60 protein-coding genes (1 of these 60 cut by a window edge) are annotated in these 57,671 nt (G+C 35.2%); 44 read left to right on the top strand and 16 right to left on the bottom strand.

The features are described from left to right. From guaA to ACJMLD_RS01235, 5 genes are all read right to left on the bottom strand, one after another. Positions 1–4, bottom strand: the 5' portion of a protein-coding gene (guaA, locus tag ACJMLD_RS01255; RefSeq protein ID WP_405267213.1) for a glutamine-hydrolyzing GMP synthase. The gene continues 923 nt to the left of window position 1, outside the view; 4 of the gene's 927 nt are visible here — the first part of the coding sequence; its start codon is at positions 2–4; its stop codon lies beyond the left edge, outside the window. Position 5: 1 nt separating this feature from the next. Then, positions 6–263, bottom strand: a complete 258-nt coding sequence (locus ACJMLD_RS01250; RefSeq protein ID WP_405267211.1) for a hypothetical protein — start codon at positions 261–263, stop codon at positions 6–8. Between the two features lie 2 nt (positions 264–265). Beyond that, positions 266–829 (bottom strand): GMP synthase subunit A, encoded by a 564-nt coding sequence (locus ACJMLD_RS01245; RefSeq protein WP_405267209.1) that lies wholly within the window; start codon positions 827–829, stop codon positions 266–268. Positions 830–1,110: 281 nt separating this feature from the next. Continuing rightward, entirely contained in the window at positions 1,111–2,022 is a 912-nt protein-coding gene (gene trxB, locus ACJMLD_RS01240) for a thioredoxin-disulfide reductase (protein WP_405267207.1), read from the bottom strand. A 106-nt stretch (positions 2,023–2,128) separates the two neighbouring features. Continuing rightward, positions 2,129–3,421, bottom strand: coding sequence for a dicarboxylate/amino acid:cation symporter (locus ACJMLD_RS01235; protein ID WP_405267205.1), 1,293 nt, complete (start codon positions 3,419–3,421; stop codon positions 2,129–2,131). Positions 3,422–3,623: 202 nt separating this feature from the next. Here ACJMLD_RS01235 and ACJMLD_RS01230 point away from each other — a divergent pair, with 202 nt between their 5' ends. Both ACJMLD_RS01230 and ACJMLD_RS01225 read left to right on the top strand, forming a co-directional pair. Then, positions 3,624–3,728: a zinc-ribbon domain-containing protein gene (locus ACJMLD_RS01230; protein WP_405267203.1), complete on the top strand. Its 105-nt coding sequence runs from the start codon at positions 3,624–3,626 to the stop codon at positions 3,726–3,728. 112 nt (positions 3,729–3,840) lie between these two features. Further along, a complete protein-coding gene (locus ACJMLD_RS01225) occupies positions 3,841–4,353 on the top strand; it encodes a hypothetical protein (protein ID WP_405267201.1) in 513 nt (170 codons plus the stop codon). Positions 4,354–4,753: 400 nt separating this feature from the next. Here ACJMLD_RS01225 and gatE read toward each other — a convergent pair whose 3' ends face one another. The 7 genes from gatE to ACJMLD_RS01190 are packed head-to-tail and all read right to left on the bottom strand — an operon-like array spanning position 4,754 to position 13,070. Further along, positions 4,754–6,619 (bottom strand): Glu-tRNA(Gln) amidotransferase subunit GatE, encoded by a 1,866-nt coding sequence (gene gatE, locus ACJMLD_RS01220; RefSeq protein WP_405267199.1) that lies wholly within the window; start codon positions 6,617–6,619, stop codon positions 4,754–4,756. 10 nt (positions 6,620–6,629) lie between these two features. After that, positions 6,630–7,940, bottom strand: a complete 1,311-nt coding sequence (gene gatD / locus ACJMLD_RS01215) for a Glu-tRNA(Gln) amidotransferase subunit GatD (RefSeq protein ID WP_405267196.1) — start codon at positions 7,938–7,940, stop codon at positions 6,630–6,632. Positions 7,941–7,950: 10 nt separating this feature from the next. Next, complete coding sequence (locus ACJMLD_RS01210; protein WP_405267193.1) at positions 7,951–9,393, bottom strand: 2-oxoacid:acceptor oxidoreductase family protein; 1,443 nt, start codon at positions 9,391–9,393, stop codon at positions 7,951–7,953. Between the two features lie 13 nt (positions 9,394–9,406). Next, entirely contained in the window at positions 9,407–10,522 is a 1,116-nt protein-coding gene (locus ACJMLD_RS01205) for a 3-methyl-2-oxobutanoate dehydrogenase subunit VorB (RefSeq protein WP_405267192.1), read from the bottom strand. Further along, a complete protein-coding gene (locus tag ACJMLD_RS01200; protein WP_405267190.1) occupies positions 10,523–10,807 on the bottom strand; it encodes a 4Fe-4S dicluster domain-containing protein in 285 nt (94 codons plus the stop codon). It abuts the gene before it with no gap. Between the two features lie 8 nt (positions 10,808–10,815). Beyond that, positions 10,816–12,489 carry an AMP-binding protein gene (locus tag ACJMLD_RS01195; RefSeq protein ID WP_405267187.1) on the bottom strand — a complete coding sequence of 558 codons (1,674 nt, stop codon included), beginning with the start codon at positions 12,487–12,489 and terminating at the stop codon, positions 10,816–10,818. Positions 12,490–12,509: 20 nt separating this feature from the next. Beyond that, on the bottom strand, positions 12,510–13,070 hold the full coding sequence (locus ACJMLD_RS01190) for a helix-turn-helix domain-containing protein (protein WP_405267185.1): 561 nt from the start codon (positions 13,068–13,070) through the stop codon (positions 12,510–12,512). A 215-nt stretch (positions 13,071–13,285) separates the two neighbouring features. Between ACJMLD_RS01190 and ACJMLD_RS01185 the strand changes: the two genes are divergently transcribed. After that, entirely contained in the window at positions 13,286–13,657 is a 372-nt protein-coding gene (locus tag ACJMLD_RS01185) for a hypothetical protein (RefSeq protein ID WP_405267183.1), read from the top strand. A gap of 11 nt (positions 13,658–13,668) precedes the next feature. Here ACJMLD_RS01185 and ACJMLD_RS01180 read toward each other — a convergent pair whose 3' ends face one another. Further along, a complete protein-coding gene (locus ACJMLD_RS01180; protein ID WP_405267181.1) occupies positions 13,669–14,601 on the bottom strand; it encodes an NAD-dependent epimerase/dehydratase family protein in 933 nt (310 codons plus the stop codon). Between the two features lie 111 nt (positions 14,602–14,712). Between ACJMLD_RS01180 and ACJMLD_RS01175 the strand changes: the two genes are divergently transcribed. The 35 genes from ACJMLD_RS01175 (at position 14,713) to ACJMLD_RS01005 (ending at position 40,313) form a co-directional block, all read left to right on the top strand. Then, the gene (locus ACJMLD_RS01175) at positions 14,713–15,102 is read left to right on the top strand and encodes an energy-converting hydrogenase A subunit A EhaA (protein ID WP_405267179.1); all 390 of its coding nucleotides are present in this window, start codon (positions 14,713–14,715) and stop codon (positions 15,100–15,102) included. Beyond that, on the top strand, positions 15,095–15,592 hold the full coding sequence (locus ACJMLD_RS01170; protein WP_405267177.1) for a hypothetical protein: 498 nt from the start codon (positions 15,095–15,097) through the stop codon (positions 15,590–15,592). The genes ACJMLD_RS01175 and ACJMLD_RS01170 overlap by 8 nt, the downstream gene beginning before the upstream one ends. A gap of 4 nt (positions 15,593–15,596) precedes the next feature. Continuing rightward, positions 15,597–15,845 (top strand): DUF2109 family protein, encoded by a 249-nt coding sequence (locus tag ACJMLD_RS01165; protein WP_405267175.1) that lies wholly within the window; start codon positions 15,597–15,599, stop codon positions 15,843–15,845. A gap of 6 nt (positions 15,846–15,851) precedes the next feature. Continuing rightward, complete coding sequence (locus tag ACJMLD_RS01160) at positions 15,852–16,121, top strand: DUF2108 domain-containing protein (protein WP_405267173.1); 270 nt, start codon at positions 15,852–15,854, stop codon at positions 16,119–16,121. Then, positions 16,114–16,374: a DUF2107 family protein gene (locus ACJMLD_RS01155; RefSeq protein WP_405267171.1), complete on the top strand. Its 261-nt coding sequence runs from the start codon at positions 16,114–16,116 to the stop codon at positions 16,372–16,374. The genes ACJMLD_RS01160 and ACJMLD_RS01155 overlap by 8 nt, the downstream gene beginning before the upstream one ends. Next, positions 16,371–16,964, top strand: a complete 594-nt coding sequence (locus ACJMLD_RS01150) for an EhaF family protein (protein ID WP_405267169.1) — start codon at positions 16,371–16,373, stop codon at positions 16,962–16,964. Before ACJMLD_RS01155 ends, ACJMLD_RS01150 begins: the two co-directional genes overlap by 4 nt. Continuing rightward, complete coding sequence (locus ACJMLD_RS01145; RefSeq protein ID WP_405267167.1) at positions 16,964–17,659, top strand: EhaG family protein; 696 nt, start codon at positions 16,964–16,966, stop codon at positions 17,657–17,659. The genes ACJMLD_RS01150 and ACJMLD_RS01145 overlap by 1 nt, the downstream gene beginning before the upstream one ends. A gap of 9 nt (positions 17,660–17,668) precedes the next feature. Beyond that, positions 17,669–18,340, top strand: coding sequence for a hypothetical protein (locus ACJMLD_RS01140; protein ID WP_405267166.1), 672 nt, complete (start codon positions 17,669–17,671; stop codon positions 18,338–18,340). Between the two features lie 9 nt (positions 18,341–18,349). Beyond that, positions 18,350–18,565, top strand: a complete 216-nt coding sequence (locus ACJMLD_RS01135) for a DUF788 domain-containing protein (RefSeq protein WP_405267164.1) — start codon at positions 18,350–18,352, stop codon at positions 18,563–18,565. Between the two features lie 9 nt (positions 18,566–18,574). Then, positions 18,575–19,447 carry a respiratory chain complex I subunit 1 family protein gene (locus ACJMLD_RS01130; RefSeq protein ID WP_405267162.1) on the top strand — a complete coding sequence of 291 codons (873 nt, stop codon included), beginning with the start codon at positions 18,575–18,577 and terminating at the stop codon, positions 19,445–19,447. Then, positions 19,444–19,698: a hypothetical protein gene (locus tag ACJMLD_RS01125; protein ID WP_405267160.1), complete on the top strand. Its 255-nt coding sequence runs from the start codon at positions 19,444–19,446 to the stop codon at positions 19,696–19,698. The genes ACJMLD_RS01130 and ACJMLD_RS01125 overlap by 4 nt, the downstream gene beginning before the upstream one ends. A gap of 8 nt (positions 19,699–19,706) precedes the next feature. Beyond that, positions 19,707–20,012 (top strand): energy-converting hydrogenase subunit EhaL family protein, encoded by a 306-nt coding sequence (locus ACJMLD_RS01120; protein ID WP_405267158.1) that lies wholly within the window; start codon positions 19,707–19,709, stop codon positions 20,010–20,012. Positions 20,013–20,017: 5 nt separating this feature from the next. Beyond that, positions 20,018–20,410 (top strand): DUF1959 family protein, encoded by a 393-nt coding sequence (locus ACJMLD_RS01115; RefSeq protein WP_405267157.1) that lies wholly within the window; start codon positions 20,018–20,020, stop codon positions 20,408–20,410. 36 nt (positions 20,411–20,446) lie between these two features. After that, positions 20,447–20,896 (top strand): NADH-quinone oxidoreductase subunit B family protein, encoded by a 450-nt coding sequence (locus tag ACJMLD_RS01110; RefSeq protein WP_405267156.1) that lies wholly within the window; start codon positions 20,447–20,449, stop codon positions 20,894–20,896. Continuing rightward, the gene (locus tag ACJMLD_RS01105; RefSeq protein WP_405267155.1) at positions 20,893–22,017 is read left to right on the top strand and encodes a nickel-dependent hydrogenase large subunit; all 1,125 of its coding nucleotides are present in this window, start codon (positions 20,893–20,895) and stop codon (positions 22,015–22,017) included. The genes ACJMLD_RS01110 and ACJMLD_RS01105 overlap by 4 nt, the downstream gene beginning before the upstream one ends. Then, positions 22,018–23,043, top strand: a complete 1,026-nt coding sequence (locus ACJMLD_RS01100; protein ID WP_405267154.1) for a 4Fe-4S binding protein — start codon at positions 22,018–22,020, stop codon at positions 23,041–23,043. Beyond that, positions 23,040–24,407, top strand: coding sequence for a 4Fe-4S binding protein (locus ACJMLD_RS01095; RefSeq protein ID WP_405267152.1), 1,368 nt, complete (start codon positions 23,040–23,042; stop codon positions 24,405–24,407). The genes ACJMLD_RS01100 and ACJMLD_RS01095 overlap by 4 nt, the downstream gene beginning before the upstream one ends. 3 nt (positions 24,408–24,410) lie before the next feature. Next, on the top strand, positions 24,411–25,457 hold the full coding sequence (locus tag ACJMLD_RS01090) for a hypothetical protein (RefSeq protein ID WP_405267150.1): 1,047 nt from the start codon (positions 24,411–24,413) through the stop codon (positions 25,455–25,457). Between the two features lie 12 nt (positions 25,458–25,469). After that, positions 25,470–26,360: a formylmethanofuran--tetrahydromethanopterin N-formyltransferase gene (locus ACJMLD_RS01085; RefSeq protein ID WP_405267148.1), complete on the top strand. Its 891-nt coding sequence runs from the start codon at positions 25,470–25,472 to the stop codon at positions 26,358–26,360. A gap of 9 nt (positions 26,361–26,369) precedes the next feature. Then, positions 26,370–27,302, top strand: coding sequence for a carbohydrate kinase family protein (locus ACJMLD_RS01080; protein WP_405267146.1), 933 nt, complete (start codon positions 26,370–26,372; stop codon positions 27,300–27,302). Positions 27,303–27,368: 66 nt separating this feature from the next. After that, positions 27,369–28,196: a 4Fe-4S binding protein gene (locus ACJMLD_RS01075; protein WP_405267144.1), complete on the top strand. Its 828-nt coding sequence runs from the start codon at positions 27,369–27,371 to the stop codon at positions 28,194–28,196. A 14-nt stretch (positions 28,197–28,210) separates the two neighbouring features. Beyond that, positions 28,211–28,846: an HPP family protein gene (locus ACJMLD_RS01070; protein WP_405267142.1), complete on the top strand. Its 636-nt coding sequence runs from the start codon at positions 28,211–28,213 to the stop codon at positions 28,844–28,846. 252 nt (positions 28,847–29,098) lie between these two features. Then, positions 29,099–30,994, top strand: coding sequence for a hypothetical protein (locus ACJMLD_RS01065; RefSeq protein WP_405267140.1), 1,896 nt, complete (start codon positions 29,099–29,101; stop codon positions 30,992–30,994). A gap of 180 nt (positions 30,995–31,174) precedes the next feature. Beyond that, positions 31,175–31,816 carry a queuosine precursor transporter gene (locus tag ACJMLD_RS01060; RefSeq protein ID WP_405267139.1) on the top strand — a complete coding sequence of 214 codons (642 nt, stop codon included), beginning with the start codon at positions 31,175–31,177 and terminating at the stop codon, positions 31,814–31,816. A gap of 239 nt (positions 31,817–32,055) precedes the next feature. Continuing rightward, positions 32,056–33,345 (top strand): uracil-xanthine permease family protein, encoded by a 1,290-nt coding sequence (locus tag ACJMLD_RS01055; protein WP_405267137.1) that lies wholly within the window; start codon positions 32,056–32,058, stop codon positions 33,343–33,345. Further along, positions 33,338–33,964, top strand: coding sequence for a uracil phosphoribosyltransferase (gene upp, locus ACJMLD_RS01050; RefSeq protein WP_405267135.1), 627 nt, complete (start codon positions 33,338–33,340; stop codon positions 33,962–33,964). The genes ACJMLD_RS01055 and upp overlap by 8 nt, the downstream gene beginning before the upstream one ends. A gap of 39 nt (positions 33,965–34,003) precedes the next feature. Beyond that, positions 34,004–34,432 carry an EamA family transporter gene (locus ACJMLD_RS01045; RefSeq protein WP_405267133.1) on the top strand — a complete coding sequence of 143 codons (429 nt, stop codon included), beginning with the start codon at positions 34,004–34,006 and terminating at the stop codon, positions 34,430–34,432. 9 nt (positions 34,433–34,441) lie between these two features. Then, positions 34,442–34,543, top strand: a complete 102-nt coding sequence (locus ACJMLD_RS01040) for a zinc-ribbon domain-containing protein (RefSeq protein ID WP_405267224.1) — start codon at positions 34,442–34,444, stop codon at positions 34,541–34,543. Positions 34,544–34,742: 199 nt separating this feature from the next. Further along, the gene (locus ACJMLD_RS01035) at positions 34,743–36,848 is read left to right on the top strand and encodes a right-handed parallel beta-helix repeat-containing protein (protein ID WP_405267132.1); all 2,106 of its coding nucleotides are present in this window, start codon (positions 34,743–34,745) and stop codon (positions 36,846–36,848) included. A gap of 121 nt (positions 36,849–36,969) precedes the next feature. Beyond that, positions 36,970–38,088 (top strand): tocopherol cyclase family protein, encoded by a 1,119-nt coding sequence (locus ACJMLD_RS01030; protein ID WP_405267130.1) that lies wholly within the window; start codon positions 36,970–36,972, stop codon positions 38,086–38,088. Continuing rightward, positions 38,088–38,786 (top strand): diacylglycerol/polyprenol kinase family protein, encoded by a 699-nt coding sequence (locus tag ACJMLD_RS01025; RefSeq protein WP_405267128.1) that lies wholly within the window; start codon positions 38,088–38,090, stop codon positions 38,784–38,786. The genes ACJMLD_RS01030 and ACJMLD_RS01025 overlap by 1 nt, the downstream gene beginning before the upstream one ends. Before the next feature lie 118 nt (positions 38,787–38,904). Next, positions 38,905–39,156, top strand: a complete 252-nt coding sequence (locus ACJMLD_RS01020) for a 2TM domain-containing protein (RefSeq protein WP_405267125.1) — start codon at positions 38,905–38,907, stop codon at positions 39,154–39,156. Then, entirely contained in the window at positions 39,157–39,432 is a 276-nt protein-coding gene (locus ACJMLD_RS01015) for a 2TM domain-containing protein (RefSeq protein WP_405267123.1), read from the top strand. 3 nt (positions 39,433–39,435) lie between these two features. Continuing rightward, the gene (locus ACJMLD_RS01010) at positions 39,436–39,876 is read left to right on the top strand and encodes a LytTR family DNA-binding domain-containing protein (protein ID WP_405267121.1); all 441 of its coding nucleotides are present in this window, start codon (positions 39,436–39,438) and stop codon (positions 39,874–39,876) included. A gap of 8 nt (positions 39,877–39,884) precedes the next feature. Beyond that, positions 39,885–40,313 carry a DUF3021 domain-containing protein gene (locus tag ACJMLD_RS01005; protein ID WP_405267118.1) on the top strand — a complete coding sequence of 143 codons (429 nt, stop codon included), beginning with the start codon at positions 39,885–39,887 and terminating at the stop codon, positions 40,311–40,313. 25 nt (positions 40,314–40,338) lie between these two features. On the opposite strand, the gene ACJMLD_RS01000 is transcribed toward ACJMLD_RS01005, so the two are convergent. Continuing rightward, positions 40,339–41,904 (bottom strand): hypothetical protein, encoded by a 1,566-nt coding sequence (locus ACJMLD_RS01000; protein ID WP_405267116.1) that lies wholly within the window; start codon positions 41,902–41,904, stop codon positions 40,339–40,341. 461 nt (positions 41,905–42,365) lie between these two features. Between ACJMLD_RS01000 and ACJMLD_RS00995 the strand changes: the two genes are divergently transcribed. The 3 genes from ACJMLD_RS00995 to ACJMLD_RS00985 all read left to right on the top strand — a co-directional run bounded on the left by ACJMLD_RS00995 (position 42,366) and on the right by ACJMLD_RS00985 (position 49,662). Further along, entirely contained in the window at positions 42,366–44,192 is a 1,827-nt protein-coding gene (locus ACJMLD_RS00995; protein WP_405267113.1) for a NosD domain-containing protein, read from the top strand. A gap of 123 nt (positions 44,193–44,315) precedes the next feature. Beyond that, positions 44,316–46,481 carry a nitrous oxide reductase family maturation protein NosD gene (locus tag ACJMLD_RS00990; RefSeq protein ID WP_405267112.1) on the top strand — a complete coding sequence of 722 codons (2,166 nt, stop codon included), beginning with the start codon at positions 44,316–44,318 and terminating at the stop codon, positions 46,479–46,481. A 442-nt stretch (positions 46,482–46,923) separates the two neighbouring features. Then, positions 46,924–49,662 (top strand): Ig-like domain-containing protein, encoded by a 2,739-nt coding sequence (locus ACJMLD_RS00985; protein ID WP_405267110.1) that lies wholly within the window; start codon positions 46,924–46,926, stop codon positions 49,660–49,662. A gap of 19 nt (positions 49,663–49,681) precedes the next feature. Here ACJMLD_RS00985 and ACJMLD_RS00980 read toward each other — a convergent pair whose 3' ends face one another. Beyond that, positions 49,682–51,328, bottom strand: coding sequence for a hypothetical protein (locus ACJMLD_RS00980; RefSeq protein ID WP_405267109.1), 1,647 nt, complete (start codon positions 51,326–51,328; stop codon positions 49,682–49,684). A gap of 235 nt (positions 51,329–51,563) precedes the next feature. Here ACJMLD_RS00980 and ACJMLD_RS00975 point away from each other — a divergent pair, with 235 nt between their 5' ends. Next, the gene (locus ACJMLD_RS00975) at positions 51,564–55,901 is read left to right on the top strand and encodes a right-handed parallel beta-helix repeat-containing protein (RefSeq protein ID WP_405267107.1); all 4,338 of its coding nucleotides are present in this window, start codon (positions 51,564–51,566) and stop codon (positions 55,899–55,901) included. Positions 55,902–56,064: 163 nt separating this feature from the next. Here the strand turns inward: ACJMLD_RS00975 and ACJMLD_RS00970 are convergent, their stop codons facing one another. After that, positions 56,065–56,466 carry a DUF3795 domain-containing protein gene (locus tag ACJMLD_RS00970; protein ID WP_405267106.1) on the bottom strand — a complete coding sequence of 134 codons (402 nt, stop codon included), beginning with the start codon at positions 56,464–56,466 and terminating at the stop codon, positions 56,065–56,067. A 165-nt stretch (positions 56,467–56,631) separates the two neighbouring features. Here ACJMLD_RS00970 and ACJMLD_RS00965 point away from each other — a divergent pair, with 165 nt between their 5' ends. Together ACJMLD_RS00965 and ACJMLD_RS00960 are read left to right on the top strand one after the other, a co-directional pair. Then, positions 56,632–57,363, top strand: coding sequence for a hypothetical protein (locus ACJMLD_RS00965; protein WP_405267104.1), 732 nt, complete (start codon positions 56,632–56,634; stop codon positions 57,361–57,363). Beyond that, complete coding sequence (locus ACJMLD_RS00960) at positions 57,364–57,552, top strand: hypothetical protein (RefSeq protein WP_405267102.1); 189 nt, start codon at positions 57,364–57,366, stop codon at positions 57,550–57,552. It abuts the gene before it with no gap. The last annotated feature ends 119 nt before the right edge of the window (positions 57,553–57,671 follow it).

Genomic DNA, 57,671 nt, shown 5'->3' with positions numbered 1-57,671 from the left:
ACATTTTATTCCTCATCCTCTTCCTCGTAATCTTCAATAATTTGTTTGATCATAGCTTCGAGTCCGGTGTCATTGCCGGATTCAATCGCTTCATATATGTCCTCATATTTGATGAATTTTTCAATCTTCACGGATTTTTCTCCAATTCCGGAAATTCTAAATCCGTATTCTTCATCACCAATTGGGATATTGACAAATTGTCTTTTTAAACCAGCTTTGTTTTCAACAGCTTTGTTTTTTAAATCTTCAGCATTATCAATCATTGTTACACCTTTTTTTGACAGATTTTATAGAAATTTTCAAAAATAACTGATCCTTTTGGAGTATGATGTACTTCAGGGTGGAATTGAATTCCAAATACATCCTTATCCTTATGTTTAAAGGATTCAACATCACATAAATTTGAACTAGCCAGGATTTCAAATTCCTCAGGGATTGTTTTCACTTCATCCTTATGTGAAGACCAAACATCCATTTCAGGAGCCAATCCTTCAAATAAGCTTTCATCATTATTAATGTTTATTTTAACTTGAGCATAACTTTCAGTATCTGAAGTGGTCACTTCTCCACCATAGGCTTTAGCAATCAATTGATGGCCAAGACAGATTCCTAAAATCGGAATGTCAAAGTGCTTGATGTATTCTTCGCTTAATCCTGCACCTTCCAGGGAAGGTCCTCCACCCAAAATCAACCCAATAGGGTTTTTGGCTTCAATCTCATCGACTGTCAATGTATTTGAAACAAGTTCGGATGGAATATTCAGGTATTGCAAACTTCTTTGAATTCTATGATTGTATTGGCCTTTATTGTTGATTACTAAAATTGTCATTTTATGCTCCATTAAAATATAATGATATTATTTTTGGTTTTTTTATTTATTATATGTTTTTGTTAATTATCGTTTAAAAAAAGGAAATTAAAAAAATCTCTTAAAGTTTATATATGACATCTTATAAACAAATGTTACATGGAACTTAGAGATTTAATATTTGTAATTGCCGCTATTCTAATTGCGGTAGTATTGCTTAAACTATTCATGTGGTTATTGCCAGTAATTGTAGTATTGCTTATAGCATTCTTTATCTATATTTTCCTACAAGAACGTTATAACTACTGAATGTCGGTAAATGCAGAAGTTGCAGCCACTGCACCTTCTCCGCATGCCACAACCCATTGCTTTAAGCCAACACAAACATCACCAATGGCATATACATAATCGATATTTGTTTTCTGATTCTTATCAGTGATTATGTGTCCTGATTCGTCTAATTGGACTCCTAGCTGATTTGCCAATTCAGTGTGTGGAATATAGCCTACGCTCACGAAAACGCCATTTATCGGCAGTTCTGTCAGTTCGCCAGTTTGTGTATCTTTCAGAACCACTGATTCGACAAGCATCTCGCCTTTTATTTCATCAACTGTAGCATTTAGAATGGTATTGATTTCGGCTTCTTTAATCATGTCCTGCAAATGCTTTTGGGCTCTGAATTCATCTCTTCTGTGGACTATGGTGACGTTGGCTCCAAGGTTTTTGAGGTATAGCGCTTCCTGAAGGGCGCTGTTTCCTCCGCCCACCATGATGATATCGCGACCAGCAAAGAAAAATCCATCACAGGTTGCGCAGTAGCTTACGCCTTTTCCCTTGAATTCATCTTCGCCTTTTGCACCCAATTGTCTGTGTGAGCTTCCAGTTGCAAGAATAACGGTTTTGGACTGATATTCATCTTTATCTGTCTCAACGGTAAATCTGTATTCAGCATCTGTTTTCGTAATTTCGGTTACCTCTTCCATTTCGTGCAGATCGCAGTTTTTGATTGCTTGCTCTTTTATTTTTTCAATCAATTCCATGCCTGAAATGCTGTCAAAACCGGGATAGTTTTCCATTGCGGGAACTTCACGGCCCAATCCTCCTGCAAGGTCTTTGTCAATTATCAGATTTTTAGTTCCCTGCCGACCTGCATAGATTCCGGCTGTCAAACCCCCAGGGCCGGCGCCAATTATAATTATGTCATATTGATTCATCTTAAAACCTCAAATTATCTTATTGTTTAAATGATATTAAAAGATTTTGTAATGTTTATTGCTGTAAAAAAAAGAAAAAGGTTATGCATCCAAAGGATGCATATTTCTATTGATAGTCAATTCCAATCGTTTTTGCAGCTTTCTTGCCGTTAAAGACGTCAATATCCAGCGCTTTGTTTTGGAATGAAACGATCAATGTACAGATTGCGTCTCCGGTAACGTTTACTGCAGTTCTGAACATGTCCAGGATATGGTCTATTCCGAAGATTAAACCGATTGCCTCAACCGGCAGGCCTACTGAATTGAATACCATGGTTAGGGTAACAAGTCCTACTGAAGGAACACCTGCTGTTCCTATTGAAGCCATAACTGCGGTGAAAATTACTGTAAGGAGTCCCGCCATTGTTATGTCCATACCATATGCCTGTGCAGCAAACATAACGGCACAGCCCTGCATGATGGCGGTTCCGTCCATGTTGATTGTTGCACCCAATGGGATTGTGAATGAGGAGATTTCTGATGAAACTCCCATTTCGGATACCTTTTCCATGTTGATAGGTATTGTCGCATTGGATGTTGATGATGAAAATGCAAAGAACATTACAGATACGAACTTCTTGAAGAATCTGATAGGGTTCAGTCTTGTAAACAGCACAAGCAGTGACGGATAGACTATGAATGCCTGTACTGCAAGGCCTATGAGAACGCATATTATGTATTTGGCCAGAGGCAGCAAGCCGTCAAACCCTAAACCTGCAAAGGTTTTTGCCATAAGACAGAACACACCGATAGGTGCGAATTTCATGATGAGTGATGTCAGTTCCATCATGATTCGGTTTGACTCCTCGAAAAACTTGGTTACGATTGCCACTTCCTCTTTTAGTTTGGCCAGGATTATGCCTATAAGCAGTCCAAATATGATGACCGGTAGCATATCCCCACTAGCTAAAGAGCTGAACGGATTGTCCGGAACCATATTCAAGATGGTGTCTGTCATTGTCTGGTTGAGAGTGACGTTTGACACGTCTGTGCTTGCAACCATATTCAATCCGGCACCAGGCTGGATTAAAGCACCTAATCCGAGCGCAATTGTAACCGCCAATGCGGTTGTTATAAGATATATCAATATTGTCCGTCCGCCGATGGTACCGATCTTTCTGATATCTGAAATTGATGCCGCACCGACTATGATTGAAAAGAATACCAGCGGCACGACCAGCATCTTCATTAATCTGATAAATAAGGTTCCACCCAAGTAAAAGACATTATCAATCAATATTATGTCTTTGATAAACGGGTCAGTAACAAAAAAGTTTAGAAATAAACCAACAATGAAACCTAAAATCATCCCAATTAAAATCCAATTACTGAGACTAATACTTTTTAGTTTACTTGTCATCGCTTTCCCTCTGTTTTTTATGGTATGATATATGTTGCCGGTGATTAATAAAATGTTATATATTTTGAACTGATATTATTAAATATGAATCATGTAGAATAAGCAGTCCCCTATTGAAAAATGGCCTTGTGTTCCCATATAGTTTTTGCTGCTTTTTCTGATTTTGGAGTAATATGGATTTAATTGGTTTGAAGGTGGTAATATGAAAACATGTCCTCGCTGCGGTTCAGTGCTTGAGGACAATGAACCTTACTGTGAAAATTGCGGCTATGATCCCGATTTTGATGGTGATGAATGGGATGACTGATTAATGCAGCAAGATGCATTAACTTCGAAGTGGTTTAAACAACTATTGAAATGATACAAATGATAGATTAAATCTTATTTATGAGAGAAATAAATTATTAGAAGATGATATTATGCCAACATGTCCTGATTGCGGTTCGATAATAATGGAAGGAGATCCATATTGCAGCCATTGTGGAGCTCATTTGTCCTGGAGTGACGATTATGGCTCTAGAGGCGATTCACGAATGTCTGATTATGAAGAGAATTATTTTGATGATTTTACATTAAATGAAAAAAGACGCGAGGAACTTCTTGAAAAGATTTCCAAGTACTATAAGGTAGAATTGGAAGACCTTGACGTTAAGGATACCTATACGGAATATATTTTTTTAAGAAAAACTCCATACTATACTTTGAGAATTGTTGCAACAGACCAATTCGGAGGCACTATAGGAATCAAGAGGGATTCAATCAGCTGTGATTATAGAAAATTAAAAGAAAATAATGATTTTAAAAATCTGATTAAAGATTTAAATATCGAAAAGATTTCTGTTAGTCTTTATGAGGATGAGATTCGTCTTTACAGTGGAGATAAAGTTTATCTATTGGATACTGACAATATGAAGTTGATAGAAGAGAAATAATTATTTTTTTAAAAAAAGACATTTATGGTGTTTAATAGCTTGTTAAACACCAGTGTTTCATTTGAGGAAAATTATAATTTGGCAGATTTTTAATTTTTCCTTCGACTTGTTTTTGTAATACTATTTTGGGAATAAAGTATTACAAATTAGACATTTTTTGCATGTCTTAATTACAAGACTTGTATCAAATTAGAGAAATTGTGAAAAATCTAATTCAACACGAATTCTAAATTTGGAGAGTGTATTATTATTTGACTAATAATGTGAGATTTTTAGGTAAACCTAAATTTCATCTCTATTAATTAGTTTGTCATGATAGTATATAAAGCTTTCCATTTTTTTAGGCAAACCTAAATTTTTAGCATTTATAAAAAAAGAGAGATTTAGGAATATGATGTTCCTAAATTAATTTTTGAATCTCTTCGCGCACGATTTTGTTGACCATTCCTCCGTCAGCTTTTCCTTTAAGCTGTTTCATGCACATTCCCATTAAAGGACCCATGGCTCCCATTTGACGTTCCTTTACCATTCCTTCATTGTTTTGAACAATTTCTGCAATGATTTTGTGAACATCATCTTCGCTAAGCATGGTCAGGTTGCTCTTCTCAGCAATTTCGGTAATGTCGACATCAGGAGTCTTGATTGTTTCAACCGCCAATTTACGTACGCTGTCCTTTGCGATTTTGCCTTCAGATAATAAAGTAAAGATGCCTTTGAAGTGATCTAAAGTCAGAACATTGACGTCATAGCCTTCCCTTTTGATTTCTCTGAGGTCATATGCAAGAAGTGATGCTACTGGTGTTGCATCCACATCAACACTAGCTAAAATGTCTTCAAACATGTCGGCTTCCTGCCTTTTGACAAGCTGTGTTGCCAAATCTTCACTTAACTTGTATTCCTCAATGATTCTGGCCTGTTTGACGTCAGGCAATTCAGGCAAGTTGCTTGCGATAGGTTCGATTCTATCGGAAGTGATTTTGAATAAGGGGATATCGGTTTCAAGATACATCCTGTTTGCAGTCGGTAGCGGTCTCATGTATTCGGTATTTCCATCATCCAATGCCTTACGGGTCTCCTCAACAACACCTTCCAAACCTAGGGATGCTCTTCTTTTGACCTCTTCTAAAGCGGAAATCGCAATGTCCTCATCATGCGCAACAATGATGAATGCATCTTCCTCTCCAATATTCAGGAAATCATTAATTTTGTCAACTTCATCTTGGGTAATTCCGTAAGCAGGCAATTCGTCTGAGTGGAAAATGCCTGCAACGCCACGTTTTTTGGCATAGCTTGCAATTTCAGTACCGAATCTTCTGCCCGGCTGCACTTCACGGCCAATCAATCCGTCATATCCTTTCAATACAACAGCTTTAATGGTTTCAGCTGATTTCAGGATTTTGGATTCGGTATCCTCGAGCAATTCATCTAAATCATGGATTTCATCCAATACTTCAGCATTTCTGTTTTGAAGCTCCTTTTTGATGTCAATCAATTCCAATTGTCTTGTGACTTCACGGTTCACGATTTCAGCCATCAAGTCCAAGTCCTGCACACCTTTGATTTCCACACGAGCGCCTTCGGCAATTGAAATGTTCAAGTCCTGCCTGATTGTTCCAAGACCTCTTTTAACGTTAGTGCTTCTTAAGATCTGGCCGAGCATATATGCAACTTCCCTCACTTGATCTGGATGGTGCATTGAAGGGTCTGTTGTAATTTCAGCAAGTGGGATACCTAATCTGTCCAATCTGAATTCGGTAAATCCGTCTTTGGTTTCGATTCTTCTTGCAGCATCTTCCTCAAGGCCAAGGCTTTCAATGACAACTCTTCCGTATGGTGTGTCCAGGTATCCGTCGGTTGCAACCATACCGGTTCTCTGGAATCCTCCGGTGTTACTTCCGTCAATTACCTGTTTTCTCATTGTATGGAATTCATCAACGATATGCATATTCATTAAGCACGCGATTGTAATGCAGATGTCTAAAGCTTCTTCATTTAGGCTGTGAGGTGGTTCATCATCATTTTCAACAAGACATGTGTGTTTTTCAAAGTTTTCATATTTGAAGTTTAATCCTCTTAAGGACTCTTGTAAAGCAGCACGATCGATTTCACCTAGCTCTGATTGGGTTGGCCTTAATTTCCTTTGAATCAATTCATCAAAATCATCATCAACAAGCTCTGTTTTACATGGACAGAACAATTTATGCTCACTGTTTAATTGTTGGTGAATTTCAATTCCCATTTTTAATCCTAATTTTTCGTAATCCATCATAACCACCTTAATTTAAGAAATCCTTGATTGTGGATCTTTGTCCAAATTCACCTGCAATGTTTGTCTGCATAATTTCTTTTACTTCGTTGTAATCATCACTTTGACCTAATGCCCAGCATAATTTGACATATGTTGTTTCTGGAGTCATGTCAATACCGGAAATCACTCCTGCATCAATGATGTTACGTCCTGTTGAGTAAACGTTCATATTCACTCTGCCATAAAGGCACTGTGAAGTCATGATAACAGGGATATTTTCATCCTGCGCTCTTTTGAAGGAGTCAATCAAGTCATTTGGCACATGTCCAAGACCGGTTCCCTCAATGACAAGACCTTTATATCCTTTATCAATGTGATATTCGATGTATTCTTTTGAAATGCCTGGGAAGCTTTTAATAAATCCAACCTTATCTTCAATAGTGGCATTTAATTCAAGTTCATTTTCTCCTCTTTTTGTGTAATTATACTCAGGATTTATGTTGACTTTTTTATTCTGGATTTTAGCTATTGGCTGTGCGTTGATGCTTCTGAAGGTATCCCTTCTTGAAGTATGCATTTTCCTTACCTTTGTTCCTTTGTGCAAGTAAGTGTACTCATCATTTAAACTTCCATGCATACAAACACAGACTTCCGCAATGTCTGATTTTGCAGCAATCACAGAATCAATTAAGTTAATGTTAGCATCGCTTGAAGGTCTGTCTGAACTTCTCTGAGCGCCAGTAATAATGATTGGTACCGGTGTTTTCAGCATAAAGCTTAATGCAGCTGAAGTATAGTGCATTGTATCGGTACCGTGTGCTATTACAACACCATCGCTGCCTTGTGAAATTTCATTTGCTATCTCTTCTGCAGCCTTGACCCAGTATTCTGGTTTCATGTCTTCACTTAAAATGTTATACAATGCTTTCACATTGTAGTTTGCATAGTCCAATAATTCTGGATTGGCTTTTACAAGATCTGAAGCGGTAAACTTCGGGTGCACTGCACCAGTCCTGTAATCGATAACGGAAGACACTGTACCTCCAGTTGAAACAATTGAGATGTTCTGTTTAGATTCATCATGAGGAATTTCAGTTTCATCATAACCGATTTTAGGCTGTGTGCCCTTTTTGATGAGTTCTGCTGTTGTATTTTCAATAGCAACGCCAATGTTATATCCACTTGATAGTTTGATTACAAGGTATCCGTCATCGGCATCTTCCGGCCTGTCAAGCAGGATACCAGTATAGGAAATGTCCTCTTTATGGACTTTGATGGTATCTCCTATACCAAAACCGTAATTTTCTATATATTTTTGAGCATTTTCCTTATATGTCATTAAATCACACTCAAGAATTGTTTTTCAACCATTCTGCTCCGGCTTCGAGAACGTCAATGTTTACGCCAATAACCTTAGGTTTGGATGCAAACATTTCGCGAATGGCGTTTTCGTAGGATTCGCGTTTTAAAACATCAGTCAATTCAGTCAATGCACCTAAAAGTGCAGTGTTTGCAGTTCTTGCATTTCCATGCTCTTCTGCAATATCCACACAAGGCATCGCAATGACCTTAATGTCTCTGTCAGTTTCAAAATCGCCGATTTTAGAATCGTAAAGTATTACTCCGCCATCTTTCACATCTTCTGAGAACTGTTCTAATGATGGCTTGTTTAAAGCAATGAGAATGTCAATGTCATCAACTACAGGTGTTCCAATGGTTTCATTGGAAATCACAACAGAACAGTTTGATTTTCCACCTCTCTGTTCCGGTCCGTAGCTTGGATACCATGAAACATGCTTTCCTTCAGCACATGCGGCCTGAGCGATGGTAAGTCCAGCACTCAAAACGCCCTGACCTCCGAATCCTGAAACCTTGATGCTTGTCGGTGTGATGCTTTCATCATCGACATAGCCTGAATCATCGTCTCTGCTGACATTGAAAATCTTATCCAATGACTCGGTTGAAAAGTCACTTACAGGTCTTTCGACAGGTTCTTTGGTGTATAGGTTATTTCTGAAGTTTTTGACAGGGAATTCCTTTTCCATCTGTTCTTCAATGAATTTCTGAGCACTTGCAACATCCTGCTTTAGGTTTGTAGGGCAAGGGGACAGCACTTCAACGAATGAGTATCCTTTTCCTTCCTTTTGAACGGTCAGTGCCTGTTTGATTGCATATTTTGCAAGTCTGATTTTCAATGGATTTGCAAGGGAGACCCTTTCAATGAACACCGGTGCTTTCAAGGTATTGATTAATTCGCACATGTGTGTAGGGTGTCCGGTGAAGTTCGGATCCCTTCCGGTTTGGCATGTGACTGTCTTTTCTCCAATCAATGTTGTCGGAGCCATCTGTCCTCCGGTCATTCCGTAGACGGTGTTGTTCACGAAAAATACTGCAATTTTTTCTCCACGGTTTGCGGCCTGAAGGGTTTCATTCAAACCGATTGAAGCCAAGTCTCCGTCTCCCTGATAGCTCATTACAATGGCATTGTCCTGTGCTCTTGAAATGCCTGTAGCAACTGCAGGTGCCCTTCCGTGAGCAGTCTGGAAGTTTCCGCAGTTGAAGTAGAAATATGCATATACTGAGCATCCTACAGGAGAAATCATTACGCATCTCTCTTGGATTCCAAGCTCATCCATACATTCAGCAATCAATTTATGTAAAATTCCATGTCCACAACCGGCACAGTAGTGGGTAGATTGAATATTGGTTCCTTTTCTAGGATATTCTTCTAAAAGGGATTGTGGATTTCTACGTACTTGCAATTCATAATCTTTATTTTCCTTATCACTCATTTTTCCACATCCTCTAATCAATTATATTCGGACTGGCCTTTTCCTCACTTCTTTTGGATAAGTCTATTTCTTCATCATCAAAGCCAGCTATTTCATAAATTTTGGCAAGAATCTGTTTCAGTTCAATCAAGTTACCGCCCATTCTGTTAACCAAATGAGTATTTTCTTTTCTTAATGCTGCAAATTGAACATCTGCTAGTAATTGGCCGTTGCTCATTTCAACGGATATGAAACTGACGCCTTTATCAGATAATTCCTTAATTCTGTCAACTGGGAAAGGTGATAATGTAATAGGTCTTAAAAGTCCTGCTTTTATTCCTTTTTCACGTGCTTTGTCCACTGCAGATCTTGCAATTCTTGAGCTGATACCGAATGAAACCAAAACGATGTCTGCATCTTCAACTTGGTATTCATCAACAATAACCTCTTCAGCATCGATTTTAGCATACTTTTCCTGAAGCTTAAAGTTGAAGTCCTCCAAATCATTGAAATCATTGAAGATTGAAGTGATGAGATTGTCCATGGTTTCTTTGGTTCCCTTAACGGCCCAATCCTTATCATCTTTTGGCTCAATTGCCTTTTCAGGGAAAACCAATGGTTCAGCCATTTGGCCTAAGGTTCCGTCTGCCAATACCACTACAGGGTTTCTCCATTTGTCCGCAAGTTCAAATGCCTTCATTGTCAGGTCACACATTTCCTGAACGCTGTTTGGAGCCAAGACAATGTTTTTATAGTTTCCATGGCCTCCTCCTTTGACAATCTGGTTATAGTCTCCCTGTTCAGGTCCGATGTTTCCAAGTCCAGGTCCTGCTCTCATGATGTCAACAATCACGGCAGGAAGTTCTGCACCCGCAAGGAAGGTAAATCCTTCCTGCATTAAGCTTATACCAGGTCCTGATGAGGAAGTCATGACTCTGTGGCCGGTTCCGGACGCACCATAAACCATATTGATTGATGCCTCTTCACTTTCAGCTTGAACAAAGTTTCTTCCGACCATAGGGAAGTATTTGGACGCTTCGTGCAGGATTTCACTTGCAGGAGTAATTGGGTATCCAAAGAAACAATCACAACCAGCATACATTGCGCCAATGATAACTGCAGTATTTCCTTTTACCATTTGGTTACTCATTTATTTTCCCCCTTGATTAGTCGCTTTGGCTTTAATCATTTTTGCAACTGAATCGTTAACAATCTTTTTATATTGATGTACTTCTAATGCCAATGGCTCCGGACAGGTGAAGTAACAGTCCTTGCATCCTGTACAGCCATCGCCGCTATAATAAGCAAATTGATATCCTGCGTTGTTCATGTCATCACTAAGTAATATTGCATTTTGAGGACATCCGACTATACATCGCATACAGCCTTTGCAAATTTCTTTATTAATAACCGGATAAGATATCTCTTCTGTCATTATATCATCTAATTAAATTTTTTCTGATCTCTTTCTCTTATTTCAACTCTCCTTGTTTTACCGCTGATGGTTTCTGGAAGTTCATCAGCATATTCAACCATTCTTGGGTATTTATAAGGAGCTGTAACTCTTTTAACATGATTTTGAATGTCTTTAGTTAATGAATCTGATGGCTCAAAGTCAGGTTGCAAAACAATTGTCGCTTTTACAATTTGACCTCTCACTTCATCAGGATAAGCGGTAATTGCACAGTGGCGAACTGCTTCGTGGGATAATACTGCGCTTTCCACTTCGTAAGGTCCAATACGGTAACCTGAGGATTTAATGATGTCATCATTTCTTCCGACAAAGTGGACATATCCGTCTTCATCCACCCATGCAGTATCTCCGCAATGGTAATATCCATCGTGAACTTGCTCTGCCTGTTTAACTGGGTCTTTAACATATTCTTTGAATAATCCTGGCGGAATTCCTTCAGTTATATCAAAACAAAGTTCTCCTTCATCACCAATTTCTACAGGATTATCCTCTTCATCCAATAATTTTAATTTATAAAGAGGTGAAGGCTTGCCTATTGAACCGATTTTAGGTTCTATCCAAATGAATGTCCCGATTGATAATGTGGTTTCGGTCTGTCCGAACGCTTCCCTGATTCTCAAACCAGAAACATCATAGAACCTTTCAGATACTTCTGGAGGTAAAGGCTCTCCTGCTGTTGCAACATATTTTAAGTTTGAAAAGTCATAGCCCTCAATGTTTTCTTTAATCAGGAATCTGTAAACAGTTGGAGGGGCGCAGAATGTATCTACTTTGTTTTCTATAATTCTTTCAAGCAGTTTGATTCCATTAAACCTTACATAATCGTAAATGAATATTGCAGTTCCGGAAATCCATTGTCCGTAAATGTTTCCCCACACTGCTTTTCCCCAACCGGTATCTGATGCGGTGTGGTGGACACCGTCTTCCACAACATTCTGCCAGTATTTTGCGGTTGGAATGTGGCCTAATGCATAGGTATGCTTGTGAGCAACCATTTTTGGAAGTCCGCTTGTTCCGGATGTAAAGTAAATTAGGAATACTTCATCAGCAATTGGGTTTTCATCGCCGGTTGGCCTTTCATAAACAGGGCTTTCTTCGGCAATTGCTTTGTTGAAGTTAATCCAACCGTCCCTGTCGGTTTCGATTACAAGCTTTTCCAAATCCCAATTCAGTCCTTTTTCAGCTTCTTCATAATCTGGAAGCAATGTGTCTTCCTCAACAGTAATGATTGCCTTTACATCACCTTGTCTTAATCTAAAATCAATATCATGAAGCTTTAACATGTGGGTTGCAGGAATGGCTATTGCACCAAGCTTGTGCAATGCAACCATACAGAACCACCATTCGTATCTGTTTTTTAGGGTAAGCATTACCTTATCGCCTTTTTTAATGCCTATCCTTTTAAGCAAATTAACGGTCCTGTTTGAATATTCCTTGATGTCCTTGAATGTGAATGTATGGTTTTCGTCATCGTCATTTGTCCAGATTAAAGCTATCTTATCAGGATCTATTTCCGCATACTTGTCGACCACATCAAATCCGAAGTTAAAGTCATCTTCAAATTTAAGTTTGAAATTCTTGAAAAAATCTTCATACGAGTCAAAATCAACTCTTTCTACAAAATCTTCTATTAATGATGTCATTAAAATTACTCCTGTAAATGTTATATGATTACTGCTAAAAATTTAGCCGGTTTATCGTTAAGCGCTACCATTGCATGTCTGTGTGCTGAATCAAAGAAGATGCAATCTCCTTCGTTTAATATGATTTCGTTATTGTGTATGTATATTTTTAATGAACCTTCAAGGACATAGTTGAATTCCTGTCCCGGGTGTGAATTGAGTGAAGGCATCGGATTCTTTTTAGGATCCACAACAACAAGGAATGTTTCAGCCTTTTTATGAATGAATTTTGAACATAGGTTTTCGTGAGTGTACTCCTTGCTTCTGTCAACTGATATTCCCTTGTTTGCACGGGTAACATCAAATATACTCATTCTGCTTTCTTCACCTGTTAATAATAATCCTAAATCAACTTTAAAAATATGGGCAAGTTCGTATAAGAAGCTTGCAGGGATGTCTACTTCTCCGTTTTCGTATTGAATGTATGTTTCTTCTGTAATGTTTAGTTCAGATGCAATTTCATTAATTGTAATATCTGAAAGTTCTCTCAATTCTCTAATTCTGTTTCCGATTTCTTTGTTGTATTCATTCAAAATAAACACCTTATTTTTTTTAATTGATTTACTATATAATAATAAATATTATAACATATAGTAATTTTGATTTTGAAATTATATAAACCTTATTAAAAATCGTGATAATTCGTTATAGATTTGTCAATTCTGATTTTTTTAGATTGCAATTTTTGTATTGAAATAAGAAAGTTTTAAATATTTCAAACTATTAATTTTATGTAATTATTCAAGGAGATTACAAAATGGTATCTAATGAGATTGGTACTAACATTATTTTCAAAAAACAATTGGGCTTGAATTATGAAATAGACCAAAAGTATGTCGGTTTGAAAATGAAGGAGAATAACATTTTATCTTTCAATTTTCGAGTGCCTGGTGCTTTAAAGGATGAAATTGAAGCATACTTCAAAAGGTTTAAATTAGGCGAACCGATTTTAGTGGATATTGGTGGAACCGGCGATATCAGATGTGACTTCAAAGGACTTTCACCTGTCTTAAAAAATAAGGAAGAATTCGACCAATATTTCATATCAGCCACTCTTCAGGAAGATAAGATTTACGATCCTATGGAAGAGGAAAAATGTGAAACTTGTAGTGGATGTGGATTCCACTAACTTACTTTTTTTTAAATTTCAATCTTGTACCATTGAATTGTAAAATCCAACTGTTCGTAGAATTTTTTCGGATCTGTTTTTAGATTGATTTTTTCCATATTGCTCACGTCTGCCAGTGAGTGCTTGATGTCTCCGAGTCTTTCACGTTGATATTCAGGCTCTAAATCGCTGCCAATAGTGGTTTTGATAATATCGTATAATTCATTTATGCTGATGTTCTCACCTGATGCGACATTGACGATTCCATTGAAATTTGAATCGCATGCATTGATGTTGGCATCAACCACATCGTCAATGAAGACAAAGTCCCTAGTCTGCTCGCCGTCGCCATAGATTACAGGCTGTCTGTTTTCAAGAAGTGAATTGATGAAACTCGGAATCACGGCAGCATATTCTGATCTTTTGTTTTGTTTTGGTCCAAATACATTAAAATACCTTAAAGAAACATAATCCAGGCCATATGTATCATAAAAGGATTTCAAATAGAAATCACAGCTAGCTTTGGATACGCCGTAAGGTGATGTCGGCATAAGAGGGTCTGTTTCTTTTAGGGGCAGATTTTCGTTTTGGCCGTAGACGGCTGATGAAGAAGAGAATATGACTTTTTCAACATTGTTCTTAACTGCTGATTTTAGGAGTCTGATGGTGCCGTCAACATTTATCTCATTGCATTCAAATGGCCTAATCACACTTAGCGGAACACTTGCCATTGCTGCAAGATGGAAAATGTAATCAATACCTTCTGTAATTTCGTCAAAATTAATATTGCGGATGTCTTGATGGGTGATTGTCAAATTCTCGTGGTCTGGTTCTTTTATATTATAAATGTTTCCAGTGGAAAGATTATCAACAATAATAACTTCATTATCCTCTATTAATCTATTAGAAAGGTTTGAACCAATAAAACCTAATCCACCGGTTATTAGAATATTCTTATTTTTCATTAAGCCACCATTAATTAATTTAAATTATAATTAAGCTTTATTCAATTATTTTCAAGTAACAATATTTATATATTTTCATTATTATATTTATTATTTAAGAGGAGTCTTAATATGTTTGATTTGGTGGATAGTACCATATTCTTTGCTTCATATGGTAATGTGTTTGGGCTAAGCAATATAACTATTAGTTCATTTGATATTCTTTTGGCTTATATTGTAACTATTATTGTTGCAGTACTTGTAGCATTAGCTTTAAAAATCCCATTATTACCTGGCAAACCATATAGGTATTCATTTGATGTAAGTGCAATATATCCAACTCCAATAATCGCTATTGGTATCTTTTCAATATTTTTAGTTTTGAATTATACATTTATGTATAATGGATTAGTTTTAGCTGTAGTTATTGGTGTTTTATCTGCATTATTTGTGAAATATTTATTTGATTTTGTATTTCCAAAGCCTCTTAATGAAGATAATGGAGAGGATATAGATGAATGAGGTAATTGGAATTATAATTGCCGCAATTCTTTGTTGGTTGAATTTTGTAATTGTAGATACATATTTCGGACTTCCCGAACAGCCTGGTGTTAGAGGGGCCAGCTTAGTTGGAAAAGACATTGAAAAAAGGGGAGGAGATATTGCTGGTGGATTCTTCCAAGGAAACGTTTTGTGTTCTCCGGACGCATCTGCTGGTACATTATTAGCTTCTATTGGATATTTGCTTTTAGGAATTCCCGGTGGGATAATTGCAGCATTCTTCGTTTTCATGGGAAATAGATTATGCGCCGATCCGGGATATGCCGGAACTTGCGGAAGTTTAACAGCAACTGCCATAATATTTATCTGTTCATTTATTGGCATGACACCTGAAATGTTCATTGTTGGAATGGTTATTGCAATCTTAACAATAATGGGTATTGATCAGGCAAAGGCTTCCATTGTTTTGGGTAAAATCGCAAAGAAATTCAATAGGCATGCTAGGGAGTGATTATATGTATGTTGAAATTGTTGGTATCATAGTCATATTCGTAGCATTAAGAGCTTTGGTAACAAGAAATAGGGCTGAAAGGCTATTGTATTTAAATGTCATCGGATTTGGAGTATCCGCTATAATAGCATTGGTGATAAATACTCCATTCGCTCTTGTTGTTGCAGCAGCATTCTTCATATGTTCTACAATCAGTGCTAATGCAATTGCCTATACTTTGAAAAGGCTAGATGATGAGATACTTTTGGAGTGATAAAAAATGGAGTCTTTCGTATCAATAATCGCAATTGCTTTAATGCTTATCGGAACATTCGGCATTATATTTCTCAGAAAACCGCTGGATAAGGTCATAATGTTTTCAATACTGGATGCAGGATTTGTTTTAACAATGGTTTTATTCAGATATCTGGATGTTGCAATGTTTGCAGCATTGGCAGGTCCGTTATCCACATTGGTATTTATCTTATCCATTGTGAAAATCAATGAAATCAGAAAAAATAAGATTGCAAGTGGTGATTTGAATGGTTAGCGTTCCGTTATTCTTTTACTTTGGAATTTTCCTTGCAATTGTAGGAAGTATCGCCACCGCATGGGGACCTGGCGTCAATGACCCTATTGTCAGAACATTCAATACTGAAGTCGCTTCAATCGGTGTCTGTTTAGTTCTATTATGTTATAATCATGTTTTGGCATTATTGACATTGCTTGCAACAACCGTTATTATTACTTTAATTTTATTTAGAGCTATTATCCGTCTGGAAGAAATGGGGGCTGACGTATGAGAATCGGAGTTTTATGGAATAAACTGGCAGACCCTAAAAATATTCCGCGTCTTTTTGCATTCGCTTTAGGAATACTTTTAATTATTGGATTCATTGTCCCTATGGCTTTAAATCCAGACCAGATATATGTAAGGCCCGCTCCTCAGGAGCAAATAGATGAAGGTTTGGCCATTGCCCCTTATGATAGGGGTGGTGAAGTCTTAACCGAGCCGGGTGAGATTAATCCCCAATATCCTGATAATGCAGCCAGTCTAGGTATGATTACAGGGTATATGTCACCGTTAGCACAGTGGGTATCCTCAATATCCCCGTACTTCGGTACATCAATCTATTCATCTCCTGGTGGACTTATAGATGAAATATTGTATTATACAAGAGGTTTCGATACAATACTCGAATCTTCAATCTTGATGATGTCATTCATTATTGCTTCATGGCTATCTGTTAATTATACAATGAACAGAAAAAATGATAAAAACGAAATCAAACAGGATGTTAAGAAAGCTATTTCAGACTCCACAAAAGTAGCTAATGAAGTAAAAGCAAATGACGTAAAAGCCAGATCAAAACAGTTAAGGAGGGATAACTGATGGTATTCGCACCCGCTTTTGTTCCTAATGCCTTTTTAAGTATGTATTTGCCTGCAATTTATGCTGGTTTGATTGTTGGTTTTATTGGAACCATGGCAATCGCACTCAGAAAGGAAGAGCTTCACATTCTCATATTGACTGATTTGGTCGGCCTTGCCATGATTATTGTTGTTTCCGCTGTCGGAACCGACCTTGCGGAAGCTTTAATTTTGCCGGGTTTGGTAGTAGAGCTTGCCGAAACCTTGGCGATTTCTGAAATTTTGATTACAAGAGAAATGCGTATAATCGAGAATAATCCGAGAAGGAACCTATCTCCTTCCGCATCATTGTTCCCGCAACCGTTTGCATTGAACATGGAGATATTAAATACTGCTCCTAACTTTATTGCGTTGGTATTGGTTGGTTATGGTATTTTCCTAACAGGTTTTACAGGTGGGGCAGTAGCCGGTGGAGGAATCGTATTATATGCATTGTCTAAAAAAGCGAGAGGACTTCCAGTACTTATGTTGGACGGCATTGCTGGTGTTTCTGGAATTGCATGGTGTTTATGGATAATTGGTTTCCTATTATTCTTTGTAACTCCTCAATACTGGTTATTAAGTCTATTCTTGGCAGCATGTGGATTATTACTGAAAGTAGCTTCAAAAGTAGGATTGATTGGGTTGCTTATGAGAGAGGACATTGATAAGGAGTAGGTGATGGGTATGGATTTCGTTACACTTGGAGGAAATTTACTTGGAACAATTCCACTCGGAGACATTGTACTATACCTAACTCCGTTTAGCTTGTTCCTTTTCGCAGTTTTGCTCGGTTTTACAGTATTGATTGCATTAAGCAAACCCGAAACTCAAATAGAGGCTACAATGCATTATTTGCATAATACTGAAGTAAAGGTAGGTCCAAAAGAATTCAAGCAAAGAAGATTCTTATCCGTTCTTTGTGGTATAGCATCTGCTGGAGCAATGATTACGGGAGATTTGTTCAACTTTACATTATTCATGGCTTTGGTAGGTATGTTAAATATTGGTATCGTATCAGCTGTTAAACAGACTAGCGTGTTAAATTCAGCATTCAATTATGGTTTGATTGCCATGATGTGCAGTTTGCCGCTATTTGGTGGAGCAGCTATCATTCTTGCATCAACAGGTACCCTATCACTTGCGGTTTTATCTCAAATGCCTGCAAGTCCGATGGTGGTCTTTGGTGCAGCATTAATGTTGCTGGGTATTTTAGGTGAAAGTGGAGTAGCGCCTTTCTTTGCAAGCAAGGCAGAGATGTTCAGGACTGCAGGATCTCCATTCATTGTAATTATTCACTTAAGTTCCCTGTTTATTATCGTAAGAGCTGTTGAAATTTTATTATTAGTATTGTGGTAAGTGGTTAGTATGGTAAATCAAAAAAATCTGTGTATAATATTATTTGCAATATTAACATTGGCCATTATTGCTTGCTTAGTGATAGACTTTGAGGCATGGATTGTTTATGCAGTGGCCATATTTGGTATTCCGTTATGGATTTTGTCTTTAGGTTTATTGACAATGGCCAAAGCAAAACCTGAAGATGCAGAAGAGAGGGTGAAAGAGCCATTTACCGGGTATTAGAGTGGTATTATGAATTTAATGGCAGAAATTTTAATTCAAGTTATTATTGCATTTCTAGCAGGAAGCCTGCTTCTAGGATTGCATAGAAAAATTATGGCGCGTGTTCAAAAACGTCCTGGACCACCTATAGTTCAACAGTTAATACATTCATTAAAGTTCTTCTTTAAGGAAACTGCAATCCCAAAAACCGTATCAAAGGTATTTTATATAGGAATCGTGTTTATACTGGCTTTGATTTGGATTGTTGGAGTAATTGTAGGTCCGGTTGCCCATGATTCACTATTAATATTGTTCGGTGTTTATGCAGTTTACAAGATTGTTGAGCATAATGCGGGATCAAGTTCAGGTTCCCCTTATGGAAAATTGAGCTGTGTAAGGGCGGTACTTTCAGCGGCAACAGAGCTTCCTTTGTTTGCAGCTATTGCGCTTGTTTATTTAATAACCGGCACAATGAATATTGGTGAAATCATTATTTACCAATCAGTTCATGGTCCTTTAGTATTTACAGTTCCGCTTGCAGCTTTAATGTTCTTCATGTTGATTGTTACAAAGTCCCCATATTCCCCATTTGCAATAACAAAAGATAAGGTTTTGATTTCCGGATTTGAAACTGAACACTTTGGTGTTTTAAGGGGGTTCATGCTATTTTCAGAAGCTATTGCATGGTATGTGTTGCTTTGGGTATTCTTAACAATATTCTTCGGTCCATTGGATGCGATTGGATACTTGATTGGAATGATTGTGATTACATTCATTACTGGATTTATTAATGCGACAACCCCTCTTTTAAGTCCAAATCATTCAGTTATGACTCAAATTACCATTGGGGCAATTTGCTTCTTTGGAACCATATTGATGATATTTACAGGAGTGGTAGCATGAACAGTGAAGATGTAATTGTTTATTTGACTGCGTTAGTTGCTATTGGAGTAATAATTGTTGGATTATTAGCAACAATATTCCACTCAGTTGTCCTTGCACCAATAGTTGTTATTGGGATAATCTTAGCATTTTTCGTTTTGCGTGCTAAAGGCAACTTTTCACATAAGATTGAAAGTATGGAGAAATTGTGTTTTATTATAACATTTATAGCAATAATTTGTTCATTTATATTGCTTTATAAACCGATGTAGGAGATATTATGTTAAATTATATGATTTATATACTTGCATTTGTTGTTGGTTCCATTCTAGGTTTGCTTTACAGCTATAAACAGCATGGCGAGCCATATGTTGCCGCGCCTGACTTCAATATTCCTATGGCTGCAATTGCAATAGTCGGATGGTGCTTGGCATTTGTTTCAGACAATATGATTTTAGCAGCAATCGGTTTTCTCCTTGGCGGATTTGTAATGGGTGAAAGGCCAGGATACGGTAGAAAGGAAACTGCTTTAGGTTTGATTATTGCAATATGTTTATATGGAATAAAATGTGGCACTATGATGTGATTGGAATGGATGAGGATACTAAATTAAGAATAATGCAAAAAAGAATAATTAAAAGTTATGCTTGGCAGAGAGATATTATAGTTCCACTTTCCAAGGATTTTGACTGTACTGTTGATGAATTAGAGGATGTGTTCTTTAGTTTGTTTGATTTGGGCACTCTTGAGGCCTTGCATGGAACACATGATTCGGCACAAGACATTTGCCTATATCAGAAGCTAAACGCCGATTTGAGATTATGCTGGTTCATTGATACTTTGGAAGTAATATCAAGAGAAGATGGAAAAGTCCTTAGAATGAAACTTGTAAAAGAGATTAAAAACGGCAAGTCTTATGAGGATGCACTGAAAGAGGGTCAATTAGAACTATTCGAATTATTAAAAAAGGAAGCTAAGTATTAATGTTTATATGATTTATAAAATTAAAGAGGGAGTACAATGTTAGACGCTATTAAGGATGTTGTGAGAAAAAGCTCAATTCATGTCTGTATCGTAAATTGTGGCGGATGTAATGGTTGCGATGTAGAATGTGTTGCACTGTTGTCTCCAAGATATGACTTAGAGCAATATGGTATTTATGTTCACAACAATCCTCGTGAAGCTGATGTCCTGTTGTTGACTGGTGCAGTCACTGAACAATGGGTAGACAACTTAAAAAGAATTTATGATAAAGCTCCTGAACCAAAAATAGCCGTAGCTGTGGGAAACTGCCCGGTGTCTGGTGATGTATTTAACCAAGAGGGAGGTCATGTGCATGCACCTGCATCCAACTTCATTCCTGTTGCAGCATCAATTCCAGGATGTCCGCCAAGGCCTAGTGAAATTCTAGAGGCCATTCTGGCTGTGGGTCCACAAGCTATTGCTGATCGTGGGAGGGAACAGAAATGATAGTACCTATCGGCCCAATTCATCCGGCTTTAAAGGAACCTATAAGACTTAAGCTCCACACTGAAGGAGAAAGGGTTGTCAAGGCTGAAATTGAATTTGGTTATGTTCACAGAGGTATTGAAAAGATTATTGAAGGTCAAACTTGGCAGAAAGGAATTTATCTTTCAGAACGTGTATGTGGTATCTGTTCATATGAACACACACAAACATTCGCAGAAACCATTGAACAGATTTCTGAAGTGGATGTTCCGCCTAGAGCCCAATTCTTAAGGGTCATTACAAACGAATTGGATAGAATCCAAAGTCATTTGCTTGCAAACTCCACATTCTTCAAATCAATGGATCATGAAACATTGTTCATGCGTGTTTTGGAGTTAAGGGAATATGCTATGGATTCAATTGAGTTATTGACAGGAAACAGAGTCAATATGGGATGGAATGTTGTTGGCGGTGTTAGGATGGATGCTGACGAGCGCCATTTTGAACCTATTCTTGAAAACCTCAAAAAAATCGAAGATGAGTTTGAAACAACTCGAGCATTATTTGCAGAAGGTCCAGCTTTAGCGCTAAGATGTAAAGGAATAGGGGTAATGACCAAAAAAGAAGCCATAAAAGGCCGTGCCGTAGGTCCAATCGGAAGGGCTTCCAATGTTAAGGAAGATTATAGGGTAGGTCATTACACATATGATGATTATTTCGACTTCAAAGTAATTAGAAGAAAAGAAGGAGATAACTACGCAAGAACATTGACCAGATTTGATGAGATTCCTGAATCCATTAGTCTGATTAGACAAGCTATTGAAAACATACCTGATGGTGAAGTTCGTACTCCTGCTGATCTGAAATCAGGTTATGCAATGCGTAAAAACGAGGCCCCTCGTGGTGAAGTAACATACATGATTGAAACCAATGGTACTTTAATCAAGAATATCTCCATTAGAACTCCGAGTATTTCTAATATGGACGCCTGTGCAAAATATATGATTCGTGATGTTCCGACCGTTGCAGATGCGGTGTCCACTTATGCTTCATGCGATCCTTGTGTGGCATGCGCTGAAAGAGTGGCCATTACTGATGAACATGGAAAAACCGAAATCAAAGACTTTTATGAGGTGAAATAGATGTCATCTTTAATGTGGTATATCTTTGATTTTGCAAGAAAGGCATGGGCAGATGCATTTGCGGATGCAAAAACCAATCCTGAAATCGCTGAAAAACCTGAAAGATTCAGGGATTTCCCGAAAGTCAACAAAGAATATTGTATAGGATGTGGGGCTTGTACTGTTTCATGTCCATCACCGAATGCAATAAGGATTATCAGGGAAAAGGATGACGAAACCGGTGAGGGTTTGACTTATCCTGTAATTACTCCTGGTGCATGTATCCGTTGCGGTTTTTGTGCAGAAGTCTGTCCGACAGATCCAAAGACTTTGGAATGCGGGTTAAACCATTTGATTTTGCCGGAATTCAATATCATTCCTTCAAAAAGGCAATACATAGTTGATGATTATTTGTGCCTCAAATGTAAAAAGTGTCTGAAACAATGCCCTGTTGATGCCATTAGTGAAGTCGACGGTAAAATTGTTGTAGACCAGCTTAATTGTATTTCCTGCGGGGATTGTTTGGAGATTTGTCCTGTCAACGGTGCAATGAAAGGAGTATTCGTAGAAAATCTACAGGATCAAAAGGATTTAATTCTTTTATGCGTAAATCATCTTGAAGAGTTTATAAATAATCAGGAAGAAGACTTGAGGGCTTTGGAAAAGGATGGACTTCTACAATATGATGTGCCTCTTTCTGAAATTTGGGATGATGCATTGAAGATAATTCCGGATGATGAGATTGCAAGAGAAATCATTACAAATGCTGTAAACAGGCTTAAGATTAGAGTAATAGACTGGGATAAGGACAGATGTGAAAAATGCCAGTTATGTATTCCTGACTGTCCGACAAAATGCATCTCTTTTGATGAGGAAAATGATACGATTGTTAGAAACAAGGAAAGATGTCTGCGCTGCAGTATTTGTTACCAAACCTGTCCATTTTCAGTAATCAAGTATTTCATTGCTAAATTCTCTATGGATAATGGAGAAAATATTCATGTTACTGTAAAGGCATCTAACCTAAATGAGGATATTGTGGAGTGAGTGTTATGATTGACAGTTATACTAAAACACCAAGACCGTTAAGACATGTTGATGTTGATTATTTGATAGATCAAACCAGATGCGCTGACTGTAAGGATAAGCCATGTCTTGATTCATGTCCGATTGATGCAATATATATGGATAAAGAGGACGGTTTAATTAAAATTAGGAATACTTGCTTTGGTTGTGTATTATGTCGTAATGCTTGTCCAGATGATGCAATTTCTTTAGATGTGCATATGGATCCACCAATTAAAGAAAATGTTCCAAATATAAATGTAAAATTGTGTAAGGCTTGTGGAGCCTGTGTCCAGGCATGTAAAAATGGTTCCATACATATTGTAGCCGATGGCAAAAGCGAACCTCACAGCGAGATTGATAAGGATACCTGTGTTAGATGCGGATATTGTTTCAGAGTATGTCCTACTGATGCCATTAAATATGGGCAGTTGCTTCCAAAGACTGTTAAAGGAGGTAAGGCTGTTGTTGTTAACCAGGACAATTGTATTGGGTGCATGACTTGTACAAGAGTCTGTCCGTCAATGGGTGCAATCAACGTTGCAAGGACAAATAAGCTGCCGTATATCAATCCGGGCTATTGTGCAAGATGTGAGGAATGTATGCACTCCTGTCCTTCAGGGGCAATAAAATATTCTTCACGTAAAAAGGCTTATAAGATGTATAGTGAAATCAAATCATTTGATATAGTGTCAGGAATCGTTGACCATGACATTAAAATATTGTCTCTTGATTTGATCAGTTTGAATAAGGTTTTGGAAAAAGTGGCAAAATCCACAGCTTTGGAATTCGATGACCAGAACTTTGAGAATTTCATTGAATATAAGGTAAACGACGCAATGGAAAGTGAATTGAAGGTTAGTCTTGATTCAAATATTGAAATAGACAAGTTCACAAAGCTATTCGGTTCTTACTTAATGGACAGGAACATTGAAGTTTATGAAAATAAATGTCTTGCCTGCGGGGACTGCTTAAATGTATGTCCAGTTGGCGCAATAGAATTGAACGGTCCAAATCCAATTAAAATTAATGACAATTGTGTCTATTGCGGCAAATGTGTGGAACAATGCCAGTTTGATGCAATCGGTGCTTATGACGATTATTTCTACAGTAAGGATACTGATTTGTACTATGCCAGGTCTTATCTATATAGTCAAAGATTGGGCGACTTTTCACTTTCAGATAACAAATGCCAAGCATGTGCAATTTGTGTAAAGAATTGTCCGGTTGATGCTTTATCCTTAACTGATGATAAGATAGACTTTGACGGTGAAAAGTGTATTTATTGCAGAACATGCGAGGCAATTTGTCCGCTTGATGCAATCAGGATTGTAAATTTCAGGTGAATTATGTTCGAAAAATCATTTATTACAGATTGTGAAGGTCCGCTAACCTTAAATGATAACGCATTTGAGTTATCGGCCAATTTCATCAGGCAAGGTGATGAATTATTTAAAACACTTAGTCTGTATGATGACTATTTGGCAGACATTGTAAAAAGGGAAAATTACAAGGCGGGCAATACATTAAAACTGATTTTGCCTTTCTTCATTGCAGAGAATCTCGATAATGAGGATTTGGTCGAATTTTCCCGAAATCACATTTATGCAGTAAATGATTCAAAATTCCTATTAAAATATTTGCAAAACGCAATGAATACTTATATAGTTAGCACAAGTTATGGCCAATATATTGAAGCAGTATCTGATTATATGGAACTGCCTTTCAAAAATACATTTTACACCAAGGTCAATCTAGATAAGCTTACACTCAATAGTGAAGAAATTGAAAAAATCAACGAATTCAAGGAATTGATTTTGGACAATCCTACCGACTACGAGCTGTTTGATGATATCTTCTTTTCCCAAATTGTCGAAATGGGAATCTATGATGAGATCAAGGATATCGATGTTGTTGGGGGGGAAGGTAAGAAATTGGCCATCGATGAGATCATTGAAAGGGACGGCATCGATGTTAATGAGATTCTTTATATTGGAGACAGCATAACTGATGTGGAACCATTGGATTTTGCTCATAAAAACAATGGTATAAGCATTTCATTCAATGGCAATGAATATCCATTAAAAGTTGCAGAAATTGCTATTGTGTCTCCAAGCGCTATTGCAACTGCGGTTATAGCTGACATATACGTAAAAAATGATAAGAATAAAGTTTTGGAATTTATTAATGATTATAATAATGCAGATGATTATGAAAAATTATTCACAGACTACGATATTGATTTGGAAATAAAAGATAAATTTTTCTCAGTCTTTAACAATCATGAGTATCCGATAATTGAAATTATAACAGAAGACAACTTCGATTCAATATTGAAAGTCAGTAAAGACATGAGAAACAATATTCGTGGTCAGGATATAGGTGGATTGGGATAATTAGGTGAAAAGATGAGTTATGATAAAGTGCAGGATACTTTCTTCGAAGCATTCGAAGGAAAATATGTAAGGGCTTTGATTACCGGACCTACAGAAAAGATTGTAGAGAGGGCAGCTTATGATTCAACTTCAACTCCAAGCGCAGTGATTGGAAGAGTTGAAGGCGGTGTTGAAGGATTCTTAGATGAATCACAAACTCCCGATGGAAGATTTGGAGCTATTGTACAATACTGGTTGGATGGGGATAATGTGGAAAAGTTCGCATTTGAATTGTCCTACAGGCTTAGGCAGGATATCCTGGTCAAGCCATTCACACGAATCTTTGATTATTCTGCTGCAGACGGCAACGAATATATTGAAATGATGGATATAGTGGGCCACTGCGGTGATGGATATGAGTGGATTGTTGAAGAGTACGGAAGAAAGATGATCAATGTTCCGATTGCAGTTCCGGATTTCCAGATTGAGGAGAAATTCAGATTGAATGACGGAATCATGGGAGGCAATTTCTGGTATTTGTGTTCCACTCAAGAAGCCGTTTTGGATGCTGGTGAGGCCATTATCGATGCAATCATGGATATTGAAGGAGCCACCACTCCATTTGACATTTGTTCTGCAGCTTCAAAACCGGAAACCAATTATCCGGAAATCGGTCCGACTACAAATCACTTCTATTGTCCTTCACTAAAGGAGTCTTTAGGAGAAATTTCTAAGGTTCCGGATGGAGTAAACTATATTCCGGAAGTTGTAATAAATGCAACAGATGAAGAATCAATGAACAATGCAGTAAAAGCAGGTATTGATGCTGCTCTAGAATTTGATGGGGTAATGGGAATATCTGCAGGCAACTTTGGTGGCAAACTTGGAGATAAAAATATAAATTTATTGGATATTTTAAAGTAAGGTTTTAAAATGGAAATTCTAGATATGGATCTTAATGCGGAAGTTATAGGATTTGGAGCATTGAATGTGGATAAGCTCTATTCTGTAGGAAAGATTGCAGGAAAAGATGAGGAGAGTTTCATTAAAAAGGAAACTGATACTCCGGGAGGCTCTGCTGCAAATACAATCATAGGCTTGTCCAGGTTAGGCTGTTCCACATCCATCATCGGCAAAATTGCTGAAGATGATGACGGTGATTTGATAGAATATAATCTGGCAATCAACGGCGTTTACACCAATAATCTGATTTACTCAGAAACAGGTGCAACAGGCAAATGTTTAGGTTTTGTTGATGAGGAAGGTGAGAGATGTCTTTACATCGACCCCGGCGTGAATGATGACATTAAAATTGGTGAAATAAATCCATTGAACATCATGAGATGTAAGATAATGCATTACACATCTTTCGTTGGAGATTCCTTCAAGACTCAAATAGAATTATTGGAAAAGCTTAATGATGCAACCATATTAAGTTTTGACCCGGGTATGCTGTATGTGCAAAAGGGGTTCGTTGAACTTGAGCCTATACTCAAAAGGACTAATATATTGCTCATAAATGAACCGGAATTAAGATTATTATGTAATAATGATAAGGCTCCACTTAAGGAATTGGCTATTGGTCTGCTTGATCATGGCATTGAAACTGTCGTAGTAAAGCAGGGTTCAAAAGGAGTATTTGCAATGGATAACTCTCAAGAGTGTTTTGTAGAATCTTTTGAGTGTGATGTTGTCGATACTACTGGTGCCGGAGACAGCTTCAATAGCGGATTTTTATATTCCTTTTTGCAGGGATATGATTTGGAAAAATCATGCAGAATCGGAAACTGGGTGGCCAGCAAATCAATTGAAGGGTTTGGAGTTGACAAATTCCCTTCATTAAAGGATTTAATGGAGTTTATTTAATCAAATTAATTTAATAATAATAAAAACAAAATATTTAATTAAAAAAATAGTTTAGTTGGTATTAAAATGAATGTATCGTTTACAAAACAGATGGAAGATTTGGAAAGAGAAGTTCTTTTGAAATCTGTTGAATTAGATGATGATAGTGATGATTTCCAATTCGAACTGGAAAATTTTAATGCGGAAGAAGAAATCATTGCTATAGCGCCTAGATGTGTAAGATGCAATACATGTGTTGGCGAGTGTCCAGTTAATGCAATCGAACCAGCTAATATTTTTAGAATAGCTAAGATAACTGATAAGTGTGTCAAGTGCGAAATATGTGTGCAGACTTGCCCTGTTTCTGCAATTAAACTAATCGATAATTCAGTTATTTATGATGGGGAAGATGAACGTGGGGTAATTGAATACAAGTTATCCAATGTTAGCTCTCCTCACAGAGTAGTTCGTATGAATAATATTTCAATTGATTATTCAGATGATAATAATTGGGCTGACTGTGCAAGCTTATGTCCGACAAATGCATTCACTCTTGAATTTAGGGAATTTTTCGAAGATTTAAATGTGGATTTAGGCATTGAATTAATAGATGACGAATTATATCCATATATCAACGAAAAAATGTGCATTGGTTGTGGCGCGTGTGTTCAAATCTCTTTAAATCATAATGCAGTTGAATTGGATAGGTATATCGGACCTATAATCCATAGCAGAGTTATAGATGTAAATCATGATGCCTGTGTCAATTGCTATTTATGTGAAGAGAATTGTCCGACCGGCGCTGTAGAGTTGGTCGAAGGTAGAGTTGTTTTGGATAATGATAAATGCATAAGATGTACTCAATGCACCCATCATTGTCCGGTCGGTGCTTTAAAGAGAATGGATATTGAATAAAAGGAGGTCTGTTTATGAGAGCAAAAGAGTTGATGGATAAAGACTTTGTATATCTAAATGCAAATGATAATGTAGTCGAAGTTTCAAAGGTAATGGAGGAAATTAGGCGTTTTACCTGTCCTGTAGTAAATGATAATAAGCAGTTGGTCGGATGGATAACTTCATTCGACATCACTAAAGGATTAAGGGATGGAAACGAAAAGATTTCTGAAATAATGAGCAGTTATGAAGAAGTCGCTACCGTTCATGAAAATGACCCTGCAAGAAAGGCTGTGATATTGACTGCAAACAACAAGTTCGTAACCGTTCCTGTTGTAAATGATGACAATCAGGTCATAGGTATGGTCCGCGCATGCGATATTGTGGAGCTATTGTCTGAACTTTACGATATTAAAGTTGTAAAATTATACAAGGCAATGCAGAATCAACTCAACGGTGTAACCTGGGAAGAACTGATGGCCGCTTCAGCATTAGTGTCCAAGAAGACTACCGGTCAAAAGATTACTCCGGAAGAATATGAAGCAAACATTATGGATTCAACTTTCGGTGAAGCCATCTGGGCAACCGGAGGATTGGAAAAATTCTTTGCGGGTTTAATATCTGTTGGGGAATTGGTTGTTGCTCGCAGAGTTGGAAAAGCAAGAAAATAATTGGTTGCCGAGTAATTAACAGACCCGAATTAAAGCGCATTGACAAAATAACTTAAAATTAACTAATTACTCGCAGAAATGTTCAATTGATAGATTTTTTAGATTCATTCTAAAATTTCTCTTAATTGAATATTCTTAAAATAAATCTGTCTTTTTTCTAAAATTCAATCCATTGCCGTTTTGTAAACTAATTTTTACATTAACTATTTAATTAATTCAAAATAAACATTAAATTTAGTTAATGGTGAATCTATGCAGCTTAAAACAAAATTTTTCATAATTCTCTTAGTTTTTCTAGCTTTAAATATAACGGTCGTATCTGCTGTTGATGTTGATTCCACTAATTCATCACAGGTTGATGATTCTGCTCCAGAAATGATTGGTGAAGATGATTTAAACAGTAATGTTGATTCGAATTATTCAGATGTACTCGATAATGCAAGCAGTACTGATGAAATTCCAATTGTAAAAACAACTCCGAAAGTATCTGTCAAATCAACCAAGGTCAAAAGCAGGGACACATTAGTGATTTATCTAAAGAACTCATCTGGAAATCCGTTAAAGTCAAAAAAATTAACTGCATCCATTGGCGATAAAAAATATTCCATTACTACTAATTCTAAAGGCGCAGCTAATTTAAACATCAATTTAGCCGCCAAGACCCATAAATTAACAATCTCTTTTGATGGTGATGACAGATTCAATCCGATTACTAAAGCATTCAATATAAAGGTATCAAAATTATCGACTAAGATTACCTGCTACACTAATTTTGTAGTCCGGGGAAACTATCTGTACTTTTATTTGATGGATCAGCACTCCAATCCCGTTTCAGGTAAAAAGATATCGGTAAAGTTCAAAGGCAAAACCTATACCAAAAAAACAAATAAGAACGGCAGAATAGCTTTTAAGGTCAAGTCTTATCCATCCCAATACTCTATAAAAACTATCTTCAAAGGGGACAATAAGTTTAAGTCATCCTCAAAAACTCTCAAATTCCATGTGACTTATGCAAGATCAATAAAAATCGGAAATTCAATGTTGCTTACCAATGGATATTTAAGGATTTATCTAAAGGGCTTATCCAAATCGGCAATTACTAAAAAAACTATTGAAATCAAAGTGGGCAATAAGAAATTCACCAAAAAAACCAATTCTGAAGGAATTGTAGTCATTAAGCCTAAAGTGAAGGCCAAAACATATACAGTAACTGCAAAATACGACAAATTCAAGGTGTTTAAGAAGGTTAAATGTGTTGAAGGCAATGTAAAGGATCCGCTAAAACATAATGTTTCAACTAGAAACGGCGTTCCGGATATTGATATGATGCCTAAAAGTTATGTGATGGCCGACAATAATGCAAAGTATACCTTAACCAAAGCACAATATCGAGATGTTATCAAAAGAGACAGCTATTGCTTATATTTAAATAATAAGCTATCCAAGTACACTTTCTTTAAGACAAAAAATCATCCTTATACAAATCATATCATAAAAAGGGAAAAATGGAATGTTATTGAAAGGGCTGTTAATGCAAAGATAGTTCAAAAGAACAAGCATAACTATTGGCCGAAAGAGATTACAGTATCTCTAAAAGGCAAGCAATATAACTACCCTGAAGTAAGGGACGTTCAATCTACTAGTTACAATTGTGGACCGACATCTGCAAGCGTTTGCACCCAGGTCTTAAGGAATTATTACTGTGAGAAGTATCTTGCAAAACAGATGGGGGCGAAGCCGGTCAACGGAACAAAATGCATAGATATTATAGATGGTTTGAATAAAAACGGGTTCAATAGCACCATGTTCCATAAGGATTCATTTAATAATGCTTTAGATGAGCTTAAAAAAGGAGGTGCTGCATTGATATTCCATGCCAAGGGGCATTATGTTTCAATTTTGGACATAAGTGGTGACGGTAAAAAAGTTCTGGTAAGCAACTCCTATGGAAGCTATGACAATATTCCAAGCAAATGGATTAAAGTAAGCTATATGAAAAACAAATTTTCCAAATGGGAAGAAAGCGTAATTGTAAGGCTCAACTATAAACTTGGTAATTCTACAAAAGATAGCATAAATTGTTTCTATAACAGCATGGGCACTAACTGGAATCGATACAACACCAATCAGAAAATGGGGTTAATTTAGTGGCATAATTCAATAGGAGCATTCTTTCTAAAATGTTTAGATTCATATGTTGTTCGTTTTATTTTGAAAGAATATTGATGCATGTAAAGATTAATTTAATTTACACTCATTTTTATTTTATTTTTATCAAATAAGCTTTATAAATACTTTTAAATACTTTAAAACTTAATATAAACGTGTATGGATTTAAATTTTGACTTTACTGAAAAACGTGTAATAATAACTGCATTTTTCTGTATGGCATTTACAATCGCAAACTTAATTACTGTTAAGATTATCAACATAGGATTTTTAGGAATGGAAACTCCTGCGGGAGTATTGATTTATCCTTTGGTATATATTTTAACAAACGTAATTGCAGATGTTTATGGTGAAAGAACAGCGCGCAGAACCCTTTTTTTAGGTATTGCTGTTGATGTGTTGTTTGTTTTCATGACCACTTTAATATTGTTCTTGCCTTCTCCAAGTTTCTTTACCGGAGATTCAAGCTTAGCATTTGTATTTACCCAAACTCCAAGAATCCTTGTAGCATCTTACATCAGTTACTTAATCGGTAACTTTGTAAATGCAAGATTGACAGTCATTGTTAACAGGGGAAGGGAATATTCATCAGTTATAAACTTCGCAGTAATTGCTTTCAGTCAATTAATCGATAACTTTGTATTTATCGGTCTTGCATTCGTTGGTGTGTATTCTCCTATTGAGATTTTAATCATGATATTCTCACACTGGCTCTTAAGTTTGATTTGGACTGTAATTGCCCAACCGTTTACAACTATGACTGTAAAATGGGCCGAAAAGGGAAAACCTGCAGAAGCTTAAATATTTGAGGGAATATTTTTTCCCACTTTTTTTATTTTTTCCATCAATCTTTCATGATTAGAAAAATATTTTATACTTTTATTCAGATATATATTATTAATCAGAAATTGTTAAAACGATATCTAAAATATGATTTACAAGTTTTAGATATTTTTAATTTAATTATTAAAACATTCAATAGAATTTTTTAAAATAATTAACCAATTTATGAAAAAATATAGGAAAATTTTGTGATATATATGGTGAATATAAATACTAACATGCTATTGGGCACTGGTGAAAAGCCACCTGCACTCAGATGGGTTTTACTCGCTATTCAACATGTATGTGCAATGTTTGGAGCTACAATTTTGGTTCCTATTGTAGTGAATACAACTGCGGGTGCAGATATTTTATCAATACCTGTAGCATTGGTTTCATCTGGTTTAGGTACATTAATTTATTTACTTTGTACTCGTAATAGAAGCCCAGTATATCTGGGAAGTTCATTTGCATTCATTGCTCCTATGGTTGCAGGTTATGCAATCGGGGGTACTGGAAGCGTATTTACAGCTTTAATGATTGTCGGTCTTGTTTATGTAGCTATTTCAATGATTATTCGTGTCACCGGTCCGGAATGGATCAACAAACTGCTTCCTCCTGTTGTGGTCGGTCCAATGATTATGGTTATTGGTTTATCTCTGGCTCCAACCGCTATCCAGGAAATTGGGCTAGACCTGGTGCATGTTTCATGGAATAATCTATTGGTTGCATTTGTTGCATTTCTGATGACTGCAATTGTGGCTGTTCGTGGAAGAGGAATCCAGCAGGTCATTCCATTTTTGATTGGTATTATTGTAGGTTATATTGTAGCGGCATTACTTGGTATGGTTGATTTTGCGCCTGTATGGTCTGCTCATCTGATTGAAATTCCTAAATTCTACTTGCCGATTGTTAATTATGATTTGAACTTTGCAGCAGTTCTGACCATCGTTCCGATTGCGCTGGTAACAATGGTGGAACACGTTGGGGACCACAAGGTATTAAGTGAAATCATCGGCCGTGATTTAATTGAAGACCCTGGTCTTCAAAGAACATTGCTCGGTGACGGTCTTGCTACATTTTTAGCAGCATTCCTTGGAGGTCCTGCAAACACAACATATGGTGAAAATACTTCTGTTGTAGGTATGACTCGTGTAGCATCCACTTATGTTATTGGTCTTGCAGCAATAATTGCAATACTCTTTGCATTCCTAGGACCTTTGACTGCTCTTTTAACAGCTATTCCTCAACCGGTTTTAGGTGGTATATCTGTATTATTATATGGTTTTATTTGCGTAAACGGTCTTAAAATCTTAATCAACAACCAAGTTGACTTTACCAATACCAAAAACGTTGTTGTAGCCGCAACCATGCTTGTTTTAGGTTTAGGAGGAGCAGCTTTATCATTTGTATATGGTGACTTGTCCATATCCATTTCAGGAATGTCTCTTGCTGCAATCGTCGGTGTATTATTAAATCTTTTAGTGCCGGAGGAAAAGCATGAATGAATTTGTATTGAATCATCCATTGATTACTCATAAGCTTGCAGTCCTAAGGGATATCAATACTGGAACTAAGGAATTCAGGGAATTGGTATCTGAAATCTCCACAATCTTAATGTATGAGGCAATGTGGGATGCAAAACTTGAAAAGACAACCATTGAAACTCCTCTTGAAAAGATGGAAACCGGTATGATAGATGAAGACAATTATGCCATTGTTCCAATTTTAAGGGCTGGAATGGGAATGGTTGACGGAATATTGAATGTTTTCCCTAATGCAAAGATAGGTCATATCGGGCTTTATAGGGATGAGAAAACTTTCCAGCCGGTAGAATATTACTATAAGATGCCCGAGGGAATTGCAAATAGGGAAGTTTTGGTCATCGACCCTATGCTTGCAACAGGCGGAAGCGCATCTGCAACTATATCCAAGCTTAAGGAAGATGGAGTGACTAAAATCAAATTATTATGTATTGTAGCAGCTCCACAGGGTATCAAATGCATTGAGGATGACCATCCTGATGTTAAGATTTTCTGTGCTGTCGTTGACAGGGAATTGAACGAAAATGCATATATCTTACCTGGTCTTGGAGATGCAGGCGACAGAATTTATGGAACAAAATAGTGAAGGCAACTTCACTTTATATTTCTTTTTTTGATTGCTATGAATTGGAATTTGGTTTGGCCGATTTTAATAGTCATTCTTGCAAACACTTTCTATAATGTCTGCATGAAGTCAATGCCTTCGGATGTTAATCCGTTCGGTGCATTGATGGTAACTTACTGTGTAGCAGCTATCATTTCTGCAGCTATCTTTGCATTTGCTGTCGGCCCATCAAATGTCGGCGCTGAAATATCAAAGATAAATTGGACATCAATCATTTTAGCATTAGCCATTGTAGGCCTGGAAGTGGGATATGTCTTTGTCTATCGTGCAGGCTGGCAGGTAAGCAATGCAAGCGTTGTTGCCAATATTGGCCTTGCATGTGTCCTTCTGATTGTAGGGTACTTTTTATATAGGGAAAACGTGTCCATTCGCCAGATTTTAGGAATCTTTGTTTGCATGATTGGTTTAATATTGATTAATTTATGAGGTGTTTTGATGTACTGTCCGGTCTGTGGCGCTTGGGTTGAGGAAGGCGAAGAATACTGTTCCAAATGTGGATATGATGTATATTGCATTGATGAAGAGGATGATTTCTAATTGTTTCATATCCCCATCTTATTATTTTTTTCAAATCTACCCATTTCAATAAAAAAATTTAATTTTATTTCTAATTTTTAAAAATTCTTATTTTGCTCTTGAAAAAACTCAACAAGTATATATTAATAAAAAATATAGTATATATTAAGGTTAATTATCAATGATTAATTCTTACAAATCGATGCAAGGGAGGTGAAATATGAATAAAAAAGTTTTCATTGTTGTACTAATTGTGTTGGTTCTATTCAGCTTGAATTTCAGTGTGGCTCATGAAATAGATAACGCAACAGATGAAGAACTGAACTGCTCTCTAGAGTGCGATGTTTTATCCAGCAGTGATGCTAATCAGAGTGTTTTAAAAGAGTCCTCAAAGATTGATACTCAAATCAATGTGGAAAGCAACACCACATTCGATGCGATTGGGGATTATTTTAAAATAAGGTTATCTGATGAAAATGGAAAAGCTCTTGCAAATTCCAAAGTGACATTTGATGTTTCAAGTAAAACTTATGCAAAGACTACTAATGGCAAGGGAATTGCATCTCTTCAAATAAACCTAAAAGATGGATCTTACAATGTTACAACAAAATTTTTAGGAAATTCCAATTATAAATCCTCCTCTAACACAACAACAATCGTTGTTAAAAATACCCGCGTGGTGGATAAGGGTTTGTCAAACTCAGAAATTCAAAAAATTATTGATAATGCAAAAGATAAGAATGTCATTTTATTTAAGGGATCAAGCTATTCCAACATTAATCTTGTAGTTAATAAGCGATTGACTTTGGTCAGTAACTCAAACACTGTTTTAAAATCCGCTTCAAACAAACCGGCAATTACCGTTAAAGGTAAAAATGCATCATATACTATTATAAAAGGTTTCAATATTCAGGATGGAAGTGCAGGAATTGTTATACGTGATTCTGACTTTGTAAGAATAATCAACAATGAGATTACTTCCAAAGGCAATGGTATTGTTGCAACCGGAACAAAATATCTCAACATTACCAACAACAAGATTGTTAAAAATTCCAAATCAGGCATTGTTGTAGGAGATACTACCTCAACATATATTTTCAATAATATACTGACTAACAATGGAATTAATGGTATTGAAGTGGCCAAATCAAATAAAGTTTATATTCATGGCAATGATATCTCAAAAAACAAGAATAATGGTGTTTATTTAACTAAAAAAGTTAATGGTGTCGATTATGGTGAAGGGCCTAAGAACGTCTATATCAATAACAATACAATTTCCAAAAATGAGCGTGATGGAATTGTAGCGACTAATGCAGGTGATAATTTAAATATTAAGTTAAATTCAATAGTTGCCAATAAGGACAACGGAATATCCTTGGCTCATGTTGGAAGCAATGCCATTCAGTCAAACGTAATATCCGAAAATTGGGGAAACGGCATTCAGTTTTTCGATGATTATATAAAACCAGAAAATCAGGAAATCAGCTATAATGCAATATACTCCAATCTTCATATGGATGTTGAAGCAAGAGATACATATTACCAGGATTATGGCACTAAATTGGAAGTCGGTGACAACTGGTATACTGATTATAAGGGAGTATGCCCTAAAATTAAAACCAATAATATGAAGTTTACAGTTAAACAGATTGGGTCTAATCAATTCCAGGCTTTATTTGTTGACTCAAATGGTGATGTTGCTAGTTTGCTGCCAGACAGAACTTTAAAATATACTGTTAATGGCGGTCAAAGCATCAGTATTACTGTGAGGGGTGGTGCTGCAGTATTCACTGTTGATGCAAACGATAAGGACCTTATTAAAGCAATTGTAGACAATTCTCAAAGAGACAATAAGTTTGATTCAGACTCTAAAGCCTCCCAACCGATAAATGGAGTAACACCAAGTTTTGTATATCCGGAAATTCCATATGGTGGAAATGGAAACGGTAATGGGAATGGTGATGGATCTGGAGGAAATGCGAATAGCGGCAACGGTTCATCAAGACAAGGCAGCAGTGATAATACAGGAAACAGCACCCATAGCCAAAAATCAAGCCCAAGCAGTAATGCAAACAATCCAATCAATGATATTTCACAAAATTATGAAACACAGTCAACCACCTCTCCGGAAAGCGCTTCTGATAGCAGCAATGGAGATGCAGGAAAAGCAGGTTCAGAGTCACAGTCTGTTGTAAAACAAATAACTATTGAAGATGAAGATATCTACAGAGTTACTGGAATCTCATTAATTGTATTATTGATAATATTGACAATAGGCCTATATTATCGTGAAGATATTAAAGAAATGAATTCCAAAAGATAACTTTTCTTCATATTTTTTCTATTTTTCGCCTAATTTTTTCTATTTTTCACCGATTTTATAATAACCTTTTTAATATATCTTTTACAAATCATATATTATCTTACCTTTGGAGGATTAATGTATGAATAAAAGTGATTTGAAAAGAGACTATTATATGCTCAAGGGACCACTTGCCAAAAAGGGTTATGACTGGTGGTGGCATTCCTTAACTGCATATAATAAGAAAACTGGCGAACCGAGACCTTTTTTTATTGAATACTTTGTATGTAATCCAGCTTTAGCTGAAGAAGAACCTACTTTAGGACAATTGCCTGAAAATCAGAAAGCGGGTAAAAGACCGTCATACTGTATGATTAAGGCGGGTACTTGGGGTAAAAATCCGAAACAGATTCATAATTTCTACTCAATGAAATATTTCAATTGCCCTGATGATGAATTGAATATTCAGGTAGGTGACTGCAGTCTGACAGAAACCCATATGAGTGGATTTTCAAGAGTAAGCGAAGAGGAAGCTCGTGACCATCCTGAATATATGTCCGATGCTGGAGACATGATGTGGGATTTGGACATCGATAAGCAAATCACTTTTAATGTCGGCTATGGTGCAAATTCATTGTTCAGAAAACTGAATTCATTTGAAATGTTCTGGCATGCTGAAGGAATCAAAACTGAGTATAGCGGGACCATCTGGCTTGATGGCGAAGAATATGAAGTGATTCCTGAAAAGTCATACGGTTATGCTGACAAGAACTGGGGAGGGGACTTCACCTCACCATGGCTATGGATTTCATCATGCAACTTGACTAGCCTCAAAACAGGTAAAAAATTAAACAATTCAGCATTTGAAGCCGGAGGTGGAAAGCCGAAGGCATTTGGAATATCCATACCTCGTAAACTGTTAATCGGATTTTACTATGAAGGAACCATGTACGAGTATAATTTCGCAAGATTCTGGAACCTTGTAAAAATCGACTTTGACTTTGAAGAGGGGGATGAAATCCATACCTGGAGGGTAAATGCAAGCAACAGGAACTCCAGAATGGAAATGGTCCTGTACTGCAGACGAGATGAGATGATGCTGTTCAACTATGAAGCTCCTGACGGCCAAAAAAGACACAACCGTTTATGGAATGGAGGAAACGGTTGGGGCGAAATAAAATTATACAAAAACGACGGAACCCTAATTGACCATGTCAAGATGGAGAATGCGGGCTGTGAATACGGGGAGTATGATAAATAATGATATTCTCAGACATCCTTGCATTAATAATTGTATATATTTATGTAGCCGTCATTTTCGTTGTAGCTGAAATGGTTTTAAAGACAAGGCCTGAAGTTTCACGTAAATTTCTACATATTATGGTAGGTAACATGATATTTGCCATGCCATTTTTCTCAGATCCATGGGTAATGGTCTGGTTTTTAACACTTCCGATTACAATCGGTCTGTTCTTCCTGACTGAATACTCACCGATTACAATCAAAAACAGTGTAACCGAATCCGGCCACGCACTGGGATTGTTCTTCTATGCATTAATCTGGACAATATTGATTGCGGTATTCACAATCATTGCTCCGGCAGGAGACCCTAAATTCTACATCTGGATTGTTGCACTAGCTATTGTGCCTATGGTATATGGAGACGGTTTTGCAGCTTTAATCGGCCAGAAATTCGGAAAACTCAAATACACAGTATTCGGCGGTGAGAAATCTGTCGAAGGATCACTTACAATGTTTGTAATTACATCTGTAATGAGCGTGTTTGTTTGGGTTGTCTTTTCCTCAATAGGTTGTGTCATGCCTGAACTCAATATCGTTTATATTTTGACAATATCAGCAGTTGCAACTGTATGTGAAGCTTTAAGCTATGGTGGAATTGACAATTTGACAGTTCCTGCAATAACTTCTATTTTATATTTCTTAGTAGCTGTATTATAGCTACTATTTTCAATTCTTATTTTTTGCATTTTAGCAGTCGAATTTTGCATCTTAGACACATCGCCAAATAGCCATTTATATAGTCTTGTACCAAGTTATATTATCGAATGGTGATACAATGAATTTAAGAGAAGAGGCGGAAAGAAGAGTCGATGCAAAGATAAAGTTTCAAGAAAATCTATATAAATATTTGATTGTAAATACTATAATAGCAATAATCTGCTTGGTATTCCTACAAAGCTTTTGGTTACTTGCTTTTGTAATGTTTTTCTGGGGAATTGAAATTGCAGACGATTATTTCAAAGCTTATCCTCTTAGTGACTATAGAGAAAAGATGATTAATAGAGAACTTTCAAAAATGGGTGATTAGATGAGTGATAGTTTAAGAACATTAGCGGAACAAAGAGCAGATGCAAAAATTAAATTCTTTAAAAATTTCAAGGCTTATGTAATTGTCAATGCAATTTTGGCAGTTATTAATGCAATATTTACTCCAGATTTTTGGTGGGTATTGTTCCCGGTATTCTTTTGGGGTATAGGGGTATTGGTTGATTTTTTAAAAGCATTTCTATTTAATGATAAATTCGACACTGAAGCTTATAGAGAGCAAAAAATTCAAGAAGAAATGGAAAAATTAAGGAAATAGATCATGAAGGTAAATTTATTTGTTTCAAGGGATATTGAAGAGCCATATGCTGATATTCACACCAATGAACTGACAGACAATATCACAAAAGCAATGTCAATTCTGGAAAGCGATGATTCAAATGATATGCTGGCCGTTAAAAAAGGACCAGACATTGCACTTTTGGAATTCAGTGATGTTTACATGTTTAGGGTTGAGGACAAACAGGTTAAGGTATATACTGAAAACAGCGAATATCAAATCAGAAAACCGTTATATCAGATTGAGGAAAATTTAACAACAGATTTTGTTCGCATTTCCAAGACAACTATCGTCAATTTGAAGAAAGTTGAAAGAGTTGCTCCTTCACTTAAGGGAATGATGTTCATACAACTCAAGAATGGCTTGAAAGACAATATCTCAAGGAAATATTTGCCGGATTTTAAACAGGCTTTGGATTTATAGGTGGGAACATGAAGGTAGATTTGATAAAAAGATTGGCAATGGGCGCTTTTGTTGGATGCTTCATTGTATTGTTCATCATGGCTTTAATATCTTTGCAAGGAGGTCCTCAAAATGTTAGTTTTTCAGGCACTACAATAATAAATGCATTTTTAGGATCAATCGTAGTCGGTTGGGGGTTCTCTTTAACTGGACTCATATATGAAAGGGATGACATCGCCTTTCCATTGCAAGTAGCATTTCAAATGGGTATTGGAATGGTTATATTGTTTATTGTAGCTATTTATCTTCAATGGATGCCAATCAATTTGGGAATAGGAATTATCATCGAATGGATAATAATCGCATGCATTTTTGCAGCCATTTCTTGGTGTGGCTTTTACATTTATTATTATTTGGTTGCACGTGACTTGAATAATAAGCTAAATATTAAAAAATAGTAATGAAAGTAAATAGCTTAGCTATTTACTCCTCTTTTTTGTTTCTTTTATATCCGATTGCTAGCAGGATTACTGTCAATGCAATAACTGCAATGAGATATTTTAAGTTCTGCTTGACTTCCTTTGATACTGATGGTGTTTCATTGATTTCATATGAATTCTTATCATTTTCACCAACAGGGGAACTTGAATTTCCAAAAATTTCAATATTTTGATTAGAAACGGTTTTTGGATTTGAAACAGTTGATGTTACATTGTTGTTTATATTATCTGATGCAACATTTCCATTTGTTTCGTTGTTTTTAGAGTCTGCATCGTTTTGATTATTTTCAGGTTTTTTGAATTTATCTTTTAATTCATTTAAAGAATCGTTGGCGAAATAGTCTTTAATCAAATCTTGGTATTTGTATAATAAATCAACGTTTAATTTATTGAATAAATCGGATTTGATTGTTGAAGATACTTTGCTTCTGGAAGTTACATTATTTGGGTCAATTACTGATGAACTATTTGGATCTTCTCCACCCCAGTCATTATCATCAAATTGGGTGTAGAGATTATAGGAATCCTTCCACTTGATGAATACTTCCTGGCCGTACGGGGATGTATTGTTTGTAATTAAGTTGTTGTGAACATTAATCACGGTTTTTGTATTGTACATAGGTTGCTGTATGTAGAATGATCCTCCGGTCTCATTACCGTTATTGTTCATAATGATTGAATCTTGTATGTTGATGTTTCCTGAAACCATTACTGCACCGCCATTGGTTCCGGCAGTGTTGTTTAAAAATATGCATCGTTGGATATCGGATTCACCAGACCAACTGTAATAGGCACCGCCCCACTCATCAGCATGGTTAAACATAAATATGCAATCTTTAACTTCTCCAAATCCGAAAACACTAACTCTTATCGCTCCACCGTCGCGATGAGCAGAATTGTTTATGAATACGCAATTGTAGATGTATGAATCGGCATAGCATGTTGTAATGGCTCCACCATCGTGATCAGCATGATTGTTGATAAATAAGGAATTATTTACTAATAAGTATCCTCTGTTGTATTTAGTTCCATAATTGGAAATTCCTCCAGCATTTGTGTTATTTAATGCAGTATTGTTTATGAAAATACAGTTATCTACAGTAACACGGCCGGTTTCTATGGAAATTACTCCACCAAAATTTTTTGTAAATCCATTTATAAAAGTGATGTTCTTGAAGGTGACATGAACATCAGGGCTTCTAATTAGAAAAATGCTTGATTTGTTTTCCCCATCAATAATGATGTCTCTTGGATTTCCATTTCCTTGAATTGTGATGTTTTTAGTCAGTTTGATGTTATGGATTTTATATGTGCCGGGATTGATGGTAATCTTTTCTTTGTTTTTGGCATTGATTATTCTGCTTTCTAAATTTGATGATGCATCGCTCAGCTTGTCATTGTCATCGGCAATATTTAAATTGTCATAATGCTCATCGACTAATAATGTGTCTTCTTCAGGCATTTCCAAATCAGATGTGGTGTTATCAGAAGCGCTTGCAGAATTTAGTGATATTAATATTATTAGTAATAATAGCAGCAAAAGAGACATGTATTTTGTCTTTATATTTTCACCTCCTTTTTGTTGAATTAAAAGGATAGTTGATTTAAATTTTGTATTTAATGATATATAATCATATTCTTATCATTGCATAATGTATTTAATATTGATTCGATATGTATTTATTTTCATAATTATTATTTATACGATAAATTACTTTTTTTTAAAATAACTTGGTATAAAGTTAATTATTTTTAAAATTAGTTTTAATTTTTGTTAAATGAATAATTAATTAATTATTAATGAGTTTTTATAAATAAAAAGCAATTAAAAAATATTTTTTACATCATCGATAAACGATAATATTTATATTACAAGTCGTTACATAAATAATAGTACTAGTATAAAAATAATGGTTGGTTTATTAGACATTTGTTAAATTAAGGTTTAATTAAATGACTATTTTCATATTAGTATCAATTTTCAAAAAAATTTATTAATGGAGAAAAATCATGAATAACAAAAAGGTATTAGTATCTTTTCTTTTAGTTGTTTTAATTGCATTATCTGTAAGTGCCGTTTCAGCAGAAGATGCTGCTGCTGATGTAATTGCAGTTGATGATTCAGCAGATGCTATTGCAGTTGATGATTCAGCAGATGTCATCGGTTCAACTATTGAACCGGCAAGCGCTAATGTTGCAGATGTACAAGCTGCAGTTGATAAAGCTAAAACAGGAGATACAGTAGATATAAGTAAAAACGCATTATATGATTTTACCAACAATACCGTAACTATTAAAACTGATGGTATTATCGTTGATGGTAAAGGTACCACAACCATTAAAGGTTACGGTGATGGAAATGGTATTATTGCTATCCAAGCTAAAAACGTAATTATTCAGGGAATCAAATTCATTGATACCAATCCTCAAAACGATTTCAAATATAATGGAACTGTTGCTGGTTGGGGTGTAAGTGCTTCAGCTGCAGATGGAGGATTAGTTAAAGACTGCGAATTCACTGATTTCAACAGTGGTATTTGTGTAATGCAAACTACTGGTTTTACAATTGAAAACAACAAATTCAAAGGTGGATATTCAACCAAATTAGCTAACGACCCTACTGTAAACAAAGAACAAGGTTCCAAATCTTTAAACATCTACAGACAATCTTCTGAAATTGTCGTTAAAAACAACTCTTTCGTGGGACCTATTCTTGACGGTGTATCCATTGCACAAGGTAGTGGATCTAACCAAGTAATCGACAACTACTTCGAAGGTAACTGTTACTCCATCTACTTCGGTGGCGCATCCACTGCAGGTTCCATAATTAAAGGCAACCTTTTCGTTAACTGTGGATTCTTCAAAGAAGGAAAAATCAATTGGCAAGGATTACCAGTAATCAGTATCCAAAAATCTTCAGATAACATTACTATTGACGACAATACTTTCCAAGCTATTGCTAACAATATTTTAATTGCTGCTGAAAAAGGTAACGAAGCACACGGTTCTCCAACTCAAATTGGTAATATCAATATTACCAACAACGTTGTAGAAAAATACGATGATGCTGCTAAAAACGTAACCTTATTCCACATTTTAGTAAGAGACAGTAACTCATTAGAAATCACAACTCCTATTAATGTGACTGGAAATATTTTGCCTGCTGATGTTAAAGGTATCTCTATCGTATTTGATGGAAGAGAACTTTTCTCAGCTTCTAACGCTTACTTGAACAATACTTTAGATGCTAATAAAGTTTTCAGTGCTGACACATTATTCGGTACTACTCTAACTGTTAAAAACCTTGCTGTTTATGCAGGTAACAATGGTTACTTAAAAGCTACTTTAAAAGACTCTAACGGTGTTGCATTAGCTAATAAAGCAGTCTACTTCATTATTGATGGTGTTTCTAAAATAGTTAAAACCGATGATAATGGTGTTGCTTCCTTAAAAGTCAAATATGCTGGTGCTACTACCAAATACGCAACCATTGCATATTTAGGTGAAGGTAACTTATACAAATCCGCTTTGACTACTGCTAAAATCACTGTAAATAAAAAAGCTACTAAATTAACTGCTGCAAAAGCAACCTTAAAAGTTAAAAAAGCTAAAAAAATCAAAGTTACTTTAAAAACCGGTAAAACTCCTATTAAAGGCAAAAAAGTTACCATTAAAGTAAACGGTAAAACTTTCTCAGCTAAAACCAATGCTAAAGGTGTAGCAACTATTAGTGTAAAAGTGGCTAAAAAAGGTTCATTCACAGCTACTGTCAAATTCGCTGGTGATAAAGCGTTCAAAGCTTCAACCAAAAAAGTTAAAATTACTGTAAAAAAATAGATAAGTAATAATTCTTTATTACTTATTTTTTATTCTTTTTTTTTAAATAGTTTCAATTCAATGAAATATGCTCTTTTTAAATAACATGTTCATCATATATATTCATATCGTTGGGTGAATGTTATGAAATTAAAAAGTGCATTTATAATTTCCTTAATTTTACTGATAATTCTGATGAACATATGTCCGATTTCTGCAGCGGATAGTTCAAATGGCTTAAATGGAACATCAGTTTCATCAGATGACGTTTTGCAAAACAGCATTGATGACAATTTAACTTCAATACCAGATGAAGTTCTAAGCAGCAAAAATATTGCTGTTGAAGTAGGCAATGAGACCCCCAATCAGATTTTAAACCCTACAATTCAAAATGCAATTGATTGTGCTAATTCCGGGGATACAATAGTTCTAAATGGAAATTTTGCTCATTGTCATTTTATTATTAACAAAACACTTAACATTATTGGAACTCCCGGCACTACATTAGGGCCTTGTCCACATTACCAAAGCGAAGGATCAGGGGATTTTGGAGTATTTTACATAACTGAAGGTGGAAGTGGATCAGTATTTAAGGGAATTACATTTTTAAATACCGCCCGTGCTCAAACACCATTTAGCTTTTTAATTAGAAATGCTTCAGACATTACAATTTCCAACTGCACAGAAAATTATAATGAGTTGGATGAGTTTAAATTTCAGGGAATAACAATAGAAAATTCTAAAAATATAGAATTATCTAATTTAATCATCAATAACACTCTTTTCGGGGTTAAGATTACCAATTCATCAATGATTAATATTCTTGATGATGTCATTTCAAATAATGTAAATCAAGGAATTTCAATAACAGATGATTCAAAAAATATCAATATTAAAAGGAATTCAATTGAAAATAATAAGAATAAGGGAATATCTCTTGAAAGTGCAGATAACATTTCAGTTCTCAACAATCTAATTAGAGACAATGGCTTGAATGATAAGGACACAGGTTCTGGAATATATGTTAATACAAATATTACAAAACTCATTGTTAAAGGAAATATATTTATAAATAACGGTCTTCATGCAATCATGTATGATTATCGTTGTAGAAATTTAAATAAGGAGGCTGGCGCAGATAAGCTCACAGACATCGATAATAACTATTTTGAAGGTCACACCTCAATGGTTCTTCATCACAGGACCTATGTTGAACGTGATCACGGCGAATTCAAATATGATGCTGAAAATGATGTTTACGGCAGTGTTGGCGAAGGCAAATATGCTGAAGCAAAATCCTATGTATATATGAAAAATGCATTTATTTTCAGGGATGTTCCATGCGGATACACATATTATACAACAAGCATCCCTTGGACATTGCAAGCACCTGCAAATGGCGGAAAATATGATTTTTCATTAAAATTAAACCTTAAACAAATAAAAAATGGTTTATATCAAGTTTCTATTATTGATTCAAAGGGAAACATTGCAAAGGACTTTAATTCAATTGATATTTTAGTGTTTTTAAATGATTATTCTACAGTTCAACCGCAAGCGGAAGACATCTATAAAAAGGTTACAATTAAAAATGGTGTCGGAACTGCCGACTTTAGAAGCAATTATCAGTCTTTTAAGACAACCGGAAATATAATAACTGCCGTATTTCCGGGCATGTCTGAAAAGGTTTCAAATAGTGCTCATGTTCAATTAAGCATTAAGGATTCCAGTGTTCCGATAAATCCAACCACTAAATTAACAGCTTCAAAAATAACCACTTATCCATTATCTAATAAGTATTTATCAGTTAAATTAGTTAACAGCAAAGGAAAGGGAATTTCAGGTGCAAAGATTTCTTTCACATTCAATGGAAAATCCTATACTGCAAAAACCAACAGTAAGGGAATTGCTAAAGTTAAAGTTTCACTATCTAAAAAAAAGACTTACAAAGTAACTTTGCGATATTTGGGAAGTGATGACTACAAACCTTCAAAAGCAACCACTAAAATCATAATCAAAACAGGCTCTAAAAAATCAAAGATTACAGCATCCAATATTAAGATTAAAAGGAACAAAAAGAAAACTTTCTCATTGAAATTAACTAGCAGCGCTAAAAAACCTTTAAAAAACCAAAAGGTCATTGTGAAACTGAATGGCAAAACTTATACAATTAAAACGAACAGTAAAGGGATAGCTAAATTGTCCATAAAACTTTCTAAAGTTAAAAAATATAAGATTTCCATGAACTTTTTAGGAAATGCCAAATATAAGGCAACCTCAAAATCGAATACAATAAGGATTTTTAAATGAGAATTTTTCTTTTCTCTTTTTAAAAATTTATAAATACTATTTTTTATATATCAAATAATAGGTTATTCAATCATGTTTATAACGAAAATAACTTGATTGTGTTTAAATGAAGTATTATCGTTCACTATTCTTAATATTGTCCGGATATTGTCAAATCAAATTTTAGGGGGAGGATTTCATTAAAAAAATTAGATTCAACTTAATATTTTTATTAATATTAATTTTTTCGATATTAATTGCTAATGCAGTCTATGCAGAGGACAATGATACATCAAATTTAACTGAAGTTAATGACGATTTCTCTTCTATACAAAATTTAATAGATAATGCGGAAAATGGCGATTCAATCCACCTGGAAGATAAGACATATCAAGGAAACGGTTCAGTAATCGAAATCAATAAGGACATTTCAATCTATGGTGCTTCCTCGTCAAATACAGTATTGGATGCCGATTACAAATCAAATATATTTTCTATTTCCAAGGATGCAAATGTTAAAGTGTATGGTTTGACATTTATCAATGGTAAGACTTCACAGAATGGCGCGGCAATTGATAATTACGGCATTTTGACAATCAAAGACTCAAAATTCATAAATAATAGTGCCGATTCTGGTACCGTTCGTGGATCTGCCGGTTCTAAAATAACGGTTTATAATTCTTTGTTTGAAAACAATAAAGCTGATTGCGGTGCGGCAATTGATAGCTACACCACTAAGTGCAATGTAATTAATTGTACTTTCATTAAAAATCGCAGTAATGAAGGCGGAGCAATCTACAATAGGTTTGGTGATTTCCAGCTGATTAATTCCACATTCATCAATAATTCTGCCGAACGTGGTGGCGGAATATATAACAATAGGGGATATTTGATAATAAATAACTCCAAGTTTTATTCAAACTCCGCAGGACATATAGGTGGGGGAATCAAAAGTTGGGGAATGTGTGATGTTTATAATTGTGATATCAGATACAATGTAGCCCGCTATGCCGGTGGAGTTTACATTTCAGAGGATACCATGCACGTTGTAAACTGCGTCATTGAAGATAACCGTGCCGAAGAGGGTGGAGGTTTGGCCTCTGATTCATTCGGTACATTGATAATCAAAGACTCAACCATTAAAAATAACTCTGCCGAACGTGGTGGCGGAATGTATGGAAATACTGGACATCTTACTGCTTCTAATTGTATTTTTAGTAATAATGTTGCTACTGACCAAGGCGGAGGAATCTTTTCGACTTTAGGTACAATTGCAGGCGTTAAATTCTCATATACTATTAAAAATACCCTATTTGAGAATAATTCTGCAATCCATGGAGGAGGATTATGTCTTGGCGATGTAATAAATAACATGGAAAATGTTAAGTTAACTAACAACACAGCTATTGAAGGCGGAGCAATTTACAATACAGGAAAATTGAATCTTAAAAAATTCACAATAACCTCTAATTCTGCCGATAATGGAGGTTCTATTTACAACAAAGGGACTGTAAATCTGACTGATTCAAAGTTAAGCTATAATTCTGCAGAAGAGAAAGGAACTATTTATAATGAGGGCACTTTAAATATAGTGAAATCTGATCTGATTTCAAACTCTGCGGATGTTGGTGGGGCAATTTACAATCTAGGAATTTTCAATGCTCTTAATAGCAATTTTAATTATAATCAAGCTAATTTGGCTGGAGTTATTTACAATGGTGGCAAATTGACCACAATTAAGTCTTCATCATTCAATAATAATAAGGCCAGTCGTGGAGCAGTTATTTATACTGACACTAATTTATCCATATCAGATTCTAAATTCCAGAAAAATACAGTTACCCATAGTTTAGGAGTAATTGATGTAACTAAAGGAAACGTTAACATATCCAATTCTGTATTTAACTTAAATACAGGTTCCGATGAAGGTGGAGTAATATTTAACATTAATGGAACTGTTTTGATTGACAATTCCCGATTCACATCAAATAATGCAATAAGTTATGGAGGAGCTATTGATAATGCAGGCAGATTAACAATAATTAGTTCACTTTTCGATAAAAACAGCGCATACGGCGCTGGAGCTATTGATAATGGCGGTGATTTAAAGATTATCAAATCCAACTTCACAAACAATAAAGCAACTAAAAATGGGGGAGCAATTGATAATAATGATTTGATTGATATTTCAGGTTCCATTTTTGAGAATAATGTTGCTGGCGGCGAAGGAGGAGCAATTATTGCAAGAAAAGGCATTAATATAACCCATAGCTCATTATTCAACAATAAGGCGTCTGCCGGGGAAGCCATTTTCATAAATGGTGAAAATAGTAATTTAAATAATAATTGGTGGGGAGATAATGCTCCTGACTTTGAAAAGTTATTGAACATCAATCTTCCGGATGATTTCAATTGGATTATAATGGGTATTAAAAGCACTTCCAAAAGGATGCAATATGAAAAGGGATCCTTTGTCATTGAATTAAATAAGATCAAAAACGTCAAGGGTTCAAGTTCAAAGTTATATTCGCTAAATTCATTGCCTAATTTTAAAGTATCCATAAACAATGGAAATAATGTATTGGTTAAGAAAGGATATTTATCAAAATCCATAGTCATTCCTAAAAAAACTTATGTGTCACTTAAACTAAATGATCAAAGTTTTAAATTCAAAACAACTAAAAATCCATCTAAGATAATTAATAACAAAAATGTTGTTGTCGATTATAATGGAAAGGCAACATTCAAAGTCCGTGTAATAGGTAAAAATGGAAAGATAGCTGGTAAAAACGAGGTTGTTGTGATGAAGGTAAAAGGAAAATCATACAATGTCAAGACTAATAAGAAAGGTTATGCATCTAAAACATTTTCATTCACTCCTGGAAAATACAAAGTAACAACAACCTACAAGGGATTCACGGTTAAAAATACGATTACCATTAAAAAAGTATTAAAAGCTAAAAGCGCTACTAAGAAAAAAGCTAAAAAGATTAAATATTCGGCTACTTTGAAAACAAGTAAGGGCAAAGCCATTTCCGGCAAGAAAATTACTTTTAAGATTAAAGGAAAAACTTACTCTGCTAAGACCAATAAAAAGGGTGTAGCCACTGTCACATTTAAAAATTTAAAAATAGGGAAATATCCTGTTGTTGTTAAATACTTGAAATCTCAGGTTAAAACAACTTTAAAGATAAAAAAATAGTGAGGTAGGTTAATCCTCCTCATTTTATTTTGATATAGATATTTTTTTGTGATGCTTTGTAGGTTTTATCTCCAGCAAATTTGATTATTGTTTTGAATTTGCCTTTTTTGGTTAACTTGATTTTAAATGTCGCTTTTCCTTTGCTGTTAGTTTTTGCAGTATATGTTTTTTTATTGATTTTTAGTGTTACTTTTTTCTTTTTAAGTATCTTCTTATTTCCTTTTAGGGTGATGGTAATTTTTTTGGTCTTTGATTTTGCTTTAAAAGTTTTTGATTTGGCTGTTATTGCTGTTTTGAGTTTAGTTTTAGGTTTAATGACCTTTTCTACAATTTTAGTTTCCACTACCTTTTTAAAGACGATATTGTTTATGGAAGTATTTGGATTATTGATATAGAGCTCATTGTCATAATCTGATTTTGATGTAAATAATAGTTTATTCAGACTTATCTTTTGTGAAGACAGATACAATGAACTTCCTTTTAATTTTGCAAGATTATTACTAAATTTAGTATTGTTTATAGTAATTTCTCCATATTGCGCATAGATTGCACCACCTGAATTGGCGGAATTCTGTGAAAATATGGAATTTTCGACAGTTCCTATTGTGCTGAAATATATCGCTCCGCCTTCTGTTGCAGCGGCATTTGATGTGAATGTGGATTTTTTAACAATTCCCTCTTTATCAAAAAGAACTGAGCCCGCCCATGATGCAGAGTTCTCTATGAATGTGGAATTATCAACGGTTCCTTTTCTCATGAAATATAGAGCTCCGCTTTCACGCTTTGCAGAATTGTTAATGAATAGGGTGTTCTCAACGTTTCCTGTGTCTTTAAAGAATATTGAACCTGCAAACATTCCTGAATTGTTGGCGAAATAGGAATCTCTTACAATAAGATTTCCGTCGCTTGTTGCACCTCCGCCATATCCTATGGCAATATTATTTAAAAATTTTGAATTATCAACAAGGCCTGTTTTAAAAAAGTAGACTCCTCCGCCGTCTCCGCCTTCGTTTCTAGTTAATGTCGAATTTATCACAGATCCTGCATCGACAAAATATATTCCTCCACCAAGCAATGTTGCGTAGTTGTCTTTTAGTGTGGAATTAATGACTTTACCTTGGTTTTGAAAGTTTACTGCACCTCCGAAATATGCAGTGTTGTTTTCAAAATTGGTATTTATAACCTTTCCATCTTTTTCAAAGTAGATTCCGCCGCCGATGTTTGGAGTTGCGCTATTTCTTATTTGGGAATTTATTATTGTACCATTTAATCCGCTCCAGTATATCGCCCCTCCATTGGACTGTGATTTTCCATTGACAATATTGATGTTTTTTAAAATGACATTATTTGATTTAATATTGAAAATTCTTGCCTTTTTGTCAGCATCAATTGTATGGCCTTTGCCATCAATTGTCAAATCATCAATATCTATTATTATTCCTTCGCCATATTCGTTGTCTTTTTCAGGATTAAATGCATAATCTTTAGTCAAATCTAATTTCTTGCTTTCAAAAGAGCGGTTGATTTCATCACTGAGTTGAGAAAAATCGCCGATATCGTTTTTTGCAGTTATAATTTCAGAATTTTCACATGCGGATAGTGGTTCACCACCATCTAAGCTTTCATTTAGGTCTGCTGCACCTACGCAGGTTATGCTTAAAAACAATAGAAGTATTGCACAGATTAATGTTATCTTATTAATAATAAATCCCCCAAAATATAGAATTAATCTTGATTTTATCGCTATTTCTATATGTATTTTTCTTCATTTCATTACAAAATATATTGCAATTTAAGCAAATTTTTAAGAATAAACAAAAATATATTAATTATATTGATAGTAAATAAGTATATATTGATGTTTATGTCAATTGTTATATAACAAGAACTGTGGGGAAAATATGAATTTAAAAAGAAACATGTTTTTATTGTCTTTATTATTAGTTGCATTGCTGTGTATTAGTTCTGTTGTAGCTATGGATGATAATAACTTTGACAATAATAATTTAACTGCGGATTCATCTGTCGATGTGATGGAATATTCTAATGAAGATACATTAGCCGCCACCAATACAATCACTGTTGACAAGATAGGTGAAGACCACAATGAAATGAATGATAAAACAATTAAAAAAGCATTTGATGATGCAAAAGATGGAGATACTATTATTATCAATGGTAATTACTATGAGCATGTTCATAGGGTAATCGATAAAAGGCTGACTATCAAAAGCGAAGTCGGAACTTCATTTAGCCATTGTTCCAATCAGGGAGGAGCGGATTCAGGTCATCAAGGAATCTTTTATCTAACTTCAAAGGCTAGCGGAACTGTTATTGAGGGATTTAATTTTATCAATGACAATGGAATGTTATTTGATAGTCAGGGTTATAGTATCCTTATTGATGGAGCTTCAAATGTCATAATACGAAACTGTACATTTTCCAATAATGGCGTTGGAGATTGTATTAGACTGGAAAATGCAAATGGAATAACCATTGATGATGTAACAATTGCGGACGCTGTCTGCGGTGTAAACGTTAAAAATTCAAACAATGTTGTTGTTGAGAATTCAGATATTAAAAACCATAAAGTCGCAGCAGTTTCAGTGTCCGGATCAAGCAAAAATACAACGATAATATATAATAACTTGACCAACAGTGGTGTTGGTGTTAACTTAACTTCTTCTAACTATGTTTACATTTTAAGTAATTATATTGCCTATAATACTCATGGAGTTTATGTAAACTGCAATGTCACTAAAATCGAGATTAAAGGCAATTTCTTTAATCAAAATAAGATGTATGAAGTTTTAAATGACTACAGGGTTAGAAATTTAGTTGACACTGTAAAAAGAATCGGTTATCCCAATAGGGAAATAATCGACAACAATTATATGGTGGGTCTTGAAGGAGCTCAGGATGAAAGACCGGTTTTTCGCATTACTTATGATTATAAAGGTGCAAATAAGGGGGATTATTCATATGATGCTGCCAAAGATATTTATAAATATGTAGGTGATGGCAAAGGAGACTATACAGACAATAAAGGTGCTGTTTTCTTGCGTTATGTATTTGAAATAAACAAGAATGTCAATTGTCCTGTAATCTTTTATAAATATGAAGGTGGAGTGCAATGGTCTTTAAGCGGAAACTATGAACTTAAATTGAGTGAAATCAGACAAGTCAGGAAAGGAATATATTCCATTTCAATCATTGACGAAAATGGCAACGTTGCAAAGGATTTGAGTTCTGTCCCGGTAACCTTTTACTTAAACAAGGAAACTAAACATATTAAACCTGATGAAGGAGATATTTATAGAACCGTAATGATGGTAAACGGAACTGCAACAGCCAAATTTTACAAAGATGAGTTCAGCGAAACAGGAAATGTAATAACCGCTGTGGTTCCGGCTAATGGGGTTAATTTTGACGATAAAATTTCTAAAACTTTCACCGTAGATGATGCATACATTCCTGGAACACCATCAAACACTACATTAACGGTTTCCAATCTAAATACATATCCAAGCTCTAATCAGCAACTAATTGTCACATTAAAAGACAGCAATGGAAATCCTATTGCTGGTGAGACACTCACAATAAAACTCAATTCCAAAACATACACTCCGGTAACAGGTAACGATGGAAAAGCCAAAATCAAAGTTTCCATTGCTAAAGTAGGAACTTATAAGGCCAGCATAGTTTATGCTGGTGATGATGTAAACTATCTAAAGAGCAGTGCCAAAGCCAACGTGGTTGTTAAAAAGCAAGCCACTAAAATTGTTTCATCCAATTTGAACATGATACCGAAAATGGCAGAATATTTCTCAATTACATTAAAGGATGGATCAGGCAAAGCTATTGCAAAACAAAGAGTCACATTTAAAGTAAACGGCAAATCTTACACAAGAACAACCAATGCCAAAGGTGTTGCAAAAGTCAAATTGAAGTTCTCTAAAAACAAGAAAACATACAAGATTACTATTAAATACAAAGGCAATAAGAAGTTCAAAGCCGCTTCAAAAACAAATAAGATACTTGTCAAATATTCATCAAAAACTGCTAAGTTGTCTACACCTACCGTAACAATTACTCCAAAAACATCCAAAACCTATACAGTAACTTTAAAAGATGCAAAAGGTAAAGCGATTGCAAAACAAAAAGTGGTTGTTAAGATAAATGGCAAAAAATACACTAAAAAGACCAATTCTAAAGGTAAGGTAAGTATCAAAGTCAAGTTTTCCAAAATCAAAAATTATAAGGTAAGCGCAACTTATAGCGGAAATAAAATCTATAAAAAGGCTTCTTCTAGTGGGAAGATTAAAGTGGCTAAAACAAAAACAAAAATAACTGCCCCTACAGTTTCAACAACCCCTAAAGAAGCAAAAACTTACACAATAACTTTGAAAACAAGTTCCGGAAAAGCCATTTCAAAACAAAAGGTAACTATTAAAGTTAACGGTAAGACTTACACTAAAACAACCAATAGCAAAGGTAAAGCCAGCATATCCGTAAAGCTGCCATTGGAAAAATCTTATGGAGTAAGCGTAAATTATAAAGGAAATGCTATTTATAAAGCTTCGAAAGCTACTGGAAAAGTAAAGGTTGCAAAGATAGCAACCCAACTTGAAAGTTATAATAAAACTTACTCTGCTGATGGCCAAAAACTCTATAGAATCACATTGAAGGATAAGGCCGGTAAAGTTTTAAGCAATCAAAATTTGATGTATTGGGTAAATGGTGAAAATGCCACTCAAAGGACTGATGCAGATGGTAAGATTACTGTGGACCTATCAAATCAAAAAGGAAAATCATTTGAAATAATAACAATTTTTGGTGGTAATAACAAGTATAAACCAGTTTCTAAAATAAATACAATTACAATATCTGATAAGACTGGCGTAACATTTGTTGATAGCGATTTGCCAAATTCTGAAATTCAAGATATTTTAAGCAATGCTCCAAAAGGTTCTGATATCGAGTTTTTAGGCGATTATTATTTTGATATTTGTTTGGAGGTAAACAATAACTTGAATATTTATTCTCTAGATAGGACCATTTTAAATGCAAAGGATAAGAATCCTGTATTTAATGTTGTTTCCAATAATGTAAATATCACTGGGTTTTCAATTAAAGGTAATTCCGGTGATGCAATCATTGTTAATGGAGCAAAAAATGTTGTAATTAAAGATAATTTCATTTCAAATAGTTTGGATGAAGGAAAAATTGAAAGTTATGCCGATGGAACCGTAAATATGCCGGGTTATGGCATCACAGTTTCAGATTCATCAAATGTTAAACTTTTAGAAAATGACATTGCTTTATTTGAAAGCGGAATTTTTGCCGAATACTCAAATCAGATCACTATTGATGACAATTCAATAAGGGAAAACAATTATGGTATCAAATATGGATTTGGAGTTGCAAACACTGAAATAACCAATAATGAAATTTCTGACCAGACCGGTTTGTATATCATGACTGTCCCCGAAGGCCCGTCAGGATATGGAATATTCTTGAATAATTCTGCAGTTAATGTCACAATCAACCACAATCACATTGCTTGGAATCATTTAGGCATATCTCTAGATGCAAATGGCTCAACAGGAATTGTAATTACTCAAAATACAATCACCGATAATGTTTTAGAGGGAATGAGATTCAATGCTCCATATGACCTTGCGGAAAATGCTGTCGAACCTATTGTAACCGATAATGCAATTTATAGAAATGCAAGGGGTCCGAGCATGATGATTCTAGGTGAGATGAGTGCCAATCCTGAAGGAATTTATGGTCCGGGGCAATGGAATGAGTCTTTAAGGCTTAAGCTGGATCCTAATTGGTACGGCACAAATGTTCTTGTAACTTGGGATTATGATACAGGGGTTGTAGGTTATGGAACAATGTGTCCTAGGATAAGCACTACTGCAATCAAATTCAATAATCTCACATATAACTCTCCAGGTAAATACAGCATAGTATTCTACAAAAATGGTGAAGTTGCTTCAAATCTTCCGGAATTTGACATGTATGCAACATTGAATAGGGGAACTGCAAAAGAAGTTGAAGTAAACTTTAATGTAATAAACGGTGTAGGTTCATTCAAATTCAATCCAACTAGCTATTATGATGCAAATAACATCATTGAAGTTTCAGTTGGCTCTTTAATTGATTCCACATACAGAACCTTTAAAATCACTTCAAAATATGAAGTTCCCGAAAGCGAAATTCCAGTTTAAATAAATATGTTTTTTACATATTTATTCTTTTTTTATTTTTTCATATATCTTGCTAAAAACTTTAAATGTGTTTTTCAAAAGAAGTTATCTAAAATTAATGTTTGATATTTTAAAATCGATAGTTGTTAATGTTCACATTGAAATAATTAATCAAACTTTCAATTTAACCGATAGTAAAATCGCACTCGCTGCAGGCATTGGTTTGGAATTTCACAACTCCTCCGCAATTCGGACACAACCACTTTTCACGATCCTGTGCCATCATGCGCCCGATGCCTGTAGTTTTGATTCTTTTTGCGCTTTCAAGTGTGTTCAGGTCATGTCTTTTAACATATTTTTTGGAATGCTTTTTGATTAAGGGGCAGGGAAACTCGCTGCATCGTCCGCAATAGCTGAAATTCTTGGTATCAAAGCAAGTTTTGATTTTACACTTCAAACTGGCTTTGCTTTTACCGTCATCACTTATTAAACATCCTGCACATGGATTTTGGTATTTTTCACAGCTGATGCAATTGATTCCGCATGGCGCCAGTAGTTTTGGATTGATTTCATCAGGCATCTTCATATTATTTAATCTATTTTTAGGAACTTAAATAGTCATTGTTTTTAATTAATAATATTGATTTCATTTAAAAATATTGATTTAACTTTGAAATATTAATTTAAAGGCTAAAAATTGTTTAAATTGAAAATAACAAAGTATATATTCTTTAAAGTCTAAAATAGGCTCATGTCTGTTAAAAAAATTTGTTTAATCATGGCGGAATTTTTAACATCACTAATATCCTCTGAAAATATTTTTAGTTTTTGGAGGGATAATAAGGGAGGTTTGGTTTTACCCTTTTCCGGTCAGGCAGTAAATGATGAGGATTGGTTGGAATATAAGAGATTAAAAGTTGATAGAAATGTCAAATCAATTAATCCTAAAGATTTGCCGGAAGACTTTTGTGATGAAGCTTGCTTGTTAGTCGACGAATTTCACAGAAAAACGGTTAATGAGAAAATTGAATGGGTTTTGTATTTGGATTATAAAACCGGTGATGTAATATACTGTTGGAAAGGGGAGTTGGGTGAATGCAAAATTGATTGGTATAACATTCATCTTAAGGGTAGAAATATAGTTTCAATTCATAATCATACAAAGAATTACTATTCATTTCCTTCTCCTGATAATTTTGATATATTGGAAAACGATTTTGAGGATTATGAGATTATTACTTCAGTAAATGCTTTTTGGATTATCGAATTCAAGGGTGCAATTGAAGAAGAAATGAGATATGATTTTCAAAACAGATTATCATTATATTTCAATAAATTGGATATTGAAATTAAATTAAAATATCAGGATTATGTAACTATTAGAAAAATGACGGAAAGAATGATTAGTGAATATTTGTTGAATGATATCGATAAAAAATTAGATGGAATAACATTAGTTTTTAACAAAAGGAGGTATGATTAAATGTCTAAAGAGAATGAAAATGAAAAATGCTATTCCTATAAATGTGGTGGAGTTCCATTATATCCCGCAGAACATTCACTCTTCAAAAAAAGACTTGTTGGATTATCTGATGAATATGTTCATGAACACGAAAAGAAAGTTGTAAAATTCTTAAATGAACATGGTTTTGATTTGCCTGAAGAGCCTTAGCCATGCAATGTTGAATGAGGATATAAGGAAAGTTACAATACAGCATTATCAAAAATTCGAAATTGAATTTTCAGGTAATATCCAGATAATTGCCATTTTAACGATACCTTTATAAATAC

The organism is Methanobrevibacter sp., assembly GCF_045112895.1.
In the GTDB taxonomy this organism is placed as follows: Archaea; Methanobacteriota; Methanobacteria; order Methanobacteriales; family Methanobacteriaceae; genus Methanocatella.
The sequence above is the reverse complement of the archived record's forward strand: the minus strand, read 5'-3'. Positions and strand labels throughout refer to the sequence as shown.

Excerpts from the sequence above, each read along its gene's own strand:
- ACJMLD_RS01250 (WP_405267211.1), bottom strand. The coding sequence starts at position 263 with ATGATTGATAATGCTGAAGATTTAAAAAACAAAGCTGTTGAAAACAAA.
- ACJMLD_RS01245 (WP_405267209.1), bottom strand. The coding sequence starts at position 829 with ATGACAATTTTAGTAATCAACAATAAAGGCCAATACAATCATAGAATT.
- trxB (WP_405267207.1), bottom strand. The coding sequence starts at position 2,022 with ATGAATCAATATGACATAATTATAATTGGCGCCGGCCCTGGGGGTTTG.
- ACJMLD_RS01235 (WP_405267205.1), bottom strand. The coding sequence starts at position 3,421 with ATGACAAGTAAACTAAAAAGTATTAGTCTCAGTAATTGGATTTTAATT.
- ACJMLD_RS01230 (WP_405267203.1), top strand. The coding sequence starts at position 3,624 with ATGAAAACATGTCCTCGCTGCGGTTCAGTGCTTGAGGACAATGAACCT.
- ACJMLD_RS01225 (WP_405267201.1), top strand. The coding sequence starts at position 3,841 with ATGCCAACATGTCCTGATTGCGGTTCGATAATAATGGAAGGAGATCCA.
- gatE (WP_405267199.1), bottom strand. The coding sequence starts at position 6,619 with ATGGATTACGAAAAATTAGGATTAAAAATGGGAATTGAAATTCACCAA.
- gatD (WP_405267196.1), bottom strand. The coding sequence starts at position 7,940 with ATGACATATAAGGAAAATGCTCAAAAATATATAGAAAATTACGGTTTT.
- ACJMLD_RS01210 (WP_405267193.1), bottom strand. The coding sequence starts at position 9,393 with ATGAGTGATAAGGAAAATAAAGATTATGAATTGCAAGTACGTAGAAAT.
- ACJMLD_RS01205 (WP_405267192.1), bottom strand. The coding sequence starts at position 10,522 with ATGAGTAACCAAATGGTAAAAGGAAATACTGCAGTTATCATTGGCGCA.
- ACJMLD_RS01200 (WP_405267190.1), bottom strand. The coding sequence starts at position 10,807 with ATGACAGAAGAGATATCTTATCCGGTTATTAATAAAGAAATTTGCAAA.
- ACJMLD_RS01195 (WP_405267187.1), bottom strand. The coding sequence starts at position 12,489 with ATGACATCATTAATAGAAGATTTTGTAGAAAGAGTTGATTTTGACTCG.
- ACJMLD_RS01185 (WP_405267183.1), top strand. The coding sequence starts at position 13,286 with ATGGTATCTAATGAGATTGGTACTAACATTATTTTCAAAAAACAATTG.
- ACJMLD_RS01180 (WP_405267181.1), bottom strand. The coding sequence starts at position 14,601 with ATGAAAAATAAGAATATTCTAATAACCGGTGGATTAGGTTTTATTGGT.
- ACJMLD_RS01175 (WP_405267179.1), top strand. The coding sequence starts at position 14,713 with ATGTTTGATTTGGTGGATAGTACCATATTCTTTGCTTCATATGGTAAT.
- ACJMLD_RS01170 (WP_405267177.1), top strand. The coding sequence starts at position 15,095 with ATGAATGAGGTAATTGGAATTATAATTGCCGCAATTCTTTGTTGGTTG.
- ACJMLD_RS01165 (WP_405267175.1), top strand. The coding sequence starts at position 15,597 with ATGTATGTTGAAATTGTTGGTATCATAGTCATATTCGTAGCATTAAGA.
- ACJMLD_RS01160 (WP_405267173.1), top strand. The coding sequence starts at position 15,852 with ATGGAGTCTTTCGTATCAATAATCGCAATTGCTTTAATGCTTATCGGA.
- ACJMLD_RS01155 (WP_405267171.1), top strand. The coding sequence starts at position 16,114 with ATGGTTAGCGTTCCGTTATTCTTTTACTTTGGAATTTTCCTTGCAATT.
- ACJMLD_RS01150 (WP_405267169.1), top strand. The coding sequence starts at position 16,371 with ATGAGAATCGGAGTTTTATGGAATAAACTGGCAGACCCTAAAAATATT.
- ACJMLD_RS01145 (WP_405267167.1), top strand. The coding sequence starts at position 16,964 with ATGGTATTCGCACCCGCTTTTGTTCCTAATGCCTTTTTAAGTATGTAT.
- ACJMLD_RS01140 (WP_405267166.1), top strand. The coding sequence starts at position 17,669 with ATGGATTTCGTTACACTTGGAGGAAATTTACTTGGAACAATTCCACTC.
- ACJMLD_RS01135 (WP_405267164.1), top strand. The coding sequence starts at position 18,350 with ATGGTAAATCAAAAAAATCTGTGTATAATATTATTTGCAATATTAACA.
- ACJMLD_RS01130 (WP_405267162.1), top strand. The coding sequence starts at position 18,575 with ATGAATTTAATGGCAGAAATTTTAATTCAAGTTATTATTGCATTTCTA.
- ACJMLD_RS01125 (WP_405267160.1), top strand. The coding sequence starts at position 19,444 with ATGAACAGTGAAGATGTAATTGTTTATTTGACTGCGTTAGTTGCTATT.
- ACJMLD_RS01120 (WP_405267158.1), top strand. The coding sequence starts at position 19,707 with ATGTTAAATTATATGATTTATATACTTGCATTTGTTGTTGGTTCCATT.
- ACJMLD_RS01115 (WP_405267157.1), top strand. The coding sequence starts at position 20,018 with ATGGATGAGGATACTAAATTAAGAATAATGCAAAAAAGAATAATTAAA.
- ACJMLD_RS01110 (WP_405267156.1), top strand. The coding sequence starts at position 20,447 with ATGTTAGACGCTATTAAGGATGTTGTGAGAAAAAGCTCAATTCATGTC.
- ACJMLD_RS01105 (WP_405267155.1), top strand. The coding sequence starts at position 20,893 with ATGATAGTACCTATCGGCCCAATTCATCCGGCTTTAAAGGAACCTATA.
- ACJMLD_RS01100 (WP_405267154.1), top strand. The coding sequence starts at position 22,018 with ATGTCATCTTTAATGTGGTATATCTTTGATTTTGCAAGAAAGGCATGG.
- ACJMLD_RS01090 (WP_405267150.1), top strand. The coding sequence starts at position 24,411 with ATGTTCGAAAAATCATTTATTACAGATTGTGAAGGTCCGCTAACCTTA.
- ACJMLD_RS01085 (WP_405267148.1), top strand. The coding sequence starts at position 25,470 with ATGAGTTATGATAAAGTGCAGGATACTTTCTTCGAAGCATTCGAAGGA.
- ACJMLD_RS01080 (WP_405267146.1), top strand. The coding sequence starts at position 26,370 with ATGGAAATTCTAGATATGGATCTTAATGCGGAAGTTATAGGATTTGGA.
- ACJMLD_RS01075 (WP_405267144.1), top strand. The coding sequence starts at position 27,369 with ATGAATGTATCGTTTACAAAACAGATGGAAGATTTGGAAAGAGAAGTT.
- ACJMLD_RS01070 (WP_405267142.1), top strand. The coding sequence starts at position 28,211 with ATGAGAGCAAAAGAGTTGATGGATAAAGACTTTGTATATCTAAATGCA.
- ACJMLD_RS01065 (WP_405267140.1), top strand. The coding sequence starts at position 29,099 with ATGCAGCTTAAAACAAAATTTTTCATAATTCTCTTAGTTTTTCTAGCT.
- ACJMLD_RS01060 (WP_405267139.1), top strand. The coding sequence starts at position 31,175 with ATGGATTTAAATTTTGACTTTACTGAAAAACGTGTAATAATAACTGCA.
- ACJMLD_RS01055 (WP_405267137.1), top strand. The coding sequence starts at position 32,056 with ATGGTGAATATAAATACTAACATGCTATTGGGCACTGGTGAAAAGCCA.
- upp (WP_405267135.1), top strand. The coding sequence starts at position 33,338 with ATGAATGAATTTGTATTGAATCATCCATTGATTACTCATAAGCTTGCA.
- ACJMLD_RS01045 (WP_405267133.1), top strand. The coding sequence starts at position 34,004 with ATGAATTGGAATTTGGTTTGGCCGATTTTAATAGTCATTCTTGCAAAC.
- ACJMLD_RS01040 (WP_405267224.1), top strand. The coding sequence starts at position 34,442 with ATGTACTGTCCGGTCTGTGGCGCTTGGGTTGAGGAAGGCGAAGAATAC.
- ACJMLD_RS01035 (WP_405267132.1), top strand. The coding sequence starts at position 34,743 with ATGAATAAAAAAGTTTTCATTGTTGTACTAATTGTGTTGGTTCTATTC.
- ACJMLD_RS01030 (WP_405267130.1), top strand. The coding sequence starts at position 36,970 with ATGAATAAAAGTGATTTGAAAAGAGACTATTATATGCTCAAGGGACCA.
- ACJMLD_RS01025 (WP_405267128.1), top strand. The coding sequence starts at position 38,088 with ATGATATTCTCAGACATCCTTGCATTAATAATTGTATATATTTATGTA.
- ACJMLD_RS01020 (WP_405267125.1), top strand. The coding sequence starts at position 38,905 with ATGAATTTAAGAGAAGAGGCGGAAAGAAGAGTCGATGCAAAGATAAAG.
- ACJMLD_RS01015 (WP_405267123.1), top strand. The coding sequence starts at position 39,157 with ATGAGTGATAGTTTAAGAACATTAGCGGAACAAAGAGCAGATGCAAAA.
- ACJMLD_RS01010 (WP_405267121.1), top strand. The coding sequence starts at position 39,436 with ATGAAGGTAAATTTATTTGTTTCAAGGGATATTGAAGAGCCATATGCT.
- ACJMLD_RS01005 (WP_405267118.1), top strand. The coding sequence starts at position 39,885 with ATGAAGGTAGATTTGATAAAAAGATTGGCAATGGGCGCTTTTGTTGGA.
- ACJMLD_RS01000 (WP_405267116.1), bottom strand. The coding sequence starts at position 41,904 with ATGTCTCTTTTGCTGCTATTATTACTAATAATATTAATATCACTAAAT.
- ACJMLD_RS00995 (WP_405267113.1), top strand. The coding sequence starts at position 42,366 with ATGAATAACAAAAAGGTATTAGTATCTTTTCTTTTAGTTGTTTTAATT.
- ACJMLD_RS00990 (WP_405267112.1), top strand. The coding sequence starts at position 44,316 with ATGAAATTAAAAAGTGCATTTATAATTTCCTTAATTTTACTGATAATT.
- ACJMLD_RS00975 (WP_405267107.1), top strand. The coding sequence starts at position 51,564 with ATGAATTTAAAAAGAAACATGTTTTTATTGTCTTTATTATTAGTTGCA.
- ACJMLD_RS00970 (WP_405267106.1), bottom strand. The coding sequence starts at position 56,466 with ATGAAGATGCCTGATGAAATCAATCCAAAACTACTGGCGCCATGCGGA.
- ACJMLD_RS00965 (WP_405267104.1), top strand. The coding sequence starts at position 56,632 with ATGTCTGTTAAAAAAATTTGTTTAATCATGGCGGAATTTTTAACATCA.
- ACJMLD_RS00960 (WP_405267102.1), top strand. The coding sequence starts at position 57,364 with ATGTCTAAAGAGAATGAAAATGAAAAATGCTATTCCTATAAATGTGGT.